Source organism: Roseovarius tibetensis (assembly GCF_050896375.1).
Lineage (GTDB): Bacteria > Pseudomonadota > Alphaproteobacteria > Rhodobacterales > Rhodobacteraceae > Roseovarius > Roseovarius tibetensis.
Map to the genome: position 1 here is coordinate 1 of NZ_JBPBBB010000004.1, position 54,868 is coordinate 54,868.

Genomic DNA, 54,868 nt, shown 5'->3' on the forward strand with positions numbered 1-54,868 from the left:
CGGCTGTGCGAGGACGAGCCATTGTGCGCCATTGGTTCAAGAACAATGGCGAGTGACGAGCGGGTGCAGGCGTTCCTCAACCGTCCGCTGGAAGGGTTGATCCGCATGAATTCGGTCCCCCGGACCGAATTCCCGACCGTCCGGAGGACGGTCGGCGCGGTCAACGGCCATTCCTCTGGCTCGACGCCACCTACGTGAAGCTGCGCGAGGGCGGGCGTGCCGCCATTGTCGCTCGGACCAATGGCGCGACAATGGCTTGCTCTCGATGGCGGTGATAGTGGCCGTCGCGGTCAATACCGACGGGCGGCGCGAGATCCTGGGGGCCGGCTGGCAGCGCTGCCGCGTGCACTTCCAGCGCAACCTCCTGGCCCGTGTCGGCAAGACCAACAAGCCCGTGGTCAGCGCCGTGGTGAAGACCGTCTTCGCCGAGACCGACCGCGACCAGGCCCATGCCCGCTGGCGCGAGGTCGCCGATAGCCTGCGCGAGCGGTTCCGCGATGTGGCCGAACTCATGGACGGTGAGGGCGTCATTCGATCGCTCCGGGGGAGCGATCGTAGCCCGAACGAGCACGACGTCCTCGCCTACATGGCCGTCGACGAAAGCCTGCGCGGCAAGCTGCACAGCACCAACCCGCTGGAGCGCGTGAACAAGGAGATCAGGCGGCGCACCAACGTCGTCGCGATCTTCCCCAACCTCTCCGGTAAACCCGGTCTGGTTCGGTTCAATCACACGAAAAGACCGGACGGCGGGAGAGCTTCGCGCGGTCGCGGCAAAATGCAAGGATGCGAAAGAGGCGCTTCGGATGTTGCCGATTGCGATGGTTCTGAAGGGCTATGACCGCAAAACTGCGGCAGAGGTCTGCGGCATGGATCGCCAAACTCTGCGCGGTTGGGGCGAAGGGCGCCCGGACGTCTGTCCATTGGACAGACGTCAGCCCTGAACGGGAGGAGCCCCGGCAGCTATAACGCCGAGGGGCTGGAGGGTCTGTCAAACCGGCGATCTCGTGGTCGGCCACCCCGGATGACGCCTGAGCAGAAAGCCACGCCTTCCGATTGGGTGCGTGCGGGTCCCGACCGTACCAAGGACGGCGTTGTCCGGTGGCGACGGATTGATCTCAAGCACCATCTCGAAGCGGAATTCGGCGTGGTCATGCATGAACGCACGGTCGACAAACACCTGACCGCTCTGGGGTTTCGCCGTCTTTCGGTGCGCCCGCAGCACCCAAGTCTGACCCGGAAGCACAGAAGACTTTAAAAAACTTCTCGGCCAGGGTAAACGGGGCGCTCGCGGATCATGCCCGCGGCAAGCCTCTGAAGGTATGGTTTCAAGAGTGAGCCGAGCCAGAAACGGTCCGGAGGACCGTTTCCCGGCGAACGCCAGGGTGGGCCAGCAAGGCACGCTCACGCGGGTCTGGGCCAAACGCGGGACCCGGCCAAGAGCCCCGCGCGACACCCGCTACAAGGCCGCCTACATTTTTGGCACTGTTTGTCCCGCGCACGCCGAGACCGCCGCGCTGCTCAGGCCAAAGTTGCTTGCACGAGGAACGCGCGTTCCGGCGAGGCGCGGCACGGGGCCCTCATGCGAAATACCCGGGCGGCGATCCGACGCTATCGTTCGGGTATCAAACCCTTTGGCGCGAACCTCATGACGACGAGCAGGATAGTCCCCATCATCAGGTAGCGCATATATGCCGCCCCCCCGACAAGGTGCTGCGCTAGGTCGGAGTCTTCGCCCAGTGGCCATGTCACCGTCGCCATGAACCAGTTGCCGAACGGCTCGGCCTGAACCCACAGGAACCAGATGATGAACCCGCCCAGCACGGCGCCCCAGTTGTTGCCAGACCCGCCGAGGATCACCATCACCCAGACGAGGAACGTGAACCGCAGCGGTATGTAGCTTGTCGGGGTGAGCTGACCCTCGAGCGTGGTCAGCATCGCGCCCGCGACGCCGCAGGTGAAACAGCCCAGCACGAAGGTTTGCAGATGACGCGCCTTGACGTTCTTGCCCATGGCGGCCGCAGCGTCACGGTTGTCGCGGATGGCGCGCATCATGCGTCCCCAGGGAGAGCGCAATGCGCGTTCGGCGAACCACATGATGATCGCCAGCACCGTGAGGAACAGCGCCGCGTAGCACAGCTTGACGAAGAGGCTGGCGGCGTCGGAGAGGTCCGCAGCGCCAAAGAGATTGGCCAGTCCGATGAACCAGTCCTGCTCGACCAGATCGACCTCGTAGGGGACGGGGCGCGGGATGCCGGTGACGTTCTTCACGCCGCGTGACAGCCATTCCTCGTACTTGATGACGGCGATGATGATCTCGGCGATGCCCAGCGTGGCGATGGCGAGATAGTCGGCGCGCAGCCCCAGCGCGATGCGCCCGATGAACCAGCCTGCGCCCGCCGCGACCAGCCCGCCGATCGGCCAGGCCAGCACCACCGGCAGCCCGGCACCGCCGAGATAGCCGCTGAGCGCGGGGTTGATTTCCTCGATCGCGTCGGTCGCCGGGCGGAAGAACACACCGATGACGAAATAGCCGATCACCAGCAGCACCAGCGTCACCGGCAGCCTGAGGGCCGGCGCCACTGCGCGCCGCGCGAAGATGATGGCGGCCACCGTGCCCGCAAGGCTCAGGAGCGACAGCGCCAGATCACCGCCGGCCACGGCCCAGGCCTCGGTCACCGGCGGCATGGAGACCAGCACCGCCGTCAGCCCGCCCAACGCCGTGAAGCCCATCACGCCGACATTGAACAGCCCCGCATAGCCCCACTGCATGTTGACGCCGAGGGCCATCACGGCCGAGATGACGCAGAGATTGAAAATGCCGAAGGCGACATTCCAGCTCTGGTAGAAGCCAACCATGATCAGCACGAGGCCCATGAGGCCGTAAAGGAGCGCAACCCTCTGCGTCATATCACTTTCCCGCGGATGATGCCCGTCGGCCGGATCAGCAGGACCGCGACCAGGATGATGAAGGAGACCGCGAACTTGTAGTCCGTCGACAACAGTTGCACGAGGCTGTCCGGGGCCCAGCCCTCGGGGCCGAGATAGGCCAGGAACTTCTTGTAGGCATAGGTCACCATCACCTCGGAAAAGGCGACGATGAAGGCACCGAGGATCGCGCCCACCGGCTGACCGATCCCGCCAAGAATGGTGGCCGCGAAGATCGGCAGCAGGATCTGCAGGAAGATGAACGGCTTGTAGGTCTTGTCGAGCCCGTAGAGCGTGCCCGCAATGGTCGCGAGTGCTGCGGCGATGATCCACGCGATCATGACCACACGCTCGGGGTTGATCCCGCACAGCAGCGCCAGGTCCTCATCGTCCGAATAGGCCCGCATCGCCTTGCCCGAGCGCGTCTTTTGCAAAAACCAGAACAGCCACGCCACCACGACGAGGGCGACGACCACGGTGATCACCTGGGTCTGCTTGATGGCGATGCCCTCGTCGAGGCCGAGCATACGTTGGGAGTCGAACGCACCGATGATGAACCGCTGACCGTCGGCGAAGCTTTGGTCGCCCGGCCCGATGGTGATGCGGATAATCCCGGCCAGCACGAACATCACCCCGACCGAGACGATGGCGAAGACGATCGGGTTGGACCGCTGCTGGCGATAGAAGCGGAAGACCACGCGGTCCGTCAGCAAGGCGACGCCGATCGCCGCCAATATACCCACCGGCAGGGCCAGCAGCGCGGTCGGCAAGGGCGCGATGCCGACCCCCATCCCCTGAAGGAACCATGTCACGAGGATCGTTATCATGGTGCCGAACGACATCAGTTCGCCATGCGAGAAGTTGGCGAATTTCAGGATCCCGAAAATTATGGTGACGCCGAGCGCCCCGAGGGCAAGCTGCGCGCCATAGGCCGTCGCCGGAACGACAACGAAATTGGCGAACAGCGCGAGTGCGTTAAGGATTTCCATTCAACCCCCCAGGAAGGACCGACGTACGTCCTCGTTGGCGAGAAGCGCCTCGCCCGTGTCGGTGAACCGGTTGCGGCCCTGGACCATGACAAAGCCATGATCGGCGATTTCCAGCGCCTGGCGCGCGTTCTGCTCGACCATCAGGATCGCGACGCCGGTCTTGGCGATTTCGAGGATCTTGTCGAACAGCTCGTCCATCACGATCGGCGAGACGCCGGCAGTCGGCTCGTCGAGCATCAGCAGATCCGGGCGCGTCATCAGCGCACGCCCCACCGCCACCTGCTGGCGCTGCCCGCCCGAAAGCTCGCCCGCCGGCTGGGCGCGCTTCTCGGCCAGGATCGGGAACAGGCTGAAGACCTGCTCCTTGGTGTGCTCGATCTCGTCGTCGTCGCGGATGAAGGCTCCCATCTCGAGGTTCTCTTCCACGGTCAGCGAGACGAAGACGTTGCGGTTCTGCGGCACGAAGGCCATTCCGGCGGGAACCCGGTCCTGCGGGGCAAGTCTGGTGATGTCCCGGCCGTCCAGCGTCACCGTGCCCTCGCGCAGGTCAAGCATGCCGAAGACCGCCTTCATCGCCGTCGACTTGCCGGCCCCGTTCGGGCCGACCACCACGGCGATCTCGCCCTGCTCCACGGTGATGGTGCAATCGTGGATGATGTCGGCGCCGCCGTATCCGCCGGTCATGCCGGTCGCGCTGAGGAAACTCATGCCGGCGCCTTCCGCGCTTGCTTGCGGCCCGTGCCGAGATAGGCCTCGATCACCTCCTCGTTGTTCTTGACCTCCTCGATGGTGCCCTCGGCAAGGAGCCTTCCATCGGCCATGACGATCACGGGGTCGCAGAGGCGGGCGATGAAATCCATGTCGTGCTCGATCAGGCAGAAGGTGTAGCCGCGCTCTTCGTTGAGGCGCTGAATGGACTTGGCGATCGTGTTGAGCAGGGTGCGGTTCACGCCGGCGCCCACCTCGTCGAGAAAGACGATCTTGGCGTCCACCATCATGGTGCGGCCCAGTTCGAGCAGCTTTTTCTGTCCGCCCGACAGATTGCCGGCAAGCTCATCCTTCAAATGGTCGATTTCCAGAAATTCGACCACCTCCAGCGCCCGCTCGCGGTTCTGCGCCTCGACCTCCCTGACGCGGGCGAAATTGAACCAGCTGTGGCGCAGCTGCTCGCCCGGCTGATGACCGGGGACGACCATCAGATTCTCGAGAACCGTCAACGTGGAGAACTCATGCGCGATCTGGAAGGTACGCAGCAGGCCCTTGTGGAACAACTCGTGCGGCTCCAGCCCCGTCACGTCCTCGCCATCGAGGTGGATGGTGCCCGAGGACGGTGGAAAGACACCTGCGATCATGTTGAACAGTGTCGTCTTGCCGGCCCCGTTGGGACCGATCAACCCCGTGACCGAACCCGTCGCGATCGACAACGAAACGCCGTCCACCGCCCGGATGCCGCCAAAATTCTTGGCGACGTTATTGACCGTTATCATGCACTCGATCCCGCTAGCCGGTGATGCGGCACGGCCAGGGCTTGGGCGCCCCGGCCGGTCCGGTAAGGCCAGTCCGTTTCCCGGCGGCCCTCAGTGATACATCACCGTCTCGAACTTGCCGTCCCTGACCTCTGTCTCGCGGAAGCTGCCGGCGGATTCGCCCGGCTCGATCAATTCCAGCGCGGTGCCGCCGACATAGTCGATCTCGCCACCGTCGGCGAGGATCTGCAGGCCTTTCGCCAGCTCGCCCGGATAGATCTTCTCGCCCGGCGCGTTGGCGACGTCGAACACATGGTCCTTGTAGACCGCGCTGTCGGTCGAATCGGCCGCCTGCATGGCGAGCAGCATCAGCGCCGACGCATCGTAGGCCTCGGGCACATAGGGGTCATCGCCGTTGAAGTCCTTGCCCGCGGCCTCCTCGGCCAGCATGTCTGCGCCGGGGCTGTCTGTGCCCGGATTGGTGCCGATGGAGCCGTCCAGCGCGGTGCCGAAATGATCGGTCAGCGCAGCGCCCACCATGCCGTCCGGCAGCACGAACTTACCGAACGCGCCCGTATCGAGGGAGGCCTGGATGATGCCCCTGCCGCCCTGGTCGAGATACCCGGCGACGATCAGAACCTCGCCGCCGGCCGACGCCAGCGTGCCGATCTCGGCCGAGTAGTCGGCCTTGCCATCCTCGTGCGCAGCCACGGCCGTGACCTCGCCGCCGGTCTCCTCGAAGGCCGCCTGGATCGCATCGGCAAGACCCTTGCCATAGTCGTTGTTGGTGTAGGTCAGTGCGGCCGAACCGATGCCGCGACGCTCGAGGATATCGGCGATGATCTGGCCCTGACGCGCGTCCGACGGGGCCGTGCGGAAGAAATAACCGCCGTCTTCGATCGTCGACAGCGCCGGCGAGGTCGCCGACGGAGAGATCATGACGATGCCGTTGGCGCGCACGACGTTGTTGAGAACCGCGGTTGTGGCACCCGAGCAGGTTGCCCCGTTGATGCCTTGGACGTTCTCGGACGTCACCAGCCGCTCGGCCGCGGCCGTGGCGGCGGCGGCGTCGATGCAGGTGCTGTCGCCGCGGACCGAGACGACCTCGCGACCACCAAGGAAGATGCCGCTGTCCGACACCTCCTTGATCGCCATTTCACCGCCTTGCGCCATCGGCCTGACGAGCGATTCCGTCGGGCCGGTGAAGCCCTGCAACATGCCGATCTTGACATGATCCTGCGCCGAGGCGCCCGTCGTGAGGGCCGCCGACACCGCAGCGGAAACGAGGATGGCAGAGAGTCTTCTCATGGTTGGACCTTCCCTGTGTTTATGTATCCATGGTTTTTTGGGTACTCATTATACACATCAAAGCTCACGCTTCTACCCTTCCTGTCGTCTGCGGCGGCACGGTGGATCGTCCTCGCCCACCAGTTCTGCGATCGGGGCGCACGTATGATCCGCATTCCCCCGCCAGCTGTTTTTCAATGCATCTTTGACACCGCGACCCTGTATACGGTCCCCGACCGTCAGTGCGCTTCGGCCCAGTTCGCCCCCTGCCCCGCATCGACCACCAGCGGCACATCGAGATGGAGGGCCGGGTGGGCGGCGGCCTGCATGATCTCGCGGGCGGCCTCAACGACGCGGTCGACTGCGTCCTCGGCGACTTCGAAGATCAGTTCGTCATGGACCTGCAGCAGCATCTTGGCGGGCAGGCCATCTATGGCGGCCGGCATGCGGATCATGGCGCGGCGGATGATGTCGGCGGCTGTTCCTTGTATCGGCGCGTTGATCGCCGCGCGGCGGGCGAAACCGGCGCGGGGCCCGCGGGCCGAGATTTCCGGCGTGTGGATCTTGCGGCCGAACAGCGTCTGCACGAACCCGTTTTCCTTGGCGAAGGACGTGGTAGCGTCCATGTAATCCTTGATGCCGGGGAACCGTTCGAAATAGCGGTCGATGAAGCCCTGCGCCTCGGAGCGCGGAATCCGCAGGTTGCGCGCAAGACCGAAGCCCGAGATGCCGTAGATCACGCCGAAATTGATCGCCTTGGCCTGGCGCCGGATTTCCGGCGTCATGTCGTCCATCGTGACGTTGAACATCTCTGATGCTGTCAGCGCGTGGATGTCCTGCCCCTCGCGAAACGCCTGCTTGAGCGTGTCGAGCTGCGCGATATTGGCGAGGATGCGCAGCTCGATCTGGCTGTAGTCGAGGCTGACGAGGCGGTGCCCCGGCTCGGCGACGAAGGCCTCGCGGATGCGGCGGCCCTCCTCGGTGCGGATGGGGATGTTCTGCAGGTTGGGATCGGTCGACGAGAACCGCCCGGTCGCCGCCCCGGTCTGGACGTAGGACGTGTGGACGCGACCCGTGTCCGGGTCGATATGGTCCTGCAGCGCGTCGGTGTAGGTCGATTTCAGCTTGGACAGTTGGCGCCAGTCCAGCACGCGGGCGGGCAGGTCATGCAGCGTCGCCAGATCCTCGAGCACGTCGGCGCCGGTGGCATAGGCGCCGGTCTTGCCCTTCTTGCCGCCCTCGTAGCCCATCTCGTCGAACAGGATCTCACCGAGTTGCTTGGGCGAGCCGACGTTGAACTTGCGCCCGGCAAGCTCGTGGATTTCCGATTCGAGTTCCGCCATTTTCTGCGCAAACTTGCCCGACATGGCACCAAGCGTGCCGCGGTCGACCTTGATCCCGTGGCGCTCCATCGCCGCCAGCACCGGCACCAGCGGGCGCTCCAGCGTCTCGTAGACGGTGGTGACGCGGGCGCGGTGGAGCTGCGGCTTGAACAGGTGCCACAGGCGCAGGGTGATGTCGGCATCCTCGGCGGCATATTTCGTGGCCTCGTCGATGGGCACGCGGTCGAAGGTGATCGCGGATTTACCGCTGCCCAGAAGCGTCTTGATCGGGATCGGCGTGTGCGACAGGTAGCGTTCGGACAGCGTGTCCATCCCGTGGCCATGTTCGCCGGCATGCATCGCGTAGGACATCAGCATGGTGTCGTCGATGGGGGCGATGGCGATGTCGAGCGCGGCGAGGATCTTGGCGTCGTATTTCATGTTCTGGCCGATCTTCAGGATGCTGTCATCCTCAAGGATCGGTTTGAGCGCCGCGAGCACGTCATCCAAAGGCAGTTGGCCCTCGACCAGTGCGTCCTCGTCGAAAAGATCGCCCTCGTTCCGCCCGCGGTGCCGCAGCGGGATATAGGCCGCGGTGCCGGGGGTTGTGGCAAGGCAGATTCCCACCAGCGCCGCCTGCATTTCATTCAGCGAGGTGGTTTCGGTGTCGACGGCGACGAAGCCCTGCGCGCGGATGGTGTCGATCCACGCGTCGAGCGTCTTCATGTCGGATATGCGGGTATAGCCCGCCGCGTCGATGGCGGGCCAGTCGGGTGTGGTGTCCTGCGTGGCGGGTTGTTCGGGTTCGGGGATCACCGGCGCGTCGGCGCCCAAGGCCTCGGCGATGCGTTTCGACAGGGTGCGAAACTCCATATCCGCGAGAAAGCCCAAAAGCGTTTCCGGGTCGGGATCGCGCACCTCGAGATCGTCGAGCGTGAAGTCGAGCGGCGTGTCGCAGTCAAGCTGCACGAGGCGCTTCGACATCTCGATCTGCTCGCGTTTCTCCTCCAGCGTCTGGCGGCGCTTGGGCTGCTTGATCTCGGACGTGCGATCCAGAAGCTCCTCGAGCGTGCCGAACTCGTTGATGAGCAGCGCGGCGGTCTTGAGGCCGATGCCGGGTGCACCGGGGATGTTGTCGACGCTGTCCCCGGCCAGTGCCTGCACGTCCACGACCTGCGCGGGGTCCACGCCGAACTTTTCGCGCACGCCGTCCACGTCGATGCGGCGGTTCTTCATCGCGTCCAGCATCTCGACCCCGTCGCCGACAAGCTGCATCAGATCCTTGTCGGAACTGATGATGGTCACCCGTCCGCCCAGATCGCGGGCCTGATGGCTGAGCGTGGCGATGATGTCGTCGGCCTCGAACCCCTCGATCTCGTGGCAGGCGATGTTGAAGGCGCGTGTGGCGTCGCGGGTCAACGGGATCTGCGGGCGCAGATCCGCGGGCATCTCGTCGCGATTGGCCTTGTAGGCGTCATAAAGATCGTTGCGGAAGGTGTGGCTGCCCTTGTCGAAGATCACGGCGACATGGGTGGGGGCATCGTTGCCGTTGTTACCCTCGACATAGCGTTGCAGCATGTTGCAGAAGCCCGAGACCGCGCCGATCGGCAGGCCGTCGGACTTGCGCGTCAGCGGCGGCAGCGCGTGATAGGCCCTGAAGATGAAGGCCGATCCGTCGATCAGATGCAGATGGCAGCCCTTGCCGAATCCGGTGCTCATGTCATGCCCCCGCGTGTAAAATCCGTTTTGGTTTACTGTCATGAACCGCGCCGGGGTGCCAGCCGGTTTGCGGGCCATGCGGTGTGAGATAGTGCAATCCGGACGCGGCGCGCGCTGCGGGGGAGATCCGGTCACCGCAATGGTCTTGCGCGCATAAACGACCGTATCGGAAAGATACTGTCGCGTTCTACGCAATAAAGTATCGCAAAATAGGCTGTAGACATAATTTTTAGAATGTGCGATCGTGATCTTGTAGTGTCGGTCAGGGATTGCATGGCGCCCAAAACGTCCCCGAACTGTCTTGGCACTGCGCGTAACCCTTGTTGCAGCGCCGGTCGGCGCACCCCGGCCCGGCCACCCAGTACGTGGAGACGACAAATGGACGACCAAGCGGACCAGAGCAGTGACGAGTCCGAAACGCAGGGCAGTGCATCCGAGGATGACCACGGCCTGCACACCACCCGCAACGACGGGCCTGACAGACAGCGATTTGACGATTTTGCGATGATCTGACGCGGATCAGACGCAGGGCCACGGGGCGGTCTCGGCCAGTTCCGCCTCGATCACGTGGCGTAGCTGCCGCCTCTCCACCGTGCCGAGAACCGCGGTGCGGCCCACCACCAGCGCGGGCGTTCCAAAAAACCCGAAGGCACGGGCGATGCGCGCGGTACGGGCCAGCGTGCTGGTGATTTCGTCGCTGTCCATGTCGCGCAGCACCTGGTCCGCGTCGATCCCGGCATCCTCTGCAATCTGTCGTATATAGGCGTCATTGGGCACGAAGGGCGTGCCCATCAGGCGATCGTGAAAGACGCGATAGGCCCCCTGACGCCGCGCCGCGAGGTTTGCCTTTGCGGCGCGCTGCGATGCGGGACCCAACAGCGGCAGTTCATGCCACGTGATGTGGATGGGCGCGTCAGTCTCGATCTCGTGCAGCATCGGCGACAGCACACGGCAGTACACGCAGCGCGCGTCCGAAAAATAGGCGACCGGCACGCGATCCTCCGGGGCCGGGTTGTCGAACAGAGATGCACAGATATCCTCTGACGAGGCAGGCCCAGCCTCGGAGCCCAAGTCAAGGCCGACCCGTAACGGATCACCCCCCGATACGCCCCCGCCCGCAAGCTGACGAAAGCCGGGCAGCCCCGGCAACGGTTGATATGTCAGGTCTGGCGTGCGCAGCCAGCGCGTGACCGGCGGCAGGATGGCCGCGGCGGCGCCCACGGCGAGCAACCCCAGCGCCGCACGGCGCCGCAGAGTCATGATGCCTCAGACCTTTCCTTCGAAATCGCGATGCACCAGCTTTGCGTCGCAATAGGGGCATTCCACGAAGCCCGTCTCCTCGGAGATCCGAAGCCAGACACGGGGATGGCCCAGCGCACCGCCGTCGCAGGCGACGCGGTAACTGTCGACGATTCGCGTTTCCGGGGCCTCGGTGACCATGGGGCGTTTCCTTTTGCGGTGCATTCCACTACGTCCGAATATGAGCAAACGAGGCGCAAGGGGCAAGGGCGGCATGGGCACAAATGCCATTGAAATCCGGGGACTGACAAAAACCTATGGTGGCAAGGGCGACACGCCGGAAAAACCCGCCCTGACCGATGTCGATCTGGACATTCCCAAGGGGTCCGTCTTCGGCCTATTGGGCCCCAACGGGGCCGGAAAGTCGACGCTGATCAACATTCTTGCAGGTCTCGTGGTGAAAACGGCCGGGCATGTCACGATCTGGGGGTTCGATCAGGACCGCAATCCACGCCAAAGCCGCGCCTCGATCGGGGTGATGCCGCAAGAGCTGAATCTCGACCCGTTCTTTACCCCGCGCGGCGCGCTGGAGATGCAGGCGGGACTTTACGGCGTACCGCGCAAGCAGCGGCGCAGCGACGAGATCCTGCGGCTCGTGGGGCTGGAGGACAAGGCCGAAGCCTATTCGCGCACCCTGTCGGGGGGCATGCGGCGGCGGCTTCTGCTGGGCAAGGCGCTGGTGCATCATCCGCATATCCTGGTGCTGGACGAGCCGACGGCGGGCGTCGATATCGAGTTGCGGCAGATGTTGTGGGAGAACGTGCGGCAACTGAACGAACAGGGCATGACGATCGTGCTGACCACGCATTACCTCGAAGAGGCCGAGGCGATGTGCGACGAGATCGCGATCATCAATGCCGGACAGGTGGTGGCGCGCGACACGACGGCGCATCTGCTGGAACGGCTGGATATCAAGACGATGAGCATCGACCCTGACGGCCCGGTGCCACGTCTGCCCGAGGGTCCGGGGTTGCAGGTCTCGACCCGCGACAGTGGCGTGATAGAGCTTACCTATCACACTGCCGAAATGACGGCCGAGAAGGTGCTTGCGGCAGTACGAGAGGCCGGGATCTCGATCCGCGACGTCAAGACCAAGCAGGCCGATCTGCAGGACGTCTTCCTGGAATTGACGCGCAGCCGATAGGGACATCCCCCCGCGCCGCCCGGCGCGGGGGATCAACCCGGTTTCACGCTTGTCGTCACATAATTCACGCTGAGGTCGCGCGGTGACAGCCGCCACTGCCATGTCACGGGGTTGAAGACGAATCCCTTGCGATCCACCGGCGTCAGACCCGCGGTGCCCAACAGCGCGTATAGCTCATCAGGGGCAATGAATTTCGACCAGTCATGCGTGCCCCTCGGCAGCCATCCCATGATGTATTCCGCACCGACAATCGCCTTGGCGAAGCTTTGCGGCGTGCGGTTCAGCGTCGAACAGATCATCAGCCCGCCGGGGGCCAGCAGGCTTTGACAGGCGGCCAGCAGGATGCCGGGGTCCGCGACATGCTCGACAACCTCCATCGCCAGCACCACGTCGAACACCGCGCCAGAGGCGGCGAGATCCTCGGCCGTGGTGTGGCGGTAATCGATTTCGAGCCCCGATTGCGCAGCGTGCACCTGCGCCACCGGAATGTTGCCCGGTGCGGCATCCACGCCCACCACGTCGGCCCCGAGCCGTGCCATCGGTTCGCTCAGCAAGCCGCCGCCGCATCCGACATCCAGCACACGCAGACCGGCAAACGGTGCGGTCCCCGACAGATCGCGGTCGAATTCCGCCGCGATCTGTGCGTTGATGTAATCCAGCCGGCACGGGTTCAGCAGGTGCAGCGGCTTGAACTTGCCGACGGGGTCCCACCATTCGGCGGCCATGGCCTCGAACTTGGCCACCTCTTCGGGGTCGATCGTGCTTTGCGCGGCTTGCATTCCAGGCTCCATATGGCTCAATTGGCAACAGGGTATATATAGGATCTCCATGAACAAGGTCGCGAGCCATAAAACTGCGGTGCAGTATCTTTATCCCCCGATCGAGCCGTTCGACCGGCAGATGATGGATGTGGGCGATGGCCACTCCATCTACGTCGAACAGTCGGGCCGTGCCGATGGCCTGCCGGTGCTGGTGCTGCATGGCGGGCCGGGCGGCGGGTGCAGCCCCGCGATGCGGCGCTATTTCGACCCGAACATCTACCGGATCATCCTGTTCGACCAGCGCGGATGCGGCCGGTCGCGCCCGCATGCCAGCGTCGAGGCCAACACGACATGGCATCTCGTGCGCGACATCGAGCAGATCCGCGAGACCCTCGGCATCGATGCGTGGGTGGTGTTCGGCGGCAGTTGGGGCGCGACGCTGGCGCTGATCTACGGCCAGAGCCATCCTGACCGCGCCCTGCATCTGGCGCTGCGCGGCGTCTTCACCATGACCGAAGCCGAGCTTGACTGGTTCTACGGCGGCGGCGCCGGTGCGTTCTGGCCCGAGACCTGGGCGCGGTTCATCGCCCCCATCCCCGAATCCGAGCGCGGCGACATGATCGCGGCCTATCACAAACGCCTGTTTTCCGGCGATCTCGGGCAGGAAATCAGCCATGCCAAGGCATGGTCGGCGTGGGAAAACGCGCTTGCCACGGTGCACTCGACCGGGGTCGGCGGCGACAGCCCCGCCGAATATGCGCGGGCCTTCGCCCGGCTCGAAAACCACTATTTCACGCATCGCGGCTTTCTCGACCATGACGGGCACATTCTTGCCCGCATGGGGGACCTGCGCGACGTGCCGGGCACGATCGTGCAGGGACGCTATGACATGATCTGCCCACCGGTCACCGCGCATCGCATCGCCGAGGCGTGGCCGAAATCCGACCTTCGGATCATTCCGGTCGCCGGTCACGCCCTGTCAGAGCCGGGAATCAGCGCCGACCTTGTCGGGGTGATGCAGAAGGTCGCACAGCGCTATTGAGCCGGGCTGCCGTCTCGCGGTATCTGACCGGCCATGGAAACGTTGCCAGAGCGATACGCGCACCTTGTGGCCAGTGGCACCCTGACGCCCGATCCCGCGCAAGAGGCCCTGCTGCCCGAGTTCGAGCGCATTCGCGCCGCGCTTGACGCGCCTGCCCCGCGCGGATGGTTTCGCCGCGCGCCGCCCTCGCCCAAGGGGCTGTACCTTTGGGGCGGGGTCGGGCGGGGCAAGTCCATGCTGATGGACATGTTCGTCGAGACCCTGACCGTGCCCAACCGCCGGGTGCATTTCCATGCCTTCATGCAGGAAATCCACGCCTGTCTGCACGCCGCCCGCGCGCGCGGCGAGGCCGATGCGCTGGCCCCCGTGGCGGCCGATGTGGCCAGCGCTGTCAAGCTTCTGGCCTTCGACGAGATGCAGATCACCGATATCACGGATGCGATGATCGTGGCGCGGCTTTTCGATTCGCTCTTTTCGGCCGGGGTGGTGGTCGTCGCGACCTCCAACCGCGTGCCCGACGACCTTTACAAGGACGGGCTCAACCGGCAACTCTTCCTGCCCTTCATCAAGCTCGTCAAGGAGCGCATGGTCGTGCGCGAGATGGCCGGCCCGACCGACTATCGCCAGGACAGGCTGGCCGGGACGCAAGTCTATTTCACCCCCGCGACGCCTGCCAACACCGCCGAGTTGGACAAGATCTGGCAGGATCTGACCGGCGGCGAGGGCGGGCGCCACATCCTGCGCGTCAACAAGCGCGAGGTCGAGATCCCGGCCTTTCACAACGGGGTCGCGCGGGCCAGCTTCTATGATCTCTGTGCGCAGCCGCTGGGGCCGGCCGATTACCTTGCGCTGGCCGAGGCGTCCCGCGTTCTGATCGTCGACAACATCCCCCAACTCGGGCGCGGCAATTTCAACGAGGCCAAGCGCTTTGTCACGCTGATCGACGCACTCTACGAGGCGGGCGTGCAACTGATCTGCACCGCGGCGGCAGAGCCGGAATATCTCTATGTCGAGGGCGAGGGCAGCTTCGAATTCGAGCGTACCGCAAGCCGCCTGCGCGAAATGCAATCCGAGGGCTGGGGCAAGGATTCGGCGGCGTAGATGACGGGCGCGGTGCTTGACGGCACTGCATCCGTAGGGAGCGTTTCGTCGATCCGGTGTCGGGAATCGCGTGCGCGTCAGCCCTCCAGCCGGATCCGCAATTCCCGTAGCACCGGCAGGCTGGCGCGCACGCGATCCTCGCCAAGATCCCGGATCAGGTCAGAGACCATCGGCGTGATTGCCGCCATTGCCGCATCACGCGCCCGGCGGCCCGCGGGGCTGATCGCGACCATCTTGCGACGGGCATCGTCCCAATCGGGGCGGATATGCACATATCCCGCCGTTTCCAGCTTGCGCAGCGTGTTGGTGATCGCCCCGCGCGTGACGTGAAAGCTTTTGGCAAGCTGCGCGGGGCGGCGTTCCCCGCCGACGCGCGCCAGATGGTTGAGCACCGAGAAATGCGAAATCTCCATGCCCTTGGGCAGCACGCGGGCAAGCCGGTTGCGAATGAGCTGTTCATTGGTCAGGATTTCGCTGAACAGCGTCACCGCAAGGGAATGGGCCGGGCTCTCGTCCATTCAGGGACCGTCGAAAGCGCGATCATGGCGCAACGAGGGGACGCGCCCGCGCGCCTTGGCCACCTGCGAGAGATCGAGATCGACCATCACGATACCCGGATCGGTGCCGCCATCGACCAGCACCTCGCCCCACGGCGCCACTGCCATGCTGTGGCCGTGGGTCGTGCGGGGCTTGCCCCGGCACGCGTCATGCGTGCCGGTCTGCGCGGGGGCGAGCACGAAGCACCCCGTCTCGATCGCGCGGGCGCGTAATAGCGAGACCCAATGCGCCGCCCCGGTGACCGGCGAGAACGCCGCGGGCACGGTCAGGATATCCGCCCCCGCCTGCGCCAGCCGCCGGTAGAGCGCCGGAAAGCGGATATCGTAGCAGACCGTCAGGCCCAGCTTGCCCCATGGCGTCTCTGTCAGCACCGCGCGGTCGCCGGGACGGAACCCGTCGGATTCGCGGAACGTTTCCTCGGGCGAGACGTCCACGTCGAACATGTGGATCTTGTCATACCGTGCGCGGATCTCACCATCTGGCCCGATCAGGAAAGAGCGGTTGGCAAAGCGCCCGTCGGCATCATCGGTAAGCAGCGCGAGCGACCCGATCAGCAGCCAGACCCGGTGCCGTGCCGCCGCGGCCGCCAAATCGCGCAAGGTCGGATCGTCGTCCTCGCGATGCAGCACCGATTTCTGATGCGTGCGGCTGGTGGAAACGCAATTGGTGACCTCGGGCGTCAGGACACACTCGGCCCCGTTCGACACGGCCCGGTCCAGCATGTCGCACACCGTCGCGCTGTTCTCGCCGGGCTGATCGCTGCTGGTGATCTGCAAAAGGGCGGCGCGCATCGGATCAGGTGCTCAGCAAGGGGTCTAGCTTGCCGGTGCGATCCAGCGCGAACAGCTCGTCACAGCCGCCGACATGGGTGTCACCGATGAAGATCTGCGGCACGGTGTGGCCGCCATTGGCGCGGCGTTTCATCTCGTCCTTGCGTCCGGGCTGGGTCAGCACGTCGATTTCAGAAAAGCTGACCCCCTTTTGTTTCAGAAGGCGTTTCGCGGCGTGGCAAAAGCCGCAAAGCGGCGATGTGTAGATCTCGACTGGTTGCATGTCACTCATCCTGTTTGCTGTGTCCCAGATTTAAGCGTCCTTGCCGACACGTGCCAGTGTCAGGATGCACACATCCTGCGCACCGGCCTCGTAACAGGCCTGCGTTGCCGCGGAAAGCGTCGCCCCCGAGGTCATCACGTCATCGACCATCAGGATGGGGCGTCCGGCGATCCGGTCAGCACGGCGGGGATTGACGCGAATCGCGCCGTCCAGCATGGCGTGGCGCGCGTCCCGGTCCAGCCCGCCCAGGCTTTGCGTGCGCCGTGGCCGGATCAGCAGGTCGGGACACCACGACAGCGCGGTTTCACGGGCGACGCCCTGTGCCAGCAGCGCAGCCTGATTGAAACGCCGAGACAGCAGGCGCAGCCAGTGCAGCGGCACCGGTGCGATCAGCGTGTCGGGCTGCAACAGCGGCTGCGCCGCGCGTGCCATCCACGCGGATGCGGGCCGTGCCAGATCCTGCCGGTCGCCATGCTTGAGCGCCAGCACCAGCCGCCGCCCATTGTCGTGATACCGCAAGGCGGCACGGCCGCGCGACCACGGTCGAGCGATCGTCAGGCAGTCGTCGCAATAATCAGCCACCGGCCCGCCCTGACCGGGCAGCGGCGTGCCACAAGCGTCGCAGACCAGCCCCGCGATGAACGGCGTGTCGCGCCAGCACGGACCGCACAGACCGAAATCACTTTCGACGAGATCGCCGCAGGAGATACAGCGCGGCGGATAGACAAGCCGAACCGCCGTTTGAAATGCCGAGGCGCGCATTCTATTATCCCTTGCATGAACAATTCAGGTCTGACCGATCGCACCGCCCTTGCCCGTCACCGGACGCGCCCCATCGCCGCACCGGCGATGTTTCTGCACGAGACCGTCGCGGACGAAGTCGAGGATCGTCTGTCTGTGGTTAACAAAAGCTTTACGTCACCGGCCATCGTGACCGGACATCCCGGCTTCTGGCAGGACAGGTTCCCCGACGCGCATGTCGTCCCGGATGACGAGACCCTCGCGCTGACCCCCGGCGCGCATGATCTGGTGATCCATGCGCTGTGCCTGCACTGGGCCAGCGATCCGGTGGGGCAGTTGATCCAGATGCGGCGTGCGCTGGCGCCCGACGGCCTTATGCTGGCGGGGCTGTTCGGCGGGTCCACCTTGCAGGAATTGCGCAGCGCGCTGGCACAGGCCGAGGCGGACGTGACCGGGGGACTGTCGCCGCGAATCCTGCCGATGGGCGAGATCCGCGATCTTGGCGCCCTGTTGCAACGCGCGGGGTTTGCGCTGCCCGTGGCCGACCGGCTGCCACTGACCGTTGAATACGCCGACCCGATGCGACTGATGCACGACCTGCGCGCGATGGGTGAAACCAACGCGATGAGCGCCCGGTCCCGGCGGATGTTGCGGCGCGATGTCCTTCGGCGGGCCTGCGAGATCTACGCGCGCGAATACCCGACCTCTTCGGGCTCGGTGACGGCGACATTCGAGATGATCTTTCTGACAGGCTGGGCCCCGGATGACAGCCAACAGCAACCATTGCGCCCCGGATCGGCCACGACACGGCTTGCGGACGCGTTGGGGACCAAGGAAAACCCGCTGGAAGATTGACCTTCCGGGCGCAGCCGTTATGTCACACGATACCCGAGTGACAGGACTGGACCAGATCATGTTAGATGCAACCCGCGCCGCCACGCGACCCGCGCACGCCCCGGCCGATCACCCCAAGGTGCCACGCGGAAAGATTGGCGTCCTGCTGGCCAATCTTGGGACGCCCGACAATTACGACTACTGGTCGATGCGTCGCTATCTCAACGAGTTCCTGTCGGATCGGCGGGTCATAGATTATTCGCCGTGGCTGTGGCAGCCGCTGTTGCAGCTCGTGATCCTGACCAAGCGGCCTTTCACCAGCGGCGCCGCCTACAAGTCGATCTGGAACGAGGACAAGGGCGAAAGCCCGTTGATGACCATAACCCGCGACCAGACTGAAAAGATGCGGGCCGAGATGCAGGCGCGCCACGGCGACCGTGTGATGGTGGATTTCTGCATGCGCTACGGCAATCCCTCGACCATGTCCAAGGTCCGGGAGATGACAGAGGCCGGCTGCACGCGGATCCTCTTCTTTCCGCTTTACCCGCATTATGCCGGTGCGACTTCGGGCACCGCTGTCGACCAGTTCTTTCGTGCGCTGATGAAGGAAACGTGGCAGCCGATCGCCCGCGTGGTCGAACCGTATTTCGAGAACGAACACTATATCAACGCCTTGGCCGAATCGGTCGAGCGCGCCTATGCCAATGCCGAGACGCGCCCCGAGAAACTGGTGGTGTCGTATCACGGCATGCCGCAGCGTTACCTGCGGCAGGGCGACCCGTATCATTGCCAGTGCCAGAAGACGACGCGCCTGCTAAAGGAACGGCTGGGCTGGGAAGATACCGAGATCACGACAACCTTCCAGTCGGTCTTTGGGCCCGAGGAGTGGCTCAAACCCTACACAGTGGAAGAGGTCGCGCGGCTGGCCCGCGAGGACGGCGTCAAGCGGATCGCGGTGATGGCGCCGGCGTTTTCCGCCGATTGCATCGAGACGTTGGAAGAGATCAACGAGGAGATCCGCGAAAGCTTCGAAGAGGCGGGCGGCGAAGAATTCACCTATATCCCATGCCTCAACGACGACGACGCGCATATCAAGGCGCTGGCGTCGGTGGTGGACAGCAACCTGAAAGGGTGGGTCGGGTAGGATGCCGCGACCCGCGACATGCACGGGGCCGGACATGAAAAAAGGCAGCGTTAAACGCTGCCTTCATGATCTGTCGATCTGACCGAAAGGAGATCAGTCGGCGGCGATGAACGCTGCGACGATGGCCAGCAGAACCAGCGGGACGTAGACCGCTGCTGCGGAAGAGCTTGCGTTGGTCTCTTCGACGATGACCGGCGCTTCCATTTGGGGCTCTTCCAGGTTGCCTGCAAAGCCGGTGGACGCGGCTGCCGAGAAGGCGGCGGCAAGAACGAGTTTCTTCATTATTATCCTCCAGATGTTGAATGCCGCCCGAGGACGGCTCATGATCACGATAAACCTCGTGTCAGTTCATAACCGGCAAACAACGAGGATGACAAATGTATCTTGTCATACCGGGCACATATCCGGAGGACGTGTTGTCAAATTAGCAACACCTGCGTTCCGACCTCGGTCAGGCCGTAAAGCTCTGCGATATGCTCGTTATATAGCCCGATGCACCCGTTGGACGATCGACGCCCGATCTTGCGGGTGTCATGCGTGCCGTGGATACGGTAGTACGTCCAGCTGAGGTGAAGCGCATGTGTCCCCATCGGATTGTCCGGACCGGGCCCGATATATTCCGGCCAGTCGGGATTGCGTTCCAGCATCGAGGGCGTCGGCCGCCAGCTTGGCCCCTCGACCTTGCGCGTGATCGATGTGCGTCCGCGACGGGTCAGATCTTCGGTCAGCGGTACAGAGGACGGATACAGCTTGTAGGTGCTTTCGTCCTCACTCCAGAAATGAACCGCGCGCGAGTCGATATCGACGAGAACCGCCCCCTTGCGCAGATCCGAGAAATAGGGCTGCCAGTCCAGCATGCGGAACCCCGAAGAGTTGCGACGCACACTGCTGTTGAGGTCACGCTCCATCTCGACGGTGTTCTCGGTGTTCATGGTCTGCGCCAGCGCGGGGGCACCGACCATTGCGGCGCTGCCGGCGAGGAATGCGCGGCGGTTCCATCCGTTGCGTGGATCAGAAATCATGGGGGGCATCTCCGGTTATGCAAGTCATCATCCCTTGCAATATATGGCGCGAATGCCGCACTCGCAATTCAAACTCCTGTCAGATCACGGAAACGCGCGCATGCGGGTTTGAATTGACGCCGAACCCGCGCTAATGAAGGACATTCACGGGATAAAACGGGTGGTGTGGAATAATGGTGCGTCTTTTCGGTCTTTGTCTGTCGGCCCTGCTGACACTTGCGGCCTGTGCCGTGCCGCCGCCAGAACCACAGCTTGGCCCCGACGGCAAGCCCGTGCCACGCGTCTACAACATTTCCGAAAGCCAGACCCGGGAAATCCGGTACCGCATGCTCGATGCGGTCAATTCCCTGCGTCAGGCACGGGACGCACCCCCGCTGACGCTTGACGAACGGTTGACCGCGGCCGCCGCCACCCATTCGCGCGACATGGCGGTCCAGAACCGCCCCTGGCATTTCGGATCGGACGGGTCGTCGCCCGTGGATCGCATCCGTCGCGTCGGATATCAGGGCGAGTTGGTGGGCGAGACGATCTCGGAATCCTACGAAAGCGAGTTGGAAACCCTTGCAGCCTGGATGCAGGAAGAAGCCACGCGGCGCGTCATCCTCAACCCCGACGCGACCCGCATGGGCTTTGCCTGGTTGCAAGAGCCGGGCGGCAAGATCTGGTGGACGATGGTGCTGGGCGCCGATCGCGACGGATCGCCCGTCACGCTTGGATGGTGATCGGCGTCCCGTTGCGAACCATCGCGTAGACATCCTCGATCTCGCGATTCGCGACCGCGATGCAGCCCGCGGTCCAGTCGCGGCCCGGAACCGTGCCCGCATTGGGCTCGCCATGAATGAAGATGTCGCCGCCGGGGGACAGCCCCATCGCGCTGGCATAGGCGATATCGGCCTCGTTCGGATAGGACACTCCGATCGACAGGTGAAACGCGCTGTTGGGATTGCGCCGGTCGATCAGGTAGTGCCCTTCGGGCGTGCGCCCGTCGCCCTCGAACCGCTTGTGCCCTTCCGGTGCAAAGCCCAGATGGACTCTGTACCGTTTGAGCAACTTGCGATGGTGCAAGAGGAACATGTCACGCGAGCCCTTCTGGACGATCACCCGAGTCACCTCGGGGCCGTTATAGCTGCGAAACTTGGAATTTCCCGCACACCCTGTCAGGGCCGCCGCCCCGGCAAGGACTGCGAATCGTCGTGTCACTGTCATCGCCTGTCACCGTTTTACTGCCCGGTCTTTTATTGATGACAGGGTACACGTTTTTTCCGGTCTGGCGGTAGCGATTTTTCGTCCGTCACGCGGTTTTCAACGTGAAACCGGCGACCAGCTCGATATGGGCGGACCAGCGGAACTGATCCACGACCTGCACGGGCCCCATTTCGTAGCCATGCGACAGCAGGTACCGCGCATCACGGGCGAAGGTGACAGGGTTGCACGAGATATAGCCAAGGCGTGGCAGCTGCGCGGCGGCGATCTGCGCGATCTGTGCTTCGGCCCCGGCCCGCGGCGGGTCGAGAAGGGCGGCATCGAACCGCGCCAGCTCGTCGGTCAGAAGCGGGCGGCGATAAAGATCGCGCGCCTCGGTGGTGACGGGTTTCAGCCCCGTCGCGTGCCGCCCACCCGCATCGAGGGCGCGCAGCATCTCGGCATCGCCTTCGACCGCATGAAGGTGCGCGCGACGTGCAAGCGGCAGGGTGAACGTGCCACAGCCCGCGAAGAGATCGACGATCCGCGACGACCCCGACAGGATGGTTTCAGCGGCATTCAGCAGCGCGGCCTCGCCATGATCGGTGGCTTGCAGGAACGCACCCGGCGGCGGCACGACACGGGCGGGGCCAAAGACCTGTTCGGGCGCACGCCGGGTGACGATCATCTCGCCGTCCCAGGCCAGTCGGGCGATATCATGCGTGCCTGCCAGATCCGCCAGCGTGGCGCGCAGCGGGCCGTCGGCGGGCTTGCCGCCCGTCACCGCGACGTCCAGCCCCCCGAGCGAACGGGTCAGCGTGACCGCCAGCGGCGCCTTGCGGCTGGTCCCCACCCGCGCAAGATCACGGGCCAGCGGCAGCCCCGCCATCAACTCGGGATGCAACAGGTGACAGTCGGGGATCTCGGTCATCGTCTCGCTGCCACGTGCGTGAAACCCCGCCATCGCACCGGCCTTGGTGCGGCGCGCGGCAAGCGTGGCGCGGCGGCGCGAGCGTGGCGGCGAGGTGTGCACCGCAGCGATCCGGGCCGGTATGTCATGTGCGGCAAGCGCGGTCTCGACCACCTCGGCCTTCCACCGCGCCACGAAATCGTCGGCCGCATGCTGAAGCTGGCAACCGCCGCAGGACTTGAAATGCCGACACGGCGGCGCGACACGATCCGGAGACGGGTCAAGAATACGGATATCGCGCAGCGTCTGGCCGTCCATGACACCCGTCACCACCTCGCCCGGCAGGGTGCGCGGCGCATAGACCGGGCCGTCGGCGATACCGTCGCCGTGGTGGCCCAGACGGGTGATCCTGTGCCCGGTCACAGCAGATCCTCACGGGTCAACGTGAAGCCCGACGCGATCCACTGCGATTCGAGGTCGCGCAGGCGCTGGCCAAGGGCCGGCCCGGCATAGGCCGGTTTCAGATCATCGGCCTTGACCGGAAATTGCGCCCGCGCCCCGCGCGCGCAGTCCGCGACAGCCCCTTGATCAAGCGCTGCGCCCGTGGACGCGGCACGTACCAGTAGCGCATCGCGGCCCGCCTCATAGCCGTACCGATAGCCCAGCTCCGCCGCGCTCATCAGGCTTGCACTGGCCTCGTGCAAACGGGTCACGGTCTTGGTTTCGGCCCGCGACAGGCGCAGGCGCGCCGCCACGTCCACACCGCCAAGAACGGCGAGGCGGCGGATCGCGCCCGGTTCGGTGTCTGTCTGCGCCTCAAGGTGCACCATCGGGGCAAGCGTACCCGCGTCCGCCCCCGGCAGAACCCGTGCCAGCACGCCTGCCGCCTGCATCGCCGCCATGGCGGGCGCGGGGTCCGGGGCGGCGAGGCATTTGCGCATCTCGGCCCCGATGCGTTCGCGCGACAGGTCCGCCAGCCCGTCGAGATTGGCCGCACAGGCGGCCAGCGCGTCGGCGTCCAACCCCGCCTCGGGGTCGCCGTATTGGGCGTGAAAGCGGAAGAACCGCAGGATACGCAGGTAATCCTCGCGGATGCGGGTGCCGGCATCACCGATGAACCGGACGCGCCGCGCCACGAGGTCGTCCATCCCGTCAAGCGGATCAAGCACAGTGCCGTCCGGCTGCGCGTAAAGCGCGTTCATGCTGAAATCGCGTCGCCGCGCATCGGCCGTCAGGTCGGACCCGAACGCGACCTTGGCATGCCGACCGAACGTGTCCACATCCTCGCGGAAGGTCGTGACCTCATGCGGGGTGCCGTCCGAGACGACGGTGACGGTGCCGTGATCGATGCCGGTGGGCACGGATTTCAGGCCTGCCGCGCCCGCCAACCGGATCACCGTGTCTGGGGGTGCGTCGGTCGCCATGTCGATATCGTCCACCGGCACCCGAAGGATCGCGTTGCGCACGCAGCCACCGACGAAAAACACCCGGTATCCCGACGTGGTCAGGGCCGCGCAGACCGCCTGGGTGGCCGACGCGGTGATCCAGTCGCCCGTCAGCCTCATCGCGGCCCTGCCATGTCGGCCATGACCCGCAGGATGCACGCGGTTGCCCCCCAGATGTAGTAGGGGCCGAAGGGCACGGTGTAATAGCGCCGCCAGTCTCCACGCCAGCGGCGTTTCTCGACCCGGAACCGGGCGGAATCGAGCAGGTGCGCCAGCGGGACCTCGAACACCTCGTCCACCTCGCCAACTTCGGGCACCGGCGCGAAGGGCGTGGTGATCCGCGACAGGACGGGCGTCACGTCAAAGCCCGTTACCGTCTCGTGCCGGGGTAAAAAGCCGAGGATCTCGACCGCCGCGGGGTCGAGTCCGATCTCTTCACGGGCCTCGCGCAGCGCCGTCGCGGTGATATCGACGTCGCCTTGATCCTGCTTGCCGCCGGGAAAGGCGATCTGGCCGGGGTGGTGCTTGAGCCCCGAGGCGCGCTTGGTCAGGATCATGGTCCAGCGGTTGTCCCGGCAGATCACCGGAACAAGAACCCCGGCCGCGCGCAAGCGACGTCCCGGCGGCAGCGTCACACCGGGGTTAAGATCGTGGTCCGACGAGCCCGCGCGCCCGGTGCCCAGCGCCGACAGGATAGGGGCCAGCGGATCACCCACCGTCACCCGGCCCCCCCCGGTGCGTCGAACCCCAGCGTCGCGGGGTCCAGCCGGTAATGCGCGCCACAGAACTGGCAATCAGCCGTCACGATCCCCTCGTCGGTGGTCATCGTCTCGATATCCTTGGCCGAATAGATGGACAGGCTGTTGCGCACGCGGTCCTCGGAACAGGTGCAGCCGAACCGAACCGGCTGCATTGTGAAGACGCGCGGTTGCTCTTCGTGAAACAGCCGCACAAGCAGGTCGGTCGGGGCCACAGACGGCCCGATCAGTTCTAGATCCTCGACCGTGTCGAGCAGAACATTCGCCCGGTTCCAGTTTTCGGCATCGTCGCCCTCTACTATATCCTCGGCCTTCAGCAAGCCGCCCTCGCCAGTGCCGCCACCCGGCGCAAAGGGCGATGCCTTGGGCAGCTGTTGCAGCATCACGCCACCGGCACGCCAGTGAACGTCGCCGCCGGGCTCTTTCGACTGGCCGAAGCTGAGCGCGAACCGCGTCGGCAACTGCTCTGACTGGGCAAAGTAGGATTCGGCACAATCGCGCAGCGCCGTCCCGGCAATGGGTGTGATGCCCTGGTACGGAGTCGAGCCCTTGCCCTGGTCGATGAGCACGGCGAAGTACCCCTCGCCCAGTTGTGCGAAGGGCGAGCGATCATCCAGCTTGTCACGGTCGAAACTGGCATAGGCCCGCATGCGCGCCGGCTCGCCCTCGTCGGTGGGGCCGAAATAATCGGTCGCGATCATCCGCACCGCGCCCTTGGTCTGAACCTGCAGCGACAGCTTCCAGCGCAGCTTTATCGTCTGACCGATCATTGCGGTCAAAAGCGCCATTTCAGCGACCAGCGCCTCGACCTGGGCGGGGTAATCATGCTGATCGAGGATACCGTCAAGCACCCCGTCAAGGCGCGCGACACGGCCCCTGATATCCGCATGATCCAGCTGGAACGGCAGGATCGTGTCGTCCCAGGCAATTTTCTGTCCAATGGTCATGGGGTTTCCTTCCAGGCGGGACTTCGGCATATCGTGTGTATCTAGGCGGGACAAGTCGAGGCACCAAGAGGGCGCGGCATGAACAGACGATTCGGAGAGCCCCCGCGCCGCGACGTGATCTACCGGATGCGGCCCGGCACCTATGGCATTTTGCCGATGGGCCGCAAGGTGTTGGTGACCCATCAGGCGGCACCGATGCCCGAGCTGCAATTGCCCGGTGGCGGTATCGACCCGGGCGAACAGCCGCTGCACGCGTTGCATCGCGAGGTGTTCGAGGAAACCGGATGGCTGATCGCGCGACCCCGGCGGCTGGGGGCGTTCCGGCGGTTCACCTATATGCCGGACTACGGGCTATGGGCCGAAAAGCTGTGCATTATCTACCGCGCCGATCCGGTGCGCCCGCTTTGTGATCCGACAGAGCCCGGGCATCGTGCGGTCTGGATCACGCCGCGAGAGGCCGCGCAGGATCTGGGCAATGCCGGGGACCGGCATTTTGTCAGCCGGGCATGGGGTCTGATTTGAATTCCAGCAGCACGGCCGAGATGTCGTCGACGAAATCGGCGCCGTCCGCGAATGCCGACAGCTTCCACACCAGCGATTCGAGGAACGCCTGGCCCCGCGTCTGACGCAGGCCCTGCATGATACGCGCCAGCCCGTCGTCATCCAGCAGGACACCGGCGCCGGTGGTGCATTCCGTCACCCCGTCGGAATGGATGAGCAGACGGTCACCGGGTGCCATCCTGACCTCGACCTCGCTGAATGTCGCAGTGTCGATCAGCCCGACGGGCAGCCCGCCTTCGCCGATAAACTCCACCCGGCCATCGGCGCGTTGAAGGGCCGGATGCGGATGACCCGCCTGCACCAGCGTGACGAGGCCAGTGGTCAGATCGACATTGGCAAGCACGATGGTAAAGTAATGCTCGGTCTCCATCTCGGACATGAAAATCCGGTTCAAAAGCGCCACCGCATCGGCTGGAGGGCGCGCGACGATGCGGCCATCGCGCGTCTTTTGCAGGGCCAGGTTCTGTTCCGGCACGGCGGCCGAGAGATACCCGGCCAATCGCGCCGTCATCAACGCGGAACTGATGCCATGGCCCGACACATCGATCCCGTAAAGCCCGATCTGCCCTTCGGAAATGGGGAACATCCCCACGAGATCGCCCCCCACATGCCCCGCCGATTGCAGCGTCAGCGACACGTCCGCCGCGCCCAGATCGCGGTGACGTTCGCTGACCAGCGATTGTTGCAGGCGCTTGGCCTCGATCAGATCACTGTCGAGCGAATCGTACAGTCCCTGCAGTTCGTCCAGCGTGGATTTGATAAGGCGGTTCTTTTCGGTCAGCTCGCGTTCCATCTGAAGAATACGCGCCCCCGCCGCGATCCGCGCCCGCAATTCGGCCGCGTAGACCGGCTTGGTCAGAAAATCGTCAGCGCCGGCATCAAGACCCAGCGCGACCTCTGTCTTGTCGCTTTTCGAGGTGAGCAGGATGAAATATCCGTAGGTCTCGCGCGGCATCTGTCGAAACGCGCGGCAGAACTCCAGCCCGGTCATCCCCGGCATCATCCAGTCGCTCATGACCAGATCCGGTGCATATTCCGCGCAGATCGCCAGTGCCGCATCGCCCGAGGCGGCCTCGCGCACGTCGAATCCCCAGCCTTGCAACGAGGTGGTCAGAATCCGGCGCTGCAATCGGCTGTCATCCACGACAAGCACGCGACGGATAACGCCTCCCCCGGTCTCGTCTTCGGTGCTCTCGACCACCCGCGCCCGCATGTCAGCATCCTTGGCAATGTGGTGCCGTGCTAGCGTGAGATGCGTTAACGCCGGATGAAGCCTTGAATTGAGCGTATTTGCTGGCGGATTTTAAGGATTTCCAAACACCTCGCGCGCAGACTCTCCGGTGTGAAAGGAGGCTCGACCATGATTGACTGGAGCCACGTGCGAAGGCTGAGGGACGAGATCGGCGCAGACGCGTTCGACGAGGTCGTGGAGCTGTTCGTGGACGAGGTCGAGACAGAGATCAGCAGGCTGCGCGCGTCGGGCAAGACACCGGACCTTGAAGCACAGCTTCATTTCGTGAAGGGCAGTGCCCTCAACCTCGGATTCGTCGACGTCGCGACCCTGTGCGAACGGGGCGAGGCGGCCGCGGCTAACGGACAGGCAGATATCGTGGACGTGACAGGGATCATCGACTGTCTCGATCGATCGAAAGCGGCATTTCTGGCCGGTCTCGATGCGCAGATGATGACCGCCTAGATCAGGAACTCTGCCAGAACCTCGTCCCGCGTGATGTCGCGATAGTCGAACCCGGCCTCGTCCAGCTTGTGCAGGATATCCACAAAGTTTTCGGGGCGTGTCGTCTCGATCCCGATCAGGACGGAGCCGAAGTTGCGCGCCGATTTCTTGAGGTATTCGAACCGGGCGATATCGTCCTCGGGGCCCAGCGTGTCGAGAAAATCACGCAGCGCGCCGGGGCGCTGCGGCAGGCGCAGGATAAAGTATTTCTTGACCCCCGAGAACCGCTGCGCGCGTTCCTTGACTTCGGGCAGACGCTCGAAATCGAAATTCCCGCCCGAAGTGACGCACACCACGGTCTTTCCACGAATCGCATCGCCCATGTCCTTGAGTGCATCAATGGCAAGCGCACCCGCGGGTTCCAGCACGATCCCCTCTACGTTGAGCATTTCAAGAATCGTGGTGCACAGCCGATCCTCGTCGATCACCCGCGCACAGGCCGGGTCGAGATCCGCGAGCTTGGCAAAGGTCCGCGCGCCGATCTGGGCCACGGCAGCGCCGTCCGCGAAATTCCGGACATGATCGAGCCGGACCGGCCGCCCCGCCGCGAAAGCCGCGGCAAGGCAGGCACCGCCCTCGGGTTCGACCAGCGTGAGCGCGACACGATCCCCGATATAGCTGTGTGCCCCCGCCGACAGACCGCCCCCGCCCACGGGCAGGATCAGATGATCGGGGACCTGCCCGAGCTGGGCCTCGATCTCGACCGCGACGCTGGCCTGCCCCTCGATCACGTCGTCATCGTCAAATGGCGACAGGAAATGCCCGCCGACCTCGCGGCAATGCGCCTGTGCTGCCTGCAGGGTATCGTCGAAATAATCCCCCACCATCCGGATCGTCACCGCGTCGCCGCCGAACTTCTCCGTCTTTCCGATCTTCTGCTGCGGGGTCGTCACCGGCATGAAGATCGCGCCCTTGACCCCGAAGTGCCGGCACATGAACGCGACGCCCTGCGCGTGGTTGCCCGCGCTGGCGCACACGAACTGCGTGGTCTCGGGGTGGGCCGCCAACACCTTGCGCATGGCGTTGAATGCGCCGCGCAGCTTGTAGGACCGCACCGGCGTGAGATCCTCGCGCTTGAGATAGATCTCGGCACCGTAGCGTTCCGACAGGTGATCGTTGCGCTGCAAAGGCGACGGGTCGAACACCGCGCGCATGGCGGCTTCGGCTGTGCGGGCGTTTTCCTGAAACTCTGTCATGCCGATGAAGTGACGCAAAGCCGGGGCGCTGACAAGGGGGGCGACTTGCCCCGACGCAGAAAACCCGCTAAGCGCGCGACGATATTCGAGAAAGGGAAACCACATGTCCGCGCCCAAGAAAGTCGTTCTGGCCTATTCCGGGGGTCTCGACACCTCGATCATCCTGAAATGGCTGCAAACCGAATATGGCTGCGAGGTGGTGACCTTCACCGCCGATCTCGGCCAGGGCGAGGAACTGGACCCTGCGCGCAAGAAGGCCGAGCTGCTGGGGATCGCACCGGGCAACATCTATATCGAGGATCTGCGCGAGGAATTCGTGCGCGATTTCGTCTTTCCGATGTTCCGCGGCAACGCGCTTTACGAGGGGCAATATTTGCTGGGCACGTCGATCGCGCGGCCGCTGATCTCCAAGCGGCTGGTCGAGATCGCCGCCGAGACCGGCGCCGATGCGGTGGCGCATGGCGCGACCGGCAAGGGCAACGACCAGGTGCGGTTCGAACTGGCGGCCTACGCGCTCAATCCCGACATCCGGGTGATCGCGCCGTGGCGCGAATGGGATCTGACCAGCCGCACGCGGCTGATCGACTTTGCCGAAAAGCACCAGATCCCGATTGCCACCGACAAACGCGGCGAGGCGCCGTTTTCCGTCGATGCCAACCTTCTGCACACCTCGAGCGAGGGCAAGGTGCTGGAAGACCCCGCCGAGGCCGCGCCCGATTACGTCTACCAGCGCACGGTGGCCCCCGAGGACGCGCCCGACACCCCCGAGATCGTCGAGATCACCTTTGAGAAGGGCGACGCCGTGGCCATCGACGGCGCGGCGCTGAGCCCCGCGACGATCCTGACGAAACTGAACGAGCTGGGCGGCAAGCACGGGATCGGGCGTCTGGATTTCGTCGAGAACCGCTTCGTGGGGATGAAATCGCGCGGCATCTACGAGACGCCCGGCGGCACCATCCTGCTGGAGGCGCATCGCGGGATCGAGCAGATCACCCTGGACAGCGGGGCGGGCCATCTCAAGGATTCGCTGATGCCGCGCTATGCCGAGCTGATCTATAACGGCTTCTGGTTCAGCCCCGAGCGCGAGATGCTGCAGGCCGCGATCGACCGCAGCCAGACCCATGTCAGCGGCACGGTGCGGCTGAAGCTTTACAAGGGGGCAGTGACCACGATCGGTCGCTGGTCGGATCACAGCCTGTATTCAGAGGCGCATGTGACCTTCGAGGACGATGCCGGCGCCTATGATCAGACCGATGCGGCGGGGTTCATTCAACTGAACGCGCTGCGCCTGAAACTGCTGGCGGCGCGAGATCGGCGCCTGAAAGGCTAGGCGATGGACGCGAAGTTCTGGCACGAACGCTGGCAGGACGGCCGGATCGGGTTCCACGAGGGCTGCGTGAACCGGATGCTGGCGGCGCATATCGGCGCACTCGATCTCGGCGCCGGCGCAAGGATGTTCCTGCCCCTCTGCGGCAAGGCGTTCGACATCCATTGGCTGGTTCACGAGGGCTACCGCGTCGCCGGGGTCGAGCTGAGCGAGGTCGCGGTACAGGAGCTGTTCGCGAATCTGGGTGCGACGCCCGAGGTCACGCAGGCGGGGCCGCTGAAACGCTATGCCACGTCGGGGCTGGAAATCTTCGTCGGCGATATATTCGCGCTGACCGCGGACACGCTGGGCCCGGTGGATGCGGTCTATGACCGCGCCGCCCTCGTTGCCTTGCCCGCCGCGATGCGCAGCGCCTACACGCGGCATGTGGCGCAGATCACCGGCACCGCGCCGCAACTGGTGGTGACCTTCCAATATGACCAGACGCTGATGGACGGTCCGCCGTTTTCGTTGACGCAAGACGAGGTGCGCGACCATTACGCGGCGCAGTACGCGATCACGCCGCTGGAACAGGCGGATGTGCCCGGCGGGCTCAAGGGCGTTTGCCCGGCAACGGAAACCGCCCTTTTGCTGACACCGTCCTGAGCAGGGCCGTCGCCGCGCCCGTCAGTTTGAGCTTTCGCCCATGGGCGCGGGTTTGTAGGCTTTGGGCAGCATGGCGCGAGGAGACAAGGTGACGGGCACGGCCTCCAACGTGACGCCGATGATGGCGCAGTATCTCGAGATCAAGGCGCAGTATCCCCAGGCGCTCTTGTTCTACCGGATGGGTGATTTCTACGAATTGTTCTTCGACGACGCCGCGTTGGCGGCCGAGGCGCTGGACATCGCGCTGACCAAGCGCGGCAAGCATCTTGGCGAGGATATCGCGATGTGCGGCGTGCCCGTGCATTCGGCCGAAGGCTATCTTCTGACGCTGATCCGCAAGGGATTCCGCGTCGCGGTATGCGAGCAGATGGAAGACCCCGCCGAGGCGAAAAAACGCGGCTCGAAATCCGTGGTGCGGCGCGAGGTGGTGCGGCTGGTCACCCCCGGCACGCTGACCGAGGAAAGCCTGCTGGATGCGCGTCGGCACAATTACCTGGCGGCCGTGGCACAGATCCGGGGCGAGGGCGCGCTGGCCTGGGTCGATATCTCGACCGGTGCGTTTCACGTGATGCCGCTGGCGCTGGCGCGGCTGGGGCCGGAACTGGCGCGGCTGGCCCCGCGCGAGGTGGTGGTGTCCGAGACCGACGAGTCCGATCTTCGCGAGGTCGTCTCGGAGAACGGCGCATCGCTCACGGCCCTGGGACGATCAGCATTCGACAGCAGCGGCGGCGAGCAGCGGCTGTGCGCACTGTTCGGGGTCAGCACCCTTGAGGCGTTCGGGGCGTTCACCCGTCCAGAAATCGCGGCGATGGCGGCGATCGTCGAATGGCTGGAGATCACACAGAAGGGCAAGCTGCCCCTCCTGGCCACGCCAGTGCGCGAGGCGCAGGGCCGTGTCATGCAGATCGACGCGGCGACGCGCCGCAACCTGGAACTGACGCAGGCATTGGACGGACGGCGCGCCGGGTCTTTGCTGGCGACCGTGGACCGGACGGTGACGGCCGGCGGTGGGCGACTACTGGAACGGCGGCTGTCCAGCCCCAGCCGCGTGCTGGACGTCGTGCAGGCACGGCTGGATGCGGTTGCCGCGATGGTGGACGCGCCGCAACTGGCCGATGATCTGCGCGACAGCCTGCGCCATGTACCGGATCTGGACCGGGCGCTGTCGCGGCTGGGGCTGGACCGTGGCGGGCCGCGCGATCTGGCGGCGGTGCGCGGTGGGCTGGCGCAAGCGGCCGCGATCGCCCAACGGCTGCAAGGCGTGGAGCTGCCGCCGCTGCTGGCCGAAGCGACAGCAGAGCTGAACGGACACTCAGACCTGCTGGACCTTCTGGACCAGGCGCTGGTGGCCGAGCCGCCATACCTTGCCCGTGATGGCGGGTTCATCGCGCCGGGTCACGACGCCGATCTCGACGAGGCGCGCCAGTTACGCGACGAGGGGCGCGGCGTGATCGCGGGGATGCAGGGCGATTATGTGCAGCAGACCGGCATCACATCGCTGAAGATCAAGCACAACAACGTGCTGGGCTATTTCGTCGAGGTGACGGCAACCCATGCCGAGCGGATGCTGGCCGCGCCGTTGAACGAGACGTTCCGTCACAGGCAGACCACGGCCAACCAGGTGCGCTTTACCACCAGAGAACTGAGCGAGATGGAGACGCGCATCCTCAACGCCGGCGGGCGGGCGCTGGAGATCGAGAAGCGATTGTTCGGGGACCTTTGCGCCGCGGTGCTGGAGCGGTCGGCCGAGGTGGCACAACTGGCGCGCAGCCTGGCCGAGCTGGACCTTGCCACCGGGCTGGCCGATCTCGCGCGGGCCGAGGCATGGTGCCGCCCGGCGGTGGATGACAGCCGTGTGCTGAAGATCGAAGGCGGACGGCATCCGGTGGTGGAACGCGCCCTGCGCGCGCAGGGCGGCGCACCCTTCATCGCCAATGATTGCGCGCTCGATGATGACAGCGACATAAGGCTGCTGACCGGCCCCAACATGGCCGGCAAATCGACATTCCTGCGGCAGAACGCACTGATAGCTCTCTTGGCGCAGATGGGCAGCTACGTTCCGGCCCGCGCGGCACGGGTGGGTCTGGTCAGCCAGCTATTCAGCCGCGTGGGCGCATCCGATGACCTTGCGCGGGGGCGGTCGACCTTCATGGTGGAAATGGTCGAAACCGCCACCATCCTGAACCAGGCAGATGCGCAGGCGCTGGTGATCCTTGACGAGATCGGGCGCGGTACGGCGACTTATGACGGGCTGAGCATCGCTTGGGCGACGCTGGAACATCTGCACGACGTGAACGGCTGCCGCGCGCTGTTCGCCACGCATTACCACGAACTGACCCGACTGAGCGACCGGCTGGCGCGCGTCGACAACGCCACCGTCGCGGTCAAGGAACATGACGGCGAGGTGATCTTCCTGCACGAGGTTCGGCGCGGCGCGGCGGATCGCAGCTACGGCGTGCAGGTGGCCAAGCTTGCGGGGTTGCCACCGCTGGTCGTGGAACGGGCACGCGTTGTCCTTGACGCGTTGGAACGCGGTGAACGCGAGGGCGGCGGCGCGCGACAGGCCCTGATCGACGATCTGCCGCTTTTTGCGGCGATACCGCCACCCGCCCCTGACACGTCGCGCGCGTCGGCGGTCGAGGCGCGCCTGGCCGATGTATTGCCCGACGCGTTGAGCCCGCGTGACGCCCTCGCCCTCGTCTACGAGTTGAAGGACCTTTCTGACGCCACGCGCTGAGACAGGGCGGGGCCCCGCCCCGCCCGGTCTCTGAGCCTACTCGGAGTCGCGGTTTGACGACACGCCAACCTGCGCGGGGCGCAAGATGCGGTCGTGCAGCATGAACCCCTCGGCCGAGACCTGAATGATCTCGCCGGCCTTGGTTCCCGGCAGCGGCGCCTCGAACATCGCCTCGTGATGCTGCGGATCAAAGCGATCACCCACCTGCGGGTCAATCATGGTGATCCCGTGCTTGGAAAACACGTTACGCAACTCTCGCAGCGTCAACTCGATCCCTTCGATCAGCGCCTCGGACCCTGCGCGCTGATCGTCGGTGACGGTTTCCAGTGCGCGCTTGAGGTTGTCATGGATCGGCAGCATGTCGCGCGCCAGTTTCGAGCCGCCGTAATTCTCGGCCTCGCGCCGGTCCTTGTCGGACCGCTTGCGCGCGTTTTCGGCATCGGCGAGGGCGCGCACGAACTTGTCGTGAATCGCGTCGCGTTCGGCGCGCAGCGCGTCGATCTCGGCCGCCTCGTTCGAGATATCCTCGTCGGCGTGTTCCTGCTCTTGCGCGGCGGCTTCCTCTATGTCGTCAAGAAAGTCGTCTTTTCTCGGCTCTGCCATGCTTCCCCTCTAACTCCGGTCGGAGATCAATTTTCCGACCAACTGCGCGGTGTAGTCCACGATCGGCACGATGCGCCCATAGTTGAGCCGCGTCGGGCCGATGACACCCACCGCGCCGATGATCTTACGGTCAGCGTTCATATATGGAGAGACGACCAAAGAGGAACCCGAAAGTGAAAAAAGTTTGTTTTCCGAGCCGATAAAGATGCGCACGCCCTCGCCCTCATCGGCCAATTCCAGGAATTCGGCGATGTCACGCTTGCGTTCAAGATCATCGAACAGCGTGCGGATACGTTCAAGGTCGACATCGGCGGCATCAGCGTCGAGCAGATTCGCCCGACCGCGAACGATCAGTCGCTCGTAACTGTCGCCCTCGCCCTCCCAGACCGCAAGACCGCTTTCAACCAAGGCATGCGACAGCGCGTCTATCTCCTGTCGGCGTGCCTGTATCTCGGTGGCGATCAGATGTTGCACGTCCGACAGCGTCTTGCCCTCGACCAGCGCATTGAGAAAATTCGCCGCCTCACGCATCGAACTTGGGGTCTGACCCGGAGGCGGGGTGAAAATGCGGTTCTCGACATGGCCGTCGGAGAATACGAGCACGACAAGCGCGCGATCGTGACCAAGGCTGACGAACTCGATATGCTTGATCGGCGCCTCGTGCTTGGGTGTCAGAACCAGCGAGGCACCGCGCGTCACCCCCGACAGGGCAGATCCGATCCGATCGAGAACACCGGCCACGTCTTGTGAATTGCTACCCACTGTCGCGTCGATCAGGCGACGGTCGGAGACCTCGACATCGGATACTTCCAGCAGACCATCCACGAACATGCGCAAGCCGTTCTGTGTGGGTATGCGGCCCGCGCTGACATGCGGACTGTCCAGAAGGCCCAGATATTCGAGATCCTGCATCACGTTCCGGATGGTCGCGGCGCTGACCTTTTCGCTGAAATCACGGGTCAGGCTGCGCGAGCCGACCGGATCACCGGTCGCAAGATACCCCTCGACCACGCGGCGAAACACCTCGCGCGAGCGTTCGTTCATCTGATCCAGAATTCGGCTACCGTCGCTCATGTGTCTGAAACCCCGTCCGACCCATCATCAGGCCGGTTCTTGCAAAGGTCAATCGGCCTTGCCATTCCGGTCGCACCGCATGTATTCCCGGCCCGAGAACCAAAAGGAAACACGATGCGCCCTTCAAAGCGAGACTTAAATGAAATGCGGCCGGTTTCAATCGAAACGGGGATCACCAAACATGCCGAAGGGTCGTGCCTGATCCGCATCGGCGACACCCATGTGTTGTGCACGGCGAGTGTTGAGGAGCGGGTCCCGCCCTTCGTGAAGGGCACCGGGTTGGGATGGGTGACCGCGGAATACGGCATGCTGCCGCGGTCCACCGGCAGCCGGATGCGCCGCGAGGCGACGACCGGCAAGCAGGGTGGACGCACCGTGGAAATCCAGCGCCTGATCGGCCGGTGCCTGCGCGCCGGCGTTGACCGCGTCGCCCTTGGCGAGCGGCAGATCACCGTGGATTGCGACGTGATCCAGGCCGATGGCGGGACGCGCTGCGCGTCGATTACCGGCGGGTGGGTTGCGTTGCGGCTGGCCGTCGCGAAACTCATGAAGGCAGGCGACGTGGTCAGCAACCCATTGGTCGATCCGGTCGCGGCCGTATCCTGCGGCATTTATGCCGGGCAACCGATCCTGGACCTGGATTATCCGGAGGATAGCGAGGCCGGGGTCGATGGAAATTTCATCATGACCGGCTCCAAGCGGCTGATCGAGGTCCAGATGAGCGCCGAAGGCGCCACGTATAGCCGCGATCAGATGAACACCTTGCTGGATCTTGCCGAGAAGGGCGTCGATGAGCTGGTCGCCAGACAGCGCGAGGCGACGGGTGCGTAAATTCACCGACGACACGCTGCTCGTCGCGACGCACAATGCGGGCAAGCTGGACGAGATCGTCCAGCTTCTGGCACCCTACGGCGTAACCGTCGTGGGCGCGGCGGAAAAAGGTCTTTCCGTGCCGGACGAGACTGAAACAACCTTTGTCGGCAACGCACGGATCAAGGCACATGCCGCCGCGCGCGCGACCGGACTGCCGTCGCTATCCGATGATTCCGGGATCGTGATCGATGCCCTGGGCGGAGCACCGGGCGTGTACACTGCGGATTGGGCCGAAACAAAGAATGGGCGCGATTTCGTCACGGCGATGACGCGCGCACATGACGAACTGATCGCGAGCAAGGCACCGCAGCCCTGGACCGCGCGCTTTTGCTGCACTCTTGTCCTCGCGTGGCCGGACGGGCAGGATGAGGTGTTCGAGGGCACGATAGAAGGTTGGGTTGTCTGGCCGATGCGCGGCGTGTCCGGGCACGGGTATGACCCTTTGTTCCAGCCCTTGGGATATGACGTGACCTTCGGCGAAATGGACCCGGCAGAAAAGAACCGCATCAGCCACCGCGCCGATGCATTCGCAAAGCTTGTAGGAGACTGCTTTGGCTGAAGATTGGCGGGATGGCGGGTTCGGAATTTACCTGCACTGGCCCTTCTGTCAGGCAAAATGCCCGTATTGCGACTTCAACAGCCATGTCGCACGCGATATAGATCACCGCCGCTGGCGCAACGCCTACCTGTCCGAAATTGACCGCTACGCGGCACTGGTACCGGGACGGGTCGTGAACAGCGTGTTTCTGGGCGGCGGCACGCCCAGCCTGATGGCGCCCGACACCGTACATGACATCCTTGAGCGCGTCCGTCAGGTCTGGCCTGTTGCCAACGACCTTGAGGTGACGCTCGAGGCGAACCCCGGCTCTGTCGAGGCGGGACGGTTCGCGGCGTTCGCGCAGGCGGGGGTCTCGCGCATATCGCTCGGGGTGCAAGCATTGAATGATCGTGACCTTGCACGCCTGGGTCGGGTCCATTCCGTGGCGGAAGCACTTCAAGCTCTTGATATCGCGAAGAAAGCAGTCGATCGGGTCAGCTTTGACCTGATCTATGCGCGGCAGGATCAAGAGCTTTCCGAGTGGTGCGGGGAATTGCGTCAAGCTGTGGATCTTGCCGTCGATCACATGTCACTTTACCAACTCACGATCGAAAGCGGCACGGCGTTCGGAGACCGATACAAGGCCGGCAAGCTGCGCGGGTTGCCTGCCGACGACGTGGCGGCCGACATGTACGATGCGACCCAGGACATCTGCGCGGCGGCCGGTATGCCCGCCTACGAGGTGTCCAACCATGCAAGGCCCGGTGCCGAATCGCGCCACAACATGATCTATTGGCGCTACGGGGATTACGTCGGTATCGGTCCGGGTGCACACGGCCGCCTTACCGTGAATGGGCAAAAATATGCGACCGAGACTTGGCTGCAACCTGACCGCTGGTTGCGTGAAGCCGAAGGAGGCAGCGCTGACTCGATAAAGACGGCGCTATCCAACACGGATCAAGCGGGCGAATACCTTCTTATGGGATTGCGCGTGGCGGATGGAATCGACGTGTCGCGGTTCAGTCGACTGTTGGGACGACCAGTAGACGAAACGACCCTGCGCCACTTGGTAGACATAGGAATGATTGAGCAGAAAGGCGCGCGGATCGCAGCCACACCCGGCGGTCGACGGGTTCTCAATTCGGTTATTTCCGCGCTATTGCCCGATGTGGATGCCGCATCAGATGCTCAGCATGCCGATCAGCCTGTCTAGTTGTTCAAGCTTGTCGTACCGTATGGTGATCTGGCCGTTCTCGGCACCCGGAGTGTGATCTATGCTGACACTCATTGTGAGATGAGCGGATAGATCATCCTCGATCGCTTTTGTGTCTGCATCCTTGGTATTGGTTTTCTTTCGCGTGCGACCACCATTCGTGCCAGCGCCCGTCCGGTCAGATGTGCTCTTTGCAAGTCGTTCCGTCTCACGCACCGACAGACCCTTTTCGACCACCTGACGCGCAAGCACGATCGGATCGTCGGCTGTCAGGATCGCGCGGGCGTGACCGGATGACAAACGTCCCTCTCTGAGATACGTCAAAGCCTCGTCCGGCAGGTTCAGCAGGCGCACCGCGTTCGCGATATGACTTCGGCTTTTGCCAAGAACTTCGGCCAGCTTTTCCTGTGTGTGGCCGAATTTGAGCATGAGCTGACTGAACCCTGTCGCCTCTTCGACCGGGTTGAGATCGGCACGCTGAATGTTCTCTATGATCGCGACCTCAAGCACCTCGGTATCATTGAAATCACGGATGATGACCGGAATCTCGTGCAGCTTGGCCATTTGCGCCGCGCGCCAACGTCGTTCACCGGCCACGATCTCGAAATCATCGAGACTTCGGGGGTTTGCGCGGACGATAAGCGGCTGGATAATTCCATGCTCGGCAATCGATTGGGACAGTTCATGCAGCGCATCCGCATTGAAGTTGCGGCGCGGCTGGTCTGGATTGGGGTGCACCTTCTCGATCGGAACCGTCATATCTGGCTGGCGCGGCTTATCCGCGTCGTCGGGTGCCGCATCATCGTTCATGTCAGCCATCAGGGCGGACAACCCGCGCCCGAGGCCGCGATTCTGGACTTTCTTCGTCGACATCAAAGTTCTCCCTTACGGCTCAGGCGGCCACGCGTGTGGTTTTTTCCAGAAGTTCCCGCGCCAGATCGCGATACGCCTGCGCGCCCTTCGAATTCGGATCGTAGCGCAGGACCGACAAAGCATACGACGGCGCCTCACTCAACCTGACGTTGCGTGGAATGCGCGTCTGGAACACGAGATCGCCCAGATTATCGCGGGCGTCTTTTTCGACCTGGCCTGATAGGTTATTGCGAGAATCGACCATCGTGATAACGATCCCCTCGATCCGCAGATCCTTGTTCACGCTTTGCCGCACCTCGCGGATCGTCAGCATGAGCTGTGACAATCCTTCAAGGGCGTAGAACTCGCTTTGAAGTGGAACGAGAACGGAATGTGCTGCAACCATCGCATTGATTGTGAGCATGTTGAGGGACGGCGGACAGTCGATCAGGACGAAATCGAGGTTATGTGCGTCGATTGCACGCTGACGCAACGCGTTCCGCAGCAGAAATATACGTTTTTCGTTTGAAATCAGGTCGATATCTGCAGACGACAGATCAACCGTCGCCGGTACGATAAGCAAATTATCTTCGTTGGTATTCTGAATGATCTGATCAAGTGCGACGTCTTCGTCCAAAAGCAAGTCATACGTCGTGAAGTTACGATCCCCGGGTTCGATACCAAGGCCAGTCGATGCGTTACCCTGAGGGTCGAGATCCAGGATGAGAACACGCGCGCCACCAGCCGCGAGGGCTGCGCCCAGATTTATGGTTGTTGTGGTTTTCCCGACACCGCCCTTTTGATTGGCGATAGCGATGATTTTCGGCGATGTTTGAAGGCGGGGATCAGACACGGTGTACTCCTGCAACGTTGAGAATTACCGAGTTGTCTTGTACCACACTTTTAACGGCGGAATAGGTGAATTGCCACGTCTGTTGTGCATCGCGCAGCTCTTTTTCCCAATGTCGACCCTTGTGTAAAAGTGCCACGCCCTCTGGTGACAAATGACGGTTGGTGAAATCCAGTAGCTTGATCATATGCGCGAGTGCGCGCGCGGAGACGACATCAGCGCCCTGTGGGGTAACATTTTCTATACGGTCCGTGATCACGGTAGCATCCACACCAGTCTCGCGCAGCACAGTGCGAAGAAATGCGGATTTACGCGCATCACTCTCGATCAAGGTGATCTTTCCGCGACTGCCATTTTCATATGCCAAGATCGCGACGACTAGGCCGGGAAACCCACCCCCTGACCCAAGATCGACCCAGTGTTCGAAGTATGTCGGCGCTTGGTTATATAGCTGCGCTGAATCCGTTATGTGGCGTGACCGAAGATCAGCGATCGTTGACGGCGCGACAAGATTGATCTTCGGGTTCCACTTGCGAAGGAGTGCCGCGTAGATATCAAGGCGATCATGTGTTTCACGTGAAACATTCAAGCCGTAGGTGTCGTCGCTCACGCCGATTTCACCCGTTGATCATTCTTCAGGTTTACCAATAAAAGCGTCAATGCCGCTGGTGTCATACCCTCAATCCGCGCCGCCTGAGCCAAATCCTGCGGCCTGACCGTTTCCAGTTTGGTTTTTAGTTCATTCGACAATCCGTCAACACTCACGAAATCAAAATCACGTGGTATCACATGTGCCTCGTCGCGACGCAGCATTTCGACATCGCGGGCTTGACGATCAATGTAATTAGCGTACAGCGCCTCCGTCTTGAGTTGGTGCCGGATTGGAGCCTTCACTTCCTTAAGATCCAGCTCGAGGTTTATAAGATCCTCGAAACCCACTTCCTGAAACGCAAGAACTTGAAATAAGGTTCGTTTGGTGCCGTCTTGCGTAACAGAAAGGCCAGCCGCAGACAGCTGTTTTGGTGTATATTTACGTGCCTGTAAAAGCTCACGCCCGGCTTTCAGGTTTTCCAGTTTTTCGTCAAAGACCTTACGCCGACGGTCTTCGACGCACCCAAGCGTGAGTCCTAGAGGTGTGAGACGCTGGTCCGCATTGTCTGCGCGCAACGAAAGGCGGAACTCGGCACGCGACGTGAACATGCGATACGGCTCGGAAACGCCACGCGTCGTTAAGTCGTCAATCATCACCCCGATATAGCTTTCAGTGCGGCTGAACCTGACCGGCTCATCCCGTCTTGAATGCCGGACTGCATTGATACCGGCCACCAGTCCTTGTGCCGCTGCCTCCTCGTACCCCGTTGTCCCATTGATCTGCCCTGCAAGAAACAGCCCATCCACAGACTTGACCGAGAGGCTTTGTGTCAACGCCCGCGGATCTACGTAGTCATACTCAATCGCGTAGCCGGGTTGCAGTATGTCAACATTGGACAATCCCACTATCGAGCGGACATAGTCCAATTGCACTGATTCCGGAAGCGATGTCGAAATCCCGTTTGGGTAAATAACATCATCCGACAAGGATTCTGGTTCTAGAAAGACCTGATGCGCAGTCTTGTCGGCAAATCGGACGACCTTGTCCTCGATCGATGGGCAGTATCGCGGGCCCGAACCCTGGATGTGCCCGCCATACATGGCCGATTTATCTAGATTCGCTCGGATAATATCATGCGTGCGCTCGTTTGTATGCGTGATGCCGCATGCAATCTGCCGGGCCATAGGCTTGGTAGACAGGAAGGAAAACAACACCGGATCATCATCTGCCGGTTGGGTATCGAGGTTTCGCCAATCAATTGTCTTTCCATCAAGGCGCGGAGGTGTTCCAGTCTTGAGACGCCCCAGTGGAAGGCCGAAACTGTCAATGCGTTCGGCAAGTGTCACGCTTGGATCCTCGCCCATGCGGCCGCCGGGATAGGATCGATCCCCGATATGGATCATCCCGCGGAGGAACGTGCCTGTGGTCAAAACCGTGGCATGCGACATGATCTTGGACTGATCCGCCAAAATGACGCCAGCAACAGCGCCCTTTTCCATAATCAGATCAGAGACTTCAGCCTCTATGACGGTCAAGTTTTCACACAATGCCATCTCCGATGACATAGCCTTCTGATAAATCTTGCGGTCGGCCTGGGTTCTTGGCCCCTGCACAGCAGGTCCCTTGCGCCGGTTCAAAAGACGAAACTGTATGCCCGCCCGGTCAGCCACGCGGCCCATAAGCCCGTCCAACGCGTCAATCTCTCTGACGAGATGGCCCTTTCCAAGTCCCCCGATGGCAGGGTTACACGACATGACGCCGATTTTATCTTCCGAAAGGGTCACCAACGCCGTCGAAGCGCCCATTCGCGCCGCAACATGCGCAGCTTCCGCCCCGGCGTGCCCCCCACCGATAACGATGACGTCGAAATGTTTCACGTGAAACAACCTCATTTTCCGATGCAGAAGCTTTTGAAGATATCATCAAGCACGGACTCGATATCTACCCTACCTACCAGAGAATCGAGCGCCCGGATAGCCGTATGAAGATCTTCTGCGGCCATATCCGTCATCTCTTCGCCCTCGCTCAAACACGTCAGGGCAGCTTCCAACGACAAGCAGCCTTTTCGCATTGCCATTTCGTGGCGCATCCGAATTGCAGCCCCTGCCCCTTGGGCCCGGTGCGTAAGCACCTCAGCGATGCGGGCCACAAGCGCATCCACCCCCTGCCCGGTCAACCCGGACACGCCACCCCCTGCGGCCTTGTGTAAATCTGCTTTGGGGGTGAGGAAGATATCCCCAGCCTCTATCAAGTCCGAGAACTCGTCGATCTCGTCCCCAAGGCACACTCTAAGATCGGCACGCATCGCCCTTTCGCGCGCACGTTCTATCCCAAGCGTTTCGATCGTGTCGTCGCTTTGCCGCAACCCGGCCGTGTCGAGGATCGTTACCGGTAACCCCTTGAGATCCATCCGAACCTCTATCACGTCCCGCGTTGTTCCCGCGTGTTCAGAGGTGATCGCCGCATCTCGGCCTGCCAGTCTGTTGAGAAGTGTCGATTTCCCGACATTCGGTGCCCCGATTATCGCGACCTCGAAACCGTCACGTATCCGTTCCGCGATATAGCGTCCCGAAATTTGTTTCTCGAGATCCTGAATCACCGCTGATACCAGCCCGATCACATCGGGCAACAACGTCTCGGGTATATCCTCATCCGCGAAATCAATGGTCGCTTCCAGCAAGGCAACGGCCCGGATCAAATCCGTGCGCCAGCGTTCGCATACCTGGCCCAACTCACCTGACAGCACACGCATTGCCTGGCGTCTTTGTGCCTCTGTCTCGGACTCGATCAAGTCGGACAATGCCTCAACCTGCGTCAGGTCAAGGCGGCCGTTCGACAGAGCGCGACGCGTAAATTCGCCAGGTTCCGCCGGGCGCAAGCCGTCAAGGCACCGCAACACATGAAGTAGTGCCGATATGATCGCGGGACTGCCATGCACCTGGAATTCAAGGACATTTTCACCCGTAAAGCTTGCCTGCTCCGGGAAATAAAGAACAAGACCCTCGTCAAGCACGTTTCCGACAGGATCTTTCAAGGTCCTCAACGTGGCAAAGCGAGGCTTGGGCAAGCCCCCACAGATCTCTGCCGCCACGACTGGAACTTCCGGACCCGAAACACGGATTATGGCGACACCCGCCTTGCCTTGAGCTGTCGACAGGGCAAAGATCGTATCCATTCCAGACCCTTCAAGCACAGGCTGCGGTCAGGTGTTCATCGAGTCGAAAAACTCCGAGTTTGTCTTGGTCTGCTTCAGCTTCGACAACAGGAATTCCACGGCGTCCGTTGTGCCCATCGGGTTCAGGATGCGGCGCAATACAAAAGTCTTTTGCAGATCGGCCTTGTCGATCAACATCTCTTCCTTCCGCGTTCCGGATTTCAGGATGTCGATGGCCGGGAACACCCGTTTGTCCGCGACCTTACGATCGAGGATGAGCTCCGAGTTGCCTGTCCCTTTGAATTCTTCAAAGATCACCTCGTCCATCCGGCTCCCGGTTTCGATCAATGCGGTTGCGATGATCGTCAACGACCCGCCTTCCTCGATGTTGCGCGCCGCCCCAAAAAAACGTTTTGGCCGTTGCAGAGCGTTTGCATCAACCCCGCCGGTCAACACCTTACCGGAGGATGGAACCACCGTGTTGAAGGCCCGCCCCAGGCGCGTGATGGAATCCAGAAGGATGACCACGTCCCTTTTGTGCTCCACAAGGCGCTTTGCCTTTTCCATGACCATTTCGGACACGGCCACATGTCGTGACGCCGGTTCGTCGAAAGTGGAGCTGACCACCTCGCCGTGCACCGACCGTTTCATGTCAGTCACCTCTTCCGGTCGCTCATCGATCAGAAGAACGATCAAATAGCAATCGGGGTGGTTTTTCTCGATGCTGTTCGCGATGTTTTGCAGGATGACCGTCTTACCCGTCCGCGGCGGCGCTACGATCAGCGAGCGTTGTCCTTTCCCGATGGGTGCCACGAGGTCGATAACACGCGCGGTGCGATCCTTGATCGTCGGATCCTCGATCTCCATCTTCAACCGCTCGTCCGGGTATAGCGGAGTCAGGTTCTCGAACGCGATCTTGTGCCGTGCCCGTTCCGGATCTTCGTAGTTGATCTGCGTAACCGAGGTCAGTGCAAAATATCGTTCCGTTTCATCGGGTTGACGCATCTCACCTTCGATCGTGTCGCCGGTGCGAAGCGAATATTGCCGGATCATGTCCGGCGACACGTAAATATCGTCTGGTCCGGGCAGATAGTTTGCCTCGGTCGACCTGAGAAACCCAAAGCCGTCCTGCAGAACCTCAAGCACGCCGTCACCGAAAACCACCCAGTCGTCTTCGGCGCGTTCCTTGAGGATCGAGAACATCATCTCGCCCTTGCGCATCGTCGACGCGTTCTCGATCTCGAGCTCTTCTGCAATGGTCAGAAGTTCTTTTGCGGTGAGGGTTTTGAGATCAGAGAGATTCAGGCGATCTTCAGACATTTAGGTTCCTGTAACCGTGCTGCGCTGCGCGGTATTTCATGCTTTGGGGAATGTGTACTCGGACGAGCTTCGTTTGATTACTTCGTCTTAGACCAATGGTCAAGATACACGCTGTTTGTCGGTTGCTCCGGCCGTCATCGAGCCGCGCATCTGTCTTCACCCTTAAAATAAGATTTATAAAAGTGAAGATTGTGTTATAGGCAACGAAATGTCAGTGGATAAGTTATTGTCCCCAATCTTATCCACAGGCTGTGAAGGTTCCACGTCTCGTAAAATCGATTTCGTCCTAACTTAGCGTTTTAATATCAGTGATTTACGACGCTGACTATGCGATCACTTGAGAACATACGTGAACTCTTGAAGTTTTATCCACACGAGAAACATATACCGATCCACGGTGGATAAAGGAGCGTCAAAATTGGTGGTGGGCCCCCCGTTCGGTGGGCAAGACTGTTGGGATGGATTTCTTGCCTGTTTCTTCTTAAGACGCGGGCAGTCTATGCTCAGGGTTATACACATGATGTCCACGCTTGTCCTCGCCTCGACGTCCCGCATCCGGCATGAGCTTTTGGAAAAGGCTGGCCTGTCGATCGAGGTCACGGCGCCCCGAGTCGACGAGGCGATGATTCGTGACGCCATGTTGGCGGAACAGTTTAGCCCGCGCGACATCGCGGATGGCCTTGCAGAGGCCAAGGCGATGCGGGTCAGCCGCAAGAGGCCGGGGGCGATGGTGCTTGGCTGCGACCAGGTGCTCGATCTCGACGGTAAGGTCCTGTCAAAACCGGCGACACCCGATGAGGCCCGTGCGCAGTTATTGTCCATGCGCGGGCGGCGACACGATCTTTTGTCCGCCGCTGTCATCTGTCAGGACGGCGAGCCTATCTGGCGGCATGTTGGTCGTGCCCGCCTGACTGTGCGTCAATTCTCGGATGACTGGATTGACACCTATATAAAGCGTAACTGGCCGGACATTGCAGAAACCGTGGGAGCCTACAAGCTCGAGGCCGAGGGTGTTCGGTTGTTCTCGAAGATCGAAGGTGACTATTTCACGATACTCGGCCTTCCATTGCTTGATCTTCTGTCATTCCTTACCCTTCGCGGAGATCTGCCCACATGACGCATCCAAGACTGCCGCTGGCGGGTGTCATCGGCTCGCCCATAGCGCATTCCCGATCACCACAACTGCATCAGCACTGGCTTCACTCGCTCGGGATAGCCGGGTACTACATCCCGATGCATGTCGAGCCTGACAATTTGGAAACGGGTCTTCGCACGCTTCCGAAACTGGGTTTTGTCGGGGTAAACGCGACCGTTCCGCACAAGGAAAGGGCGCTCGAGATCGCTGACCATGTTAGCGACCGGGCGCGGCTGATTGGCGCGGCCAACACGCTGACATTTGGGCCGGACGGCAACATCCACGCGGACAATACCGATGCGTATGGTTTTGAGCAGAACCTGCGCCAGACCGTGCCCGCCTGGCAACCGTCACGTGGCCCCGCCGCGATCTTCGGGGCCGGAGGAGCCGCGCGTGCCGTGGTCGTGGCCTTGCTGGACTCGGGCGTGCCGGAGGTCCGGATCACAAACCGGACCCGGTCTCGCGCCGAGGCACTGCAACAGCAATTCGGTGAGCGTCTGACGGTTGTCGATTGGGACCGGGCGGATGACATGATCGGGGACGCGGTCACGGTGGTCAACACCACATCCCTTGGTATGACCGGTCATGCCCCGTGGTCCGTTCCGCTTGACGCGTTGCGTCCAGGCACGGTGGTGACGGACCTCGTCTATGCGCCGCTGGAAACGCAATTTTTGGCAGCGGCGCGCGCCAAGGGCTGCACGTGTGTCGATGGCCTTGGCATGCTTCTGCATCAGGCGGTGCCCGCGTTCGAGCGGTGGTTCGGCGCATGTCCAACGGTCGATGACGCGCTGCGCCAGGCGGTGTTGCGATGACGTTTCGCCTTGGCCTGACCGGGTCCATAGGGATGGGCAAATCCACGACGGCACACATGTTCGCCGAGGCGGGATGCGCGGTCTGGGACGCGGACGCGGCCGTGCACCGGCTTTATTCGTCCGGCGGCGCAGCAGTCGCGCCCATTGCTGCGGAATTTCCAAATGCCATACGTGACGGTACGGTGTGCCGGGATGTGCTCAAGTCCATCATTCAGGACGATCCGCAGGCGCTTGGCCGCATCGAGAACATCGTCCATCCGCTTGTCTTGGAGGATCGGGCCGGTTTCCTTGCTACAGCGAACGCTGATGTGACGGTGCTGGATATCCCCCTGCTGTTCGAGACAGGTGCGGATGCGGACATGGATGCCACCGTGACGGTCACGACATCCGCGGCGCAGCAAAGGCAGCGCGTTCTGGCGCGTGGCACGATGACCGAGGCCCAGTTCGACGCCATTGTCGCAAAACAGATGCCGGACGCGGAAAAAAGGACGCGCGCCGATTACGTAATCGAAACGGATACGCTTGAGCATGCCCGCGCGCAGGTTCAGACTGTCTTGGCGGACATTGAAAAGACCAGACACCATGCGTGAAATCGTTCTTGATACGGAAACCACGGGCTTTGACCCGGAGACGGGTGATCGGATCGTCGAAATCGGTGCGATCGAACTGTACAATCACATGCCGACCGGCCGGAATTTCCACGAATACATCAACCCGGAACGCGGTATGCCAGACGAGGCATTCGGCGTCCACGGAATCGGTCCCGATCTGCTGCTCGTGCCTCGCCCGCCAAGGGATGGCGAGATTGTGTTGAAGGACAAACCCCTGTTTCGTCAGGTGGCACAACCGTTCCTCGACTTCGTCGGTGATGCCAAGTTGGTCATTCATAACGCCGCGTTCGACATGAAGTTCTTGAATGCAGAGCTGGGCTGGCTGGGGCTGCAGCACCTGCCTTGGGAACGGGCAATAGATACGCTGACAATGGCGCGGCAAAAGTTTCCCGGATCACCGGCATCGCTGGATGCGTTGTGCCGCCGGTTCGCGATCAACAACACCTCGCGGACCCTGCACGGCGCGCTCCTCGACTCCGAGATACTGGCAGAGGTTTATCTGGAACTGATCGGTGGACGTCAGCCGGATTTCGGCCTTGCACGGCGCCCATCGGATGGCGCCGATATCTCGGGTGGTGACGCCGGATGGCGGCCGGGGCCGCGCCCTGCCGCGCTGACCTCGCGGCTCACCCCGCAGGAAGATGCGGCCCACCGTGCCTTTGTCGAAACGATGGGCGACGCCGCGCTGTGGACCCGTTGATCCGGCGCGACGTCGTCTGATGGGCGTTCCGCGTGGTCTGTCCGGTCTTTTCGGTCAGGCGTCTGCGCCCTTGGTCTCGGATTCGGCCTGACGACGGGCAAGCTCGTTGCGGTAAAGCTGCACGAAATCGATATTCTCAAGGTTGAGGGGCGGGAATCCGCCATCGCGCGTGACATCGCTGACAATGCGGCGAATGAACGGAAAGATCATGCGCGGGCACTCGATCAGAAGGAACGGGTGTATCTGATCCTCGGGCACGTTCTCGACATGGAACACGCCCACGTAATCCAGCTCCATGACGAACAGCATTTCGCCGGAACCCTTGTTCTTTGACGTGATGTTGAGCTTGGACGCCACCTCGTACTGATGTTCGGTCGACCGTTTCTTCGCGTCCAGATTGACCGACACCTGAACATCCGGTGTCACCTCTCCGCCGGTGCCGCGCTGCGCCAAGACGTTTTCGAAGGACAGATCGCGAACGAACTGCGTCATGATGTGCAGGCGCACCTTTGAGCCAGCGTCGGCTGCGGCCCCGTTTTCAGGACCGCTTTCGGTCGCGGCCCCGTTTTCCTGATCTGCCATTGGGAACTCTCCTGAAGGCTCGAATTGCTGTGGGCGTCTGCATAGCAGGCGGTGCGAAGGGTCTCAATGCCTTGTCCGGTTCCTTCCGCCGCCCGTGCCGGTGCGGGGCGGATCCAGATCCTCGAACTCGGCATCGATCACGTCGGGCGGATCATGCGGCCGGTGTTGTGGCGTGCTTTCGAACGTCGCCATGTGAACACGTTTGCGGATCTCCGTGAAAATCCGTCTGCGCACCGGCGGTGACAACAGGGCAAACCCGACCAGGTCGGTGAAAAACCCCGGCGTCAACAACAAGGCGCCAGCAAACAGGATCATCGCGCCGTGGGCGAGAGGTTCCGACGGGTCCTCGACATCAGAGAAGCTGCGCCGCAATTCGGCCATGGCGAGCGTCCCCTGAAGGCGCAGCAGCCATGTCCCGAGCAAGGCGGTCAGCACGACCAGCGCCAGCGTCGGCCACAGGCCGATAAATCCCCCGACCTGTATGAAAAGGGCAATTTCGATCAATGGCACCGCGATGAACGCGAGCAGAAGCCACATGCATGATCCTCCTTCGATTTCCACTCCCATGGTGGACTTGACAGGCCACGTCACCTACATAGGCAGGAACGACAAAGCTTACCATGCCCCGCACAGGATGAGGTGCCCATGAATTCGCCGATATTGCAGCTACTGGTGCTCGCCGGGATCGCCATTTTTCTGATCTTGCGCCTGAAAAGCGTGCTGGGCACCCGCGACGGGTTCGAAGGCTCGCCGCGCGCACAGACCACGGGCGGCCCGACATCCCGACGTGAATTCGAGGTCATCGAGGGTGGGCCGGATCACGACATTATCGATCACGTCCCCGAGGATTCCGACGCGGCCGCCGCCCTTGCAGAGATGAAGCGGATTGAACCGGACTTCAGCGTCACCGAGTTTCTCCAAGGCGCGCGCCAGGCGTACGAAATGATCCTGATGGCGTTTGAAAAGGGCAAGCTGGATGATGTGATGCCGTTCATGGACCGCGACGTCTACGAGGCGTTCGCGCAAGTCGTGGACGAGCGTGAGAAGAACGGTCTTACGATCGAGGCTGAATTCATGGGTGTGCGCGACCTTGCCCTTGCCGATGCGCGGTTCGATCCCGAAACCCGTCGGTCCGAAATCGATGTGCGCGCCGTTGCAGAACTGGTGTCGGTTGTTCGCAACGCCGAAGGCGAGATCATCGAGGGCGAACCGGGTCAAAGCAAGCGCCAGAAAGATATCTGGACGTACGAGCGTATCATGGGCTCGGACGATCCCAACTGGCGGCTTGTTGCCACCGGCGAATGACTCGCGGGCAGATTCTGCCATGACCTGCCGAGACCATGAAGCCAAATGTCAGGGCCTGACATGCCGTGCTCCATCCAATCGGGGCGTGGTCGCCGTCCACGTCAGGTGGCGTCCGGCCCTGACAGGATCGGAAGGATGCGGGGGATGAGCCGGCGACGACTGCGCCCGGACGAGGTGACGCTGTGGCAAGAGGTTGCACGACAAACCACGCCGCTGTCCTCCAACCGGAAACCGTCCGCCGCATCCTTCACCGATCCCCCGAAAGAGACACGGCCGGTTCCACACCAGCCCGTCGCGCCATCCAGGTTTCAAGTTGGACAAAAGGGTGACGACAGCGCGCCCCGACACGACGTGCTGCCACCCTTGGCCGAACGTATCCGGTCCGCCCCGGTTTCCATGGACAAAAAGGCGTTTCAACGCCTCAAGCGGGGCAAGCTCGTCCCCGAGGCCAAGCTTGACCTGCACGGTATGACGCTTGAACAGGCGCACCCGACGTTGAACGGCTTCATCCTGAACTCGCACGCCGCCGGGCGTCGCCTTGTCCTGATCGTGACGGGCAAGGGACGCGACCGCGATCCCGGCGATGCGGTGCCCATACGCCGCGGGCTGCTGCGCCATAACGTGCCGCAATGGCTGCGCATGGCGCCCTTGTCGTCACTCGTCCTGCAGATCACCGAGGCGCATCTGAAACATGGCGGTGGCGGCGCGTATTACGTCTATCTAAGGCGCCAGCGATAGCGCCGGCCGCGCGCGCGATACCCCGATCGCCATCATCACGGTCGAAAACACGAAATACCCCGCGATCAGGGCGAACTGTGTTTCAATGCCCAGCCCCATATCGAGCGCCAACCCGGTGATCCCCGGGCCCATGGCGGTGCCGAACACCATGATAGCGGCGGCCATCGCCTTGATGCGACCGATATTCGCGGTGCCGTAGAACTCTGCCCAGAACGCGTTTGGCACGATGCTGTTGGCACCAGTGGTCATGGCCAGAAAGACGAACCCGGCCAAAAGCAAAAGCGGTCCGTCCGAGACCGAGAATATCAGGAATCCAACGATCATGGGAAGCTGTATGAACGGCAGGACCCGCCCGGTGCCAAGACGATCAAGCGCGAATCCCGACAGGAACATCGACCCGATCACCACGACGGTATAGATCGGAAACATCGCGACGAACTCGACATGCGTAACCTGCTTCACCTCGGCAATATGGACCTGGTGAAAGAAGAATGCGGTGTTGAACGATGCCGGCCCCAGCAGGGCGGGAACCATGAACCAGAACAGGAAGTGCCGCAACGCCTGTGCCCGCGTCCAGTGCTGTCCCCCCATGCCCAGGGACTGGCTGGTCTGTGCCCAGCTTTGCGGGGTCCGTTCCCGACGCAATAGCATCATCAGGACCGGCATACCCAGCACGGCGACCGTTGCCGCCACGACCCACAGCATCCGCCAGTCATGGACCACCAGTAGCGACACGAAGATCAGCGGCAACAGCGACTCGCCCACGGCATTGCCCAACGTGGCGATGGACAGCGCGCGTCCACGGCTCGCGATGAACCAGCGCGCCATTGCCACCACTGCAAGATGGCTCATCATCCCCTGCCCCGTAAAGCGCAGCGCGAAGATCACCACCGGCAACAGCCACCAGACCGGGTTGAATGCCATGGAAAGACATGCGCCGGTCATCAACACCAGCACCAGCGGCGCCAGTACCCGCACCCGGAAGCGATCGGTCAGACCCCCGGCCCAGACCATGGCCAACGCCGAGGTCGCGGTGCCCGCCGTGTAGATCGCGCCCCATTCCCCGTGGCTGAGTGCGAACACCCCACGGATCTCGCCCGCGAAGATCGAGATGAAATAGGTCTGCCCGAAACTGCTGAGAAAGGTCAGCAATACACCGGCCGCAAGCCACGGCGCATTGTCGCGGAGAAAGACGAGAATCGACATGCCCTCTCCTCGCGTGAAACGGGGCCAAAGGAAAGCCCGACACAGCGCCAGCGCACCCTACCGTCAGTCGCCGCGAATTCCGTCCCGCAGCTTCATCTTTCCAAAAATACTCACGGCACCGGCCGACGCCTGCCGACCGACTATCGATCTCGGGACCGTCGGATGGTGTTACCGGCTCAACCCGCCATGCAGCGTCGGAACGTCGAGTGCGCCAAACCCGTAATGCCGCAGCCAGCGCAGGTCGGAATCGAAGAACGCGCGCAGATCGGGGATGCCGTATTTCAGCATCGCGATCCGGTCGATGCCCATGCCGAAGGCAAATCCCTGCCACTGGGTCGGATCGATATTGCCGGCCTCCAGCACCTTCGGATGCACCATGCCCGACCCGAGGATCTCCAGCCAGTCGTCGCCTTCACCCACTTTCAGCGTGCCACCCGACCACGAACAGCGAATGTCGACCTCGGCCGAGGGTTCGGTGAACGGGAAATGCGAGGCACGGAAGCGCAGCTCGACATCGTCAACTTCGAAGAACGCCTTCACGAACTCTTCCAGCACCCATTTGAGATTGGCCATGCTGATGTCGCGATCAATCGCCAGCCCCTCGACCTGATGGAACATCGGCGTGTGGGTCTGGTCGTAATCGGCGCGATAGACGCGACCGGGCGCGATCACCCTCAGGGGCGCTCCTTCGGCCTGCATCGTGCGGATCTGCACCGGCGAGGTATGCGTTCGCAGCACGTGCGGCGGGCGCTCGTCGCCATCCGCCCGGTGAGTGTAGAACGTGTCCATTTCGGCACGTGCCGGGTGGTGAGACGGAATATTCAGCGCGTCGAAATTGTACCAGTCGGATTCGATCTGCGGGCCCTCGGCCACGGCAAAGCCCATATCGGCGAAGATCGCGGTCACTTCCTCTGTCACCTGGCTGACCGGGTGGATGGTGCCGGCGCGGCGTGGGCGCGCGGGCAGCGTCACGTCCAGCCATTCCTCGCGCAGCCTTGCGTCAAGGGCGGCATCGGCCAGCGCCTGCTTGCGGGCGGCCAGCGCCGAGTTGATCTCGTCCTTCAGCGCGTTCAGCGCGGGCCCCATCGTCTGGCGTTCCTCGGGCGTCATCTTGCCCAGTTCGCGCATCTTCAGGCTGATTTCGCCCTTCTTGCCGACCGCCTGCACGCGCAGCGCCTCCAGCTCGGCCTCGTCCTTGGCCGCGGCGATCGCCGCCAGGTATTTGTTCCGCAGATCGTCCATCACATCCATCCCGCTGGTATCGTGGCCGGGTTAGCCGTCCCCGGGCCGGTGTGCAAGCATCTGGCCGCTCAGGCGATGTTGCGCAGCGATGTTTCCAACGCATGCAGGAACGATCCGGCCGAGGACGAGGCCGACAGCAGCAGGTAATCATCCGCACCGGTGCGCAGGATCAGGACGCCCAGATGCTCCATCACCGTGCGCGCGGCGTCGTTTACCGCGAAGGTGTCCGGATGCAGGTCGAGCATGCATATCCGTTCCAGCGCGCGCCGCGCCCCTACCCCGGACAGGCCGAGAGCCGCCCAGACATCGGTCTGATCGGTGGTATAGACCGTGCCGCTCAACCGCTCCGCCACGATGCGTTCGGCGTCCGGCGTCGCATGGGGAAATACCGCGAAGGCCAGGTCAGGGGCCAACCGGATCAGCCGCGTGCCCTCTGGCGTGACGGTGGATTTGCCGATCTCGGGCAGGGCCGTGCCATGGGCGGCCTTTATCGTCGCGATTGCTTCCTTCTCGCCTCCGAGCGGCAGCGCGAGGGACACGACTGCCAGATCGGCGGGTGCCCACAGGCGCACCCCGGCGAGGGTCATGTCGGTGCCGGCCAGCGGCGGATCGGACCTGAGGGTGAAATCAGCCACGCAACCGTTCTCCTTCGGGATCGACGAAATGGGGCGAAACGACCTCGACCTCGGTCTCGATGCCGTGCACCGGACTTACGGCGCGAAGGGTCTCGCCCACGCGCTCGTGCCCGCGGCTGAGAAATCCGAGACCGATGGCATGCCCGAGGGTCGGCGAGTGGGCGACCGACGACATCCAGCCCTGATCGTTGTCCATCGTGGCCTCGGCGCCGGTGTCGAGGAAATGCGCCCCGGCGATCAGCCGCGCCTCGCGGTCCACGGGGCGGACTCCGACCAAACGCACGGCATCCTCGCGGATCATCTCAGGGCGTTGCGACAACACGTTGCCGATGCAGTCCTTCCTCAGGCTGACCATCCGCCCCATGCCAAGGTTATGCGCCGTGGTCCGGCCGTCCAGCTCGTTGCCCGCGGCGTGCCCCTTCTCGATCCGCATGACGCCAAGCGCCTCGGTGCCGTAGGGACAGGCGTCGAATTCCTGCCCCGCCTCCATCAGCACGCCCATCATCGCATTGCCGTAGCGCGCGGGCACCGCGATCTCAAACGCCATCTCGCCCGAGAAAGAGATGCGGAAAAGGCGTGCGGGCGTGCCGCCGCAGACGGTGATCTCGCTACAGGCCATGAACGGGAACGCCTCGTTCGACAGGTCGTGATCCGCATCCACCACCTTGCGCAGCAGGTCGCGGGATCTCGGGCCGGCGACGGCGAATTGCGCCCAGCCATCGGTGGTGGAAATCAGGTGCACGTCAAGATCGGGCCACAGGCATTGCCGCGCGAATTCCAGCCGCCGGAACACCGTCACGGCATTGGCAGTGGTGGTGGTCATCACGTAGTGGTTTTCGGCCAGACGGGCGGTGGTGCCGTCGTCATAGGCCACCCCGTCCTCGCGCAGCATCAGGCCGTAGCGCACCTTACCGACGGCCAGCGTCGCAAAGCCGTTGCAATAGACCCGGTTGATGAATTCACCCGCGTCGCGCCCCTGGATA

Annotated in this window: 59 protein-coding genes and 1 pseudogene (1 of these 60 cut by a window edge); 24 read left to right on the forward strand and 36 right to left on the reverse strand. The window is 63.0% G+C overall.

The window, feature by feature from the left end:
• From ACROSR_RS04035 to ACROSR_RS04045, 3 genes and pseudogenes are all read left to right on the forward strand, one after another.
• Positions 1-198 (forward strand): hypothetical protein (locus tag ACROSR_RS04035; RefSeq protein ID WP_432682491.1); only part of this gene is annotated, 198 nt, incomplete at its 5' end.
• 67 nt (positions 199-265) lie between these two features.
• Positions 266-694: pseudogene (locus ACROSR_RS04040) on the forward strand (transposase); the annotation flags it as partial.
• Between the two features lie 195 nt (positions 695-889).
• Entirely contained in the window at positions 890-1,255 is a 366-nt protein-coding gene (locus ACROSR_RS04045) for a helix-turn-helix domain-containing protein (RefSeq protein ID WP_432682492.1), read from the forward strand.
• A gap of 353 nt (positions 1,256-1,608) precedes the next feature.
• Here the strand turns inward: ACROSR_RS04045 and ACROSR_RS04050 are convergent, their stop codons facing one another.
• The 6 genes from ACROSR_RS04050 to polA form a co-directional block, all read right to left on the reverse strand.
• Entirely contained in the window at positions 1,609-2,907 is a 1,299-nt protein-coding gene (locus tag ACROSR_RS04050; RefSeq protein WP_432682493.1) for a branched-chain amino acid ABC transporter permease, read from the reverse strand.
• Positions 2,904-3,914 carry a branched-chain amino acid ABC transporter permease gene (locus ACROSR_RS04055; protein WP_432682494.1) on the reverse strand — a complete coding sequence of 337 codons (1,011 nt, stop codon included), beginning with the start codon at positions 3,912-3,914 and terminating at the stop codon, positions 2,904-2,906. Before ACROSR_RS04055 ends, ACROSR_RS04050 begins: the two co-directional genes overlap by 4 nt.
• Entirely contained in the window at positions 3,915-4,622 is a 708-nt protein-coding gene (locus ACROSR_RS04060) for an ABC transporter ATP-binding protein (RefSeq protein WP_432682495.1), read from the reverse strand. It lies immediately after the preceding gene.
• Entirely contained in the window at positions 4,619-5,401 is a 783-nt protein-coding gene (locus ACROSR_RS04065) for an ABC transporter ATP-binding protein (RefSeq protein ID WP_432682496.1), read from the reverse strand. The genes ACROSR_RS04060 and ACROSR_RS04065 overlap by 4 nt, the downstream gene beginning before the upstream one ends.
• A gap of 90 nt (positions 5,402-5,491) precedes the next feature.
• Entirely contained in the window at positions 5,492-6,688 is a 1,197-nt protein-coding gene (locus ACROSR_RS04070) for an ABC transporter substrate-binding protein (protein ID WP_432682497.1), read from the reverse strand.
• 218 nt (positions 6,689-6,906) lie between these two features.
• A complete protein-coding gene (gene polA / locus ACROSR_RS04075) occupies positions 6,907-9,708 on the reverse strand; it encodes a DNA polymerase I (protein WP_432682498.1) in 2,802 nt (933 codons plus the stop codon).
• A gap of 378 nt (positions 9,709-10,086) precedes the next feature.
• On the opposite strand from polA, the gene ACROSR_RS04080 reads away from it, so the two are divergent.
• Positions 10,087-10,221 carry a hypothetical protein gene (locus tag ACROSR_RS04080; RefSeq protein WP_432682499.1) on the forward strand — a complete coding sequence of 45 codons (135 nt, stop codon included), beginning with the start codon at positions 10,087-10,089 and terminating at the stop codon, positions 10,219-10,221.
• A gap of 6 nt (positions 10,222-10,227) precedes the next feature.
• On the opposite strand, the gene ACROSR_RS04085 is transcribed toward ACROSR_RS04080, so the two are convergent.
• The gene (locus tag ACROSR_RS04085; RefSeq protein ID WP_432682500.1) at positions 10,228-10,968 is read right to left on the reverse strand and encodes a DsbA family protein; all 741 of its coding nucleotides are present in this window, start codon (positions 10,966-10,968) and stop codon (positions 10,228-10,230) included.
• 6 nt (positions 10,969-10,974) lie between these two features.
• Positions 10,975-11,148, reverse strand: coding sequence for a zinc-finger domain-containing protein (locus ACROSR_RS04090; protein ID WP_432682501.1), 174 nt, complete (start codon positions 11,146-11,148; stop codon positions 10,975-10,977).
• Between the two features lie 73 nt (positions 11,149-11,221).
• Between ACROSR_RS04090 and ACROSR_RS04095 the strand changes: the two genes are divergently transcribed.
• Positions 11,222-12,151, forward strand: coding sequence for an ABC transporter ATP-binding protein (locus tag ACROSR_RS04095; RefSeq protein WP_432682502.1), 930 nt, complete (start codon positions 11,222-11,224; stop codon positions 12,149-12,151).
• 32 nt (positions 12,152-12,183) lie between these two features.
• Here ACROSR_RS04095 and ubiG read toward each other — a convergent pair whose 3' ends face one another.
• Positions 12,184-12,930 (reverse strand): bifunctional 2-polyprenyl-6-hydroxyphenol methylase/3-demethylubiquinol 3-O-methyltransferase UbiG, encoded by a 747-nt coding sequence (ubiG, locus tag ACROSR_RS04100; protein WP_432682503.1) that lies wholly within the window; start codon positions 12,928-12,930, stop codon positions 12,184-12,186.
• A 49-nt stretch (positions 12,931-12,979) separates the two neighbouring features.
• Between ubiG and pip the strand changes: the two genes are divergently transcribed.
• Together pip and zapE are read left to right on the forward strand one after the other, a co-directional pair.
• Positions 12,980-13,954 (forward strand): prolyl aminopeptidase, encoded by a 975-nt coding sequence (gene pip / locus ACROSR_RS04105; RefSeq protein WP_432682504.1) that lies wholly within the window; start codon positions 12,980-12,982, stop codon positions 13,952-13,954.
• Between the two features lie 33 nt (positions 13,955-13,987).
• The gene (zapE, locus tag ACROSR_RS04110) at positions 13,988-15,055 is read left to right on the forward strand and encodes a cell division protein ZapE (protein WP_432682505.1); all 1,068 of its coding nucleotides are present in this window, start codon (positions 13,988-13,990) and stop codon (positions 15,053-15,055) included.
• A 77-nt stretch (positions 15,056-15,132) separates the two neighbouring features.
• Here the strand turns inward: zapE and ACROSR_RS04115 are convergent, their stop codons facing one another.
• Genes ACROSR_RS04115 through ACROSR_RS04130 form a run of 4 tightly spaced genes read right to left on the reverse strand, consistent with a single transcriptional unit; the run spans position 15,133 to position 17,428 of the window.
• Positions 15,133-15,573, reverse strand: a complete 441-nt coding sequence (locus ACROSR_RS04115) for a MarR family winged helix-turn-helix transcriptional regulator (RefSeq protein ID WP_432682506.1) — start codon at positions 15,571-15,573, stop codon at positions 15,133-15,135.
• A complete protein-coding gene (locus ACROSR_RS04120) occupies positions 15,574-16,404 on the reverse strand; it encodes a carbon-nitrogen hydrolase family protein (protein ID WP_432682507.1) in 831 nt (276 codons plus the stop codon).
• Positions 16,405-16,408: 4 nt separating this feature from the next.
• Entirely contained in the window at positions 16,409-16,666 is a 258-nt protein-coding gene (gene grxC / locus ACROSR_RS04125; RefSeq protein WP_432682508.1) for a glutaredoxin 3, read from the reverse strand.
• Positions 16,667-16,696: 30 nt separating this feature from the next.
• Entirely contained in the window at positions 16,697-17,428 is a 732-nt protein-coding gene (locus ACROSR_RS04130) for a double zinc ribbon domain-containing protein (protein ID WP_432682509.1), read from the reverse strand.
• Positions 17,429-17,443: 15 nt separating this feature from the next.
• On the opposite strand from ACROSR_RS04130, the gene ACROSR_RS04135 reads away from it, so the two are divergent.
• Positions 17,444-18,262 (forward strand): methyltransferase domain-containing protein, encoded by an 819-nt coding sequence (locus tag ACROSR_RS04135; protein ID WP_432682510.1) that lies wholly within the window; start codon positions 17,444-17,446, stop codon positions 18,260-18,262.
• Between the two features lie 58 nt (positions 18,263-18,320).
• Positions 18,321-19,385 (forward strand): ferrochelatase, encoded by a 1,065-nt coding sequence (gene hemH / locus ACROSR_RS04140; protein WP_432682511.1) that lies wholly within the window; start codon positions 18,321-18,323, stop codon positions 19,383-19,385.
• 93 nt (positions 19,386-19,478) lie between these two features.
• Here hemH and ACROSR_RS04145 read toward each other — a convergent pair whose 3' ends face one another.
• Positions 19,479-19,667 carry a hypothetical protein gene (locus ACROSR_RS04145; RefSeq protein WP_432682512.1) on the reverse strand — a complete coding sequence of 63 codons (189 nt, stop codon included), beginning with the start codon at positions 19,665-19,667 and terminating at the stop codon, positions 19,479-19,481.
• Between the two features lie 137 nt (positions 19,668-19,804).
• The gene (locus ACROSR_RS04150; protein WP_432682513.1) at positions 19,805-20,407 is read right to left on the reverse strand and encodes a L,D-transpeptidase; all 603 of its coding nucleotides are present in this window, start codon (positions 20,405-20,407) and stop codon (positions 19,805-19,807) included.
• A 173-nt stretch (positions 20,408-20,580) separates the two neighbouring features.
• On the opposite strand from ACROSR_RS04150, the gene dalA reads away from it, so the two are divergent.
• A complete protein-coding gene (dalA, locus tag ACROSR_RS04155; protein WP_432682514.1) occupies positions 20,581-21,129 on the forward strand; it encodes a divisome-associated lipoprotein DalA in 549 nt (182 codons plus the stop codon).
• On the opposite strand, the gene ACROSR_RS04160 is transcribed toward dalA, so the two are convergent.
• From ACROSR_RS04160 to hslO, 5 genes are all read right to left on the reverse strand, one after another.
• Positions 21,113-21,613, reverse strand: a complete 501-nt coding sequence (locus tag ACROSR_RS04160; RefSeq protein ID WP_432682515.1) for a L,D-transpeptidase family protein — start codon at positions 21,611-21,613, stop codon at positions 21,113-21,115. The two genes, dalA and ACROSR_RS04160, sit on opposite strands and share 17 nt — an antisense overlap.
• Before the next feature lie 85 nt (positions 21,614-21,698).
• On the reverse strand, positions 21,699-22,922 hold the full coding sequence (locus ACROSR_RS04165; protein WP_432682516.1) for a class I SAM-dependent RNA methyltransferase: 1,224 nt from the start codon (positions 22,920-22,922) through the stop codon (positions 21,699-21,701).
• Positions 22,919-24,064: a CCA tRNA nucleotidyltransferase gene (locus ACROSR_RS04170; RefSeq protein WP_432682517.1), complete on the reverse strand. Its 1,146-nt coding sequence runs from the start codon at positions 24,062-24,064 to the stop codon at positions 22,919-22,921. The genes ACROSR_RS04165 and ACROSR_RS04170 overlap by 4 nt, the downstream gene beginning before the upstream one ends.
• On the reverse strand, positions 24,061-24,660 hold the full coding sequence (locus ACROSR_RS04175; protein ID WP_432682689.1) for a CoA pyrophosphatase: 600 nt from the start codon (positions 24,658-24,660) through the stop codon (positions 24,061-24,063). Before ACROSR_RS04175 ends, ACROSR_RS04170 begins: the two co-directional genes overlap by 4 nt.
• 2 nt (positions 24,661-24,662) lie before the next feature.
• On the reverse strand, positions 24,663-25,649 hold the full coding sequence (gene hslO, locus ACROSR_RS04180) for an Hsp33 family molecular chaperone HslO (RefSeq protein WP_432682518.1): 987 nt from the start codon (positions 25,647-25,649) through the stop codon (positions 24,663-24,665).
• A gap of 78 nt (positions 25,650-25,727) precedes the next feature.
• Between hslO and ACROSR_RS04185 the strand changes: the two genes are divergently transcribed.
• Entirely contained in the window at positions 25,728-26,171 is a 444-nt protein-coding gene (locus ACROSR_RS04185) for an NUDIX hydrolase (RefSeq protein ID WP_432682519.1), read from the forward strand.
• Here ACROSR_RS04185 and ACROSR_RS04190 read toward each other — a convergent pair.
• On the reverse strand, positions 26,146-27,423 hold the full coding sequence (locus ACROSR_RS04190; RefSeq protein ID WP_432682520.1) for a PP2C family protein-serine/threonine phosphatase: 1,278 nt from the start codon (positions 27,421-27,423) through the stop codon (positions 26,146-26,148). The genes ACROSR_RS04185 and ACROSR_RS04190 overlap by 26 nt on opposite strands.
• A 147-nt stretch (positions 27,424-27,570) precedes the next feature.
• Between ACROSR_RS04190 and ACROSR_RS04195 the strand changes: the two genes are divergently transcribed.
• Complete coding sequence (locus tag ACROSR_RS04195; protein ID WP_432682521.1) at positions 27,571-27,906, forward strand: Hpt domain-containing protein; 336 nt, start codon at positions 27,571-27,573, stop codon at positions 27,904-27,906.
• Here the strand turns inward: ACROSR_RS04195 and ilvA are convergent.
• Positions 27,903-29,141, reverse strand: coding sequence for a threonine ammonia-lyase IlvA (ilvA, locus tag ACROSR_RS04200; protein WP_432682522.1), 1,239 nt, complete (start codon positions 29,139-29,141; stop codon positions 27,903-27,905). The two genes, ACROSR_RS04195 and ilvA, sit on opposite strands and share 4 nt — an antisense overlap.
• 103 nt (positions 29,142-29,244) lie before the next feature.
• On the opposite strand from ilvA, the gene ACROSR_RS04205 reads away from it, so the two are divergent.
• The 3 genes from ACROSR_RS04205 to mutS all read left to right on the forward strand — a co-directional run bounded on the left by ACROSR_RS04205 (position 29,245) and on the right by mutS (position 33,850).
• On the forward strand, positions 29,245-30,471 hold the full coding sequence (locus tag ACROSR_RS04205) for an argininosuccinate synthase (protein ID WP_432682523.1): 1,227 nt from the start codon (positions 29,245-29,247) through the stop codon (positions 30,469-30,471).
• A gap of 3 nt (positions 30,472-30,474) precedes the next feature.
• On the forward strand, positions 30,475-31,113 hold the full coding sequence (tmpT, locus tag ACROSR_RS04210; RefSeq protein ID WP_432682524.1) for a thiopurine S-methyltransferase: 639 nt from the start codon (positions 30,475-30,477) through the stop codon (positions 31,111-31,113).
• Positions 31,114-31,231: 118 nt separating this feature from the next.
• Positions 31,232-33,850, forward strand: a complete 2,619-nt coding sequence (gene mutS / locus ACROSR_RS04215) for a DNA mismatch repair protein MutS (protein WP_432682691.1) — start codon at positions 31,232-31,234, stop codon at positions 33,848-33,850.
• Between the two features lie 36 nt (positions 33,851-33,886).
• On the opposite strand, the gene ACROSR_RS04220 is transcribed toward mutS, so the two are convergent.
• The gene (locus tag ACROSR_RS04220; RefSeq protein ID WP_432682525.1) at positions 33,887-34,453 is read right to left on the reverse strand and encodes a nucleotide exchange factor GrpE; all 567 of its coding nucleotides are present in this window, start codon (positions 34,451-34,453) and stop codon (positions 33,887-33,889) included.
• Positions 34,454-34,462: 9 nt separating this feature from the next.
• A complete protein-coding gene (gene hrcA, locus ACROSR_RS04225; protein ID WP_432682526.1) occupies positions 34,463-35,527 on the reverse strand; it encodes a heat-inducible transcriptional repressor HrcA in 1,065 nt (354 codons plus the stop codon).
• A gap of 114 nt (positions 35,528-35,641) precedes the next feature.
• Here hrcA and rph point away from each other — a divergent pair, with 114 nt between their 5' ends.
• Genes rph through hemW form a run of 3 tightly spaced genes read left to right on the forward strand, consistent with a single transcriptional unit; the run spans position 35,642 to position 38,151 of the window.
• A complete protein-coding gene (gene rph / locus ACROSR_RS04230) occupies positions 35,642-36,358 on the forward strand; it encodes a ribonuclease PH (RefSeq protein WP_432682527.1) in 717 nt (238 codons plus the stop codon).
• Positions 36,318-36,959, forward strand: coding sequence for a non-canonical purine NTP pyrophosphatase (locus ACROSR_RS04235; protein WP_432682528.1), 642 nt, complete (start codon positions 36,318-36,320; stop codon positions 36,957-36,959). The genes rph and ACROSR_RS04235 overlap by 41 nt, the downstream gene beginning before the upstream one ends.
• Entirely contained in the window at positions 36,952-38,151 is a 1,200-nt protein-coding gene (gene hemW, locus ACROSR_RS04240) for a radical SAM family heme chaperone HemW (protein ID WP_432682529.1), read from the forward strand. Before ACROSR_RS04235 ends, hemW begins: the two co-directional genes overlap by 8 nt.
• Here the strand turns inward: hemW and ACROSR_RS04245 are convergent.
• The 6 genes from ACROSR_RS04245 to rho are packed head-to-tail and all read right to left on the reverse strand — an operon-like array spanning position 38,119 to position 44,919.
• Entirely contained in the window at positions 38,119-39,024 is a 906-nt protein-coding gene (locus ACROSR_RS04245; protein WP_432682530.1) for a ParB/RepB/Spo0J family partition protein, read from the reverse strand. The two genes, hemW and ACROSR_RS04245, sit on opposite strands and share 33 nt — an antisense overlap.
• A gap of 19 nt (positions 39,025-39,043) precedes the next feature.
• Positions 39,044-39,856 carry a ParA family protein gene (locus ACROSR_RS04250; RefSeq protein ID WP_432682531.1) on the reverse strand — a complete coding sequence of 271 codons (813 nt, stop codon included), beginning with the start codon at positions 39,854-39,856 and terminating at the stop codon, positions 39,044-39,046.
• On the reverse strand, positions 39,849-40,463 hold the full coding sequence (gene rsmG / locus ACROSR_RS04255; RefSeq protein WP_432682532.1) for a 16S rRNA (guanine(527)-N(7))-methyltransferase RsmG: 615 nt from the start codon (positions 40,461-40,463) through the stop codon (positions 39,849-39,851). The genes ACROSR_RS04250 and rsmG overlap by 8 nt, the downstream gene beginning before the upstream one ends.
• Entirely contained in the window at positions 40,460-42,322 is a 1,863-nt protein-coding gene (gene mnmG / locus ACROSR_RS04260) for a tRNA uridine-5-carboxymethylaminomethyl(34) synthesis enzyme MnmG (protein ID WP_432682533.1), read from the reverse strand. Before mnmG ends, rsmG begins: the two co-directional genes overlap by 4 nt.
• 11 nt (positions 42,323-42,333) lie before the next feature.
• Positions 42,334-43,620: a tRNA uridine-5-carboxymethylaminomethyl(34) synthesis GTPase MnmE gene (mnmE, locus tag ACROSR_RS04265; RefSeq protein WP_432682534.1), complete on the reverse strand. Its 1,287-nt coding sequence runs from the start codon at positions 43,618-43,620 to the stop codon at positions 42,334-42,336.
• 27 nt (positions 43,621-43,647) lie between these two features.
• Positions 43,648-44,919: a transcription termination factor Rho gene (gene rho, locus ACROSR_RS04270; RefSeq protein WP_432682535.1), complete on the reverse strand. Its 1,272-nt coding sequence runs from the start codon at positions 44,917-44,919 to the stop codon at positions 43,648-43,650.
• 517 nt (positions 44,920-45,436) lie between these two features.
• Here rho and ACROSR_RS04275 point away from each other — a divergent pair.
• From ACROSR_RS04275 to dnaQ, 4 genes are read left to right on the forward strand one after another with little or no spacing between them, the layout of a single operon-like run.
• Positions 45,437-46,036 (forward strand): Maf family protein, encoded by a 600-nt coding sequence (locus tag ACROSR_RS04275; protein ID WP_432682536.1) that lies wholly within the window; start codon positions 45,437-45,439, stop codon positions 46,034-46,036.
• Entirely contained in the window at positions 46,033-46,866 is an 834-nt protein-coding gene (locus ACROSR_RS04280) for a shikimate dehydrogenase (protein WP_432682537.1), read from the forward strand. Before ACROSR_RS04275 ends, ACROSR_RS04280 begins: the two co-directional genes overlap by 4 nt.
• Complete coding sequence (gene coaE, locus ACROSR_RS04285; RefSeq protein WP_432682538.1) at positions 46,863-47,456, forward strand: dephospho-CoA kinase; 594 nt, start codon at positions 46,863-46,865, stop codon at positions 47,454-47,456. Before ACROSR_RS04280 ends, coaE begins: the two co-directional genes overlap by 4 nt.
• Positions 47,449-48,177 (forward strand): DNA polymerase III subunit epsilon, encoded by a 729-nt coding sequence (gene dnaQ, locus ACROSR_RS04290; protein WP_432682539.1) that lies wholly within the window; start codon positions 47,449-47,451, stop codon positions 48,175-48,177. Before coaE ends, dnaQ begins: the two co-directional genes overlap by 8 nt.
• A 54-nt stretch (positions 48,178-48,231) precedes the next feature.
• On the opposite strand, the gene secB is transcribed toward dnaQ, so the two are convergent.
• Both secB and ACROSR_RS04300 read right to left on the reverse strand, forming a co-directional pair.
• Positions 48,232-48,759 (reverse strand): protein-export chaperone SecB, encoded by a 528-nt coding sequence (secB, locus tag ACROSR_RS04295; protein WP_432682540.1) that lies wholly within the window; start codon positions 48,757-48,759, stop codon positions 48,232-48,234.
• Positions 48,760-48,822: 63 nt separating this feature from the next.
• Positions 48,823-49,296: an FxsA family protein gene (locus tag ACROSR_RS04300; RefSeq protein ID WP_432682541.1), complete on the reverse strand. Its 474-nt coding sequence runs from the start codon at positions 49,294-49,296 to the stop codon at positions 48,823-48,825.
• Between the two features lie 108 nt (positions 49,297-49,404).
• Here ACROSR_RS04300 and ACROSR_RS04305 point away from each other — a divergent pair, with 108 nt between their 5' ends.
• The gene (locus tag ACROSR_RS04305) at positions 49,405-50,064 is read left to right on the forward strand and encodes a Tim44/TimA family putative adaptor protein (protein ID WP_432682542.1); all 660 of its coding nucleotides are present in this window, start codon (positions 49,405-49,407) and stop codon (positions 50,062-50,064) included.
• Positions 50,065-50,208: 144 nt separating this feature from the next.
• A complete protein-coding gene (locus tag ACROSR_RS04310; protein ID WP_432682543.1) occupies positions 50,209-50,802 on the forward strand; it encodes a Smr/MutS family protein in 594 nt (197 codons plus the stop codon).
• Here the strand turns inward: ACROSR_RS04310 and ACROSR_RS04315 are convergent.
• From ACROSR_RS04315 to ACROSR_RS04330, 4 genes are all read right to left on the reverse strand, one after another.
• Positions 50,785-52,008, reverse strand: a complete 1,224-nt coding sequence (locus ACROSR_RS04315; protein ID WP_432682544.1) for an MFS transporter — start codon at positions 52,006-52,008, stop codon at positions 50,785-50,787. The genes ACROSR_RS04310 and ACROSR_RS04315 overlap by 18 nt on opposite strands.
• Positions 52,009-52,176: 168 nt before the next feature.
• The gene (gene pheS / locus ACROSR_RS04320; RefSeq protein ID WP_432682545.1) at positions 52,177-53,250 is read right to left on the reverse strand and encodes a phenylalanine--tRNA ligase subunit alpha; all 1,074 of its coding nucleotides are present in this window, start codon (positions 53,248-53,250) and stop codon (positions 52,177-52,179) included.
• A 68-nt stretch (positions 53,251-53,318) separates the two neighbouring features.
• Positions 53,319-53,885, reverse strand: coding sequence for a sarcosine oxidase subunit gamma (locus ACROSR_RS04325; RefSeq protein WP_432682546.1), 567 nt, complete (start codon positions 53,883-53,885; stop codon positions 53,319-53,321).
• Positions 53,878-54,868, reverse strand: the end of a protein-coding gene (locus tag ACROSR_RS04330; RefSeq protein ID WP_432682547.1) for a sarcosine oxidase subunit alpha family protein. 1,943 nt of this gene lie beyond the right edge of the window; the window shows 991 of its 2,934 coding nt (coding positions 1,944-2,934); its start codon lies beyond the right edge, outside the window; it ends in the stop codon at positions 53,878-53,880. The genes ACROSR_RS04325 and ACROSR_RS04330 overlap by 8 nt, the downstream gene beginning before the upstream one ends.

What these genes read in the sequence shown, in the direction of transcription:
- ACROSR_RS04050 (WP_432682493.1), bottom strand. Translation starts at nt 2,907, where the DNA reads ATGACGCAGAGGGTTGCGCTCCTTTACGGCCTCATGGGCCTCGTGCTG.
- ACROSR_RS04055 (WP_432682494.1), bottom strand. Translation starts at nt 3,914, where the DNA reads ATGGAAATCCTTAACGCACTCGCGCTGTTCGCCAATTTCGTTGTCGTT.
- ACROSR_RS04060 (WP_432682495.1), bottom strand. Translation starts at nt 4,622, where the DNA reads ATGAGTTTCCTCAGCGCGACCGGCATGACCGGCGGATACGGCGGCGCC.
- ACROSR_RS04065 (WP_432682496.1), bottom strand. Translation starts at nt 5,401, where the DNA reads ATGATAACGGTCAATAACGTCGCCAAGAATTTTGGCGGCATCCGGGCG.
- ACROSR_RS04070 (WP_432682497.1), bottom strand. Translation starts at nt 6,688, where the DNA reads ATGAGAAGACTCTCTGCCATCCTCGTTTCCGCTGCGGTGTCGGCGGCC.
- polA (WP_432682498.1), bottom strand. Translation starts at nt 9,708, where the DNA reads ATGAGCACCGGATTCGGCAAGGGCTGCCATCTGCATCTGATCGACGGA.
- ACROSR_RS04080 (WP_432682499.1), top strand. Translation starts at nt 10,087, where the DNA reads ATGGACGACCAAGCGGACCAGAGCAGTGACGAGTCCGAAACGCAGGGC.
- ACROSR_RS04085 (WP_432682500.1), bottom strand. Translation starts at nt 10,968, where the DNA reads ATGACTCTGCGGCGCCGTGCGGCGCTGGGGTTGCTCGCCGTGGGCGCC.
- ACROSR_RS04090 (WP_432682501.1), bottom strand. Translation starts at nt 11,148, where the DNA reads ATGGTCACCGAGGCCCCGGAAACGCGAATCGTCGACAGTTACCGCGTC.
- ACROSR_RS04095 (WP_432682502.1), top strand. Translation starts at nt 11,222, where the DNA reads ATGGGCACAAATGCCATTGAAATCCGGGGACTGACAAAAACCTATGGT.
- ubiG (WP_432682503.1), bottom strand. Translation starts at nt 12,930, where the DNA reads ATGCAAGCCGCGCAAAGCACGATCGACCCCGAAGAGGTGGCCAAGTTC.
- pip (WP_432682504.1), top strand. Translation starts at nt 12,980, where the DNA reads ATGAACAAGGTCGCGAGCCATAAAACTGCGGTGCAGTATCTTTATCCC.
- zapE (WP_432682505.1), top strand. Translation starts at nt 13,988, where the DNA reads ATGGAAACGTTGCCAGAGCGATACGCGCACCTTGTGGCCAGTGGCACC.
- ACROSR_RS04115 (WP_432682506.1), bottom strand. Translation starts at nt 15,573, where the DNA reads ATGGACGAGAGCCCGGCCCATTCCCTTGCGGTGACGCTGTTCAGCGAA.
- ACROSR_RS04120 (WP_432682507.1), bottom strand. Translation starts at nt 16,404, where the DNA reads ATGCGCGCCGCCCTTTTGCAGATCACCAGCAGCGATCAGCCCGGCGAG.
- grxC (WP_432682508.1), bottom strand. Translation starts at nt 16,666, where the DNA reads ATGCAACCAGTCGAGATCTACACATCGCCGCTTTGCGGCTTTTGCCAC.
- ACROSR_RS04130 (WP_432682509.1), bottom strand. Translation starts at nt 17,428, where the DNA reads ATGCGCGCCTCGGCATTTCAAACGGCGGTTCGGCTTGTCTATCCGCCG.
- ACROSR_RS04135 (WP_432682510.1), top strand. Translation starts at nt 17,444, where the DNA reads ATGAACAATTCAGGTCTGACCGATCGCACCGCCCTTGCCCGTCACCGG.
- hemH (WP_432682511.1), top strand. Translation starts at nt 18,321, where the DNA reads ATGTTAGATGCAACCCGCGCCGCCACGCGACCCGCGCACGCCCCGGCC.
- ACROSR_RS04145 (WP_432682512.1), bottom strand. Translation starts at nt 19,667, where the DNA reads ATGAAGAAACTCGTTCTTGCCGCCGCCTTCTCGGCAGCCGCGTCCACC.
- ACROSR_RS04150 (WP_432682513.1), bottom strand. Translation starts at nt 20,407, where the DNA reads ATGATTTCTGATCCACGCAACGGATGGAACCGCCGCGCATTCCTCGCC.
- dalA (WP_432682514.1), top strand. Translation starts at nt 20,581, where the DNA reads ATGGTGCGTCTTTTCGGTCTTTGTCTGTCGGCCCTGCTGACACTTGCG.
- ACROSR_RS04160 (WP_432682515.1), bottom strand. Translation starts at nt 21,613, where the DNA reads ATGACAGTGACACGACGATTCGCAGTCCTTGCCGGGGCGGCGGCCCTG.
- ACROSR_RS04170 (WP_432682517.1), bottom strand. Translation starts at nt 24,064, where the DNA reads ATGAGGCTGACGGGCGACTGGATCACCGCGTCGGCCACCCAGGCGGTC.
- hslO (WP_432682518.1), bottom strand. Translation starts at nt 25,649, where the DNA reads ATGACCATTGGACAGAAAATTGCCTGGGACGACACGATCCTGCCGTTC.
- ACROSR_RS04185 (WP_432682519.1), top strand. Translation starts at nt 25,728, where the DNA reads ATGAACAGACGATTCGGAGAGCCCCCGCGCCGCGACGTGATCTACCGG.
- ACROSR_RS04190 (WP_432682520.1), bottom strand. Translation starts at nt 27,423, where the DNA reads ATGCGGGCGCGGGTGGTCGAGAGCACCGAAGACGAGACCGGGGGAGGC.
- ACROSR_RS04195 (WP_432682521.1), top strand. Translation starts at nt 27,571, where the DNA reads ATGATTGACTGGAGCCACGTGCGAAGGCTGAGGGACGAGATCGGCGCA.
- ilvA (WP_432682522.1), bottom strand. Translation starts at nt 29,141, where the DNA reads ATGACAGAGTTTCAGGAAAACGCCCGCACAGCCGAAGCCGCCATGCGC.
- ACROSR_RS04205 (WP_432682523.1), top strand. Translation starts at nt 29,245, where the DNA reads ATGTCCGCGCCCAAGAAAGTCGTTCTGGCCTATTCCGGGGGTCTCGAC.
- tmpT (WP_432682524.1), top strand. Translation starts at nt 30,475, where the DNA reads ATGGACGCGAAGTTCTGGCACGAACGCTGGCAGGACGGCCGGATCGGG.
- mutS (WP_432682691.1), top strand. Translation starts at nt 31,232, where the DNA reads ATGATGGCGCAGTATCTCGAGATCAAGGCGCAGTATCCCCAGGCGCTC.
- ACROSR_RS04220 (WP_432682525.1), bottom strand. Translation starts at nt 34,453, where the DNA reads ATGGCAGAGCCGAGAAAAGACGACTTTCTTGACGACATAGAGGAAGCC.
- hrcA (WP_432682526.1), bottom strand. Translation starts at nt 35,527, where the DNA reads ATGAGCGACGGTAGCCGAATTCTGGATCAGATGAACGAACGCTCGCGC.
- rph (WP_432682527.1), top strand. Translation starts at nt 35,642, where the DNA reads ATGCGCCCTTCAAAGCGAGACTTAAATGAAATGCGGCCGGTTTCAATC.
- ACROSR_RS04235 (WP_432682528.1), top strand. Translation starts at nt 36,318, where the DNA reads ATGAGCTGGTCGCCAGACAGCGCGAGGCGACGGGTGCGTAAATTCACC.
- ACROSR_RS04245 (WP_432682530.1), bottom strand. Translation starts at nt 39,024, where the DNA reads ATGTCGACGAAGAAAGTCCAGAATCGCGGCCTCGGGCGCGGGTTGTCC.
- mnmE (WP_432682534.1), bottom strand. Translation starts at nt 43,620, where the DNA reads ATGGATACGATCTTTGCCCTGTCGACAGCTCAAGGCAAGGCGGGTGTC.
- rho (WP_432682535.1), bottom strand. Translation starts at nt 44,919, where the DNA reads ATGTCTGAAGATCGCCTGAATCTCTCTGATCTCAAAACCCTCACCGCA.
- ACROSR_RS04275 (WP_432682536.1), top strand. Translation starts at nt 45,437, where the DNA reads ATGATGTCCACGCTTGTCCTCGCCTCGACGTCCCGCATCCGGCATGAG.
- ACROSR_RS04280 (WP_432682537.1), top strand. Translation starts at nt 46,033, where the DNA reads ATGACGCATCCAAGACTGCCGCTGGCGGGTGTCATCGGCTCGCCCATA.
- coaE (WP_432682538.1), top strand. Translation starts at nt 46,863, where the DNA reads ATGACGTTTCGCCTTGGCCTGACCGGGTCCATAGGGATGGGCAAATCC.
- dnaQ (WP_432682539.1), top strand. Translation starts at nt 47,449, where the DNA reads ATGCGTGAAATCGTTCTTGATACGGAAACCACGGGCTTTGACCCGGAG.
- secB (WP_432682540.1), bottom strand. Translation starts at nt 48,759, where the DNA reads ATGGCAGATCAGGAAAACGGGGCCGCGACCGAAAGCGGTCCTGAAAAC.
- ACROSR_RS04300 (WP_432682541.1), bottom strand. Translation starts at nt 49,296, where the DNA reads ATGTGGCTTCTGCTCGCGTTCATCGCGGTGCCATTGATCGAAATTGCC.
- ACROSR_RS04305 (WP_432682542.1), top strand. Translation starts at nt 49,405, where the DNA reads ATGAATTCGCCGATATTGCAGCTACTGGTGCTCGCCGGGATCGCCATT.
- ACROSR_RS04310 (WP_432682543.1), top strand. Translation starts at nt 50,209, where the DNA reads ATGAGCCGGCGACGACTGCGCCCGGACGAGGTGACGCTGTGGCAAGAG.
- ACROSR_RS04315 (WP_432682544.1), bottom strand. Translation starts at nt 52,008, where the DNA reads ATGTCGATTCTCGTCTTTCTCCGCGACAATGCGCCGTGGCTTGCGGCC.
- pheS (WP_432682545.1), bottom strand. Translation starts at nt 53,250, where the DNA reads ATGGACGATCTGCGGAACAAATACCTGGCGGCGATCGCCGCGGCCAAG.